The sequence below is a fragment of the Paenibacillus larvae subsp. larvae genome (assembly GCF_002003265.1).
Classification (GTDB): domain Bacteria; phylum Bacillota; class Bacilli; order Paenibacillales; family NBRC-103111; genus Paenibacillus_H; species Paenibacillus_H larvae.
In genome coordinates this window covers 2,067,199-2,124,869 of record NZ_CP019687.1, presented here as the reverse complement: position 1 = coordinate 2,124,869, position 57,671 = coordinate 2,067,199, and the positions used below count along the sequence as shown (strand labels likewise).

The following is a 57,671-nucleotide window of genomic DNA, read 5'->3' as shown; positions in this document are numbered from 1 at the left end:
CCTATTCATGCGAACACTTTTGGGCCAGCCTTAGCTATTTGGCTAATCATATTGACAGATTACATCACCCGTTAAACGGGCCGCTCAAACCTTCGGGGATTTATGCATACTACAATAAGAGGCTAAACATCATACTCCAATTGTTTTCTTGCCTGTACAATAAAATCAACCGGCGTCGGAATGGTCTCGGGATTATACTCGACGGCTCCTATGACAAGCTGGAGATCGATTTTGTATTTGTCGGCAAATTCTACAGTGTTAAATGTAATAACTTTCTCCTTCAACCGCTCAATAACTACATTTGCCCCTTCACGGTTTGTAAAGAGCAGCAAACCCCATGTCGGTTTTTCCGTATCAAGCATATACAAGGAATCATTCATGCGAATGCTGTTCTCACTTATTTTAGAGATGTCGCAGATCATTTCCGTCATCTGCTCTTTACTAACCATCCGTCTTAATTCATCCCAGTATCTCACATTCATTACTAATAAGGTAAGCGGGATTTGATAACGGGTAAAAAGAGCCATAAATACGGTAGCATCTTTTTGGAACGAACGGCTGTTTTTCAGATTTGTATTTTCATCCATAGTGGCCAGGGAAGCATTTGCCTTTCTCAGATGTTCGTTTTCTCCTTGAAACTGTCTGTTAGCAAGAGTCAGCATCCATATGACAACGGTAAATAAGGGGGTCATAATAAGCCAAAAGTAAGTATGGCCTTCGACAAGAGCTCCCACAACGACAGTCTGATACAGAGTAAAGGTACCATATCCAAAAATAAACAAGATGTTCAAAACCAGCCCGGTTATCAAAGTCGTAAAGTAAGTTATGATTGCAATTAAGAAAGCCGCATTCAAGAACACAATATTCTGGATATACCGGTTGGGGTCGCCTGCCGTGAACACGATGCTGATAAAACAGATTACAAACAGCAGCAAGAAGGCACTGTCCGACAGCAGACTACTTTGATTTCGTTTCATCGTTCTCCCTCCCGGTTTCTTCTATATTTGCGGATCATCAGAATCAGCGATACCAGGACCAGAACCATAACCAATACGGCAGCAGCTATAAAGCCAAACACATCCCCCCGCTGCATCACTTTATCCATAATGCTCGAGGGCTCTTGTTCCGCCTCCTTCTTGAAACGGTACGGATTTATATTTCCGTCCTTGTCCACTGCAACCCCGTCTCCAAATACCTTCCATTTTGTGCTTTCGCTCGTTATAAGTTTGGAAGCCAAGTAATAATACTCGGAGCCGGCCCCTGTTATAGCAAGTAAGCCATGCCCTGATTCATACGGTGAACGAATCAATTGCAGTGTGCCTATCCGCTTGCCGTAATCGGTATCAATACTCATTTTTTCGTTAGACTGAAAGCTGCTGCGAGCTTGATCGTACTGAAAATAAAGATGACTGTTGTTCTCCCGGACTATTTTATTGTTCTGATAAGTTCCAATGGCTATAATATTGCGTTCCTGCAAATCACTTGAGCTTGTACTGTCTCCGTAGAAACGGACATTCCCCGTATTTCCTTCCGCATATTGGCCCAATAGATTAAACACGTTCGAGAGTGTCAAGTATGTATAAGCATCATGTTCCTCGGGCAGTATGACCCCAACCTGGTTGAAACTGCCGTCATGCAGGAACGGGTAGGGGTAGTTGTCAAACAATAAATCCGTCTTGTCTTTCGTGTGCAACTGCAGCATCGTATCCTTCGTAATAAAGGCCCAGGGAGTTTCGTCCTGAAGCTGAATGCATCCGGCGTCCTTCAACTCCAAATCAAAGGCGACCGTAACGGCAAAGTTGCCTGTAATGTTGAGATTTTTTGGAATTGGTAAAGTGACGGCATCACCATCGGCCAGTTCTGAAGTTAGTTTTTTGCTGCCAATAGGCGTATTGTTCACCAGCACTGTGACCAAGGAACGATCAAAGTCGAGGTTTTTGGCATAACGAAAATCAAGACTGACCTTGCTGGCGTCTGCAAGAGAACGGTTGGCCGGAAGCGAAACAAAATAAGTCTTCTCCTGATGCATCCAGCCCTTCAGTTCATCGCCAGTATCGGTTAATTTCACGTTTTTATTAATGCTAACCTCGGCTGTCGTTACATCCGTTTGATTATCTACAACTTTAGTGCTGCTGTCTAATTGTCTCATTAATTCTTGGTTGGCTACCAGGCGGCCTGCTTTTACCAGCAGGTCTGGATTTTGGGATGTCAGGACCAGTGTCGGCTGTTTATCTTTGTTCATCATTTGGATTAAGGCCTTGTCATTTAAGTCCTGGGATTCCAGCATGCCTTTGATATTAGCCGGCAACTGATCGTATAAAGCTACTGCTACGATAGCCTTTTTATCATTTAAGTTTTCATTGCCATATGCGATTATCGGAATCGTCTTATCTTTTAGGCTGTTCGTTTTGGCGAATCCGGATAGGGCATAGACCGCTGCTTCCAGTTCAGCCGGATTGCCCTGTTTAGGTACCGAAATTGCATTTTGACCGGTACTCACAGTATCCAGGCCTATGAAACGCCGATTAAAATCGTTAATACTCCCGTTCGGTGCCTCATTCGTATAGTGCACAGCTACACCGGAGGTACTGTATATCTGGAACCAATTATCCCGGGCCTCCGGAGGCACGCAGACTTGATACTCGGATACGGTCTGAATATAACCTTCAATGGTCAGCGTGTTTTTGCCTTTAAGGATCAGTTCCTTGGGCACTTTAACTGTCGCCTGCTGTTTCAAGTCCTCGCCCACTACGGGTCTGAAAGAATGAAACTTAGTTCCATTCATTGTTAATGTAATGCTGGACCGTTCAGTCCGCGTTAAGGGAGACGATTTATAATCCAAGTAAATAGATACGTCACTTACTTTCCAATAATCTTCCGTTTGAAAATGCACCTGTTTGGATGCTCTTACACCCGATAGGCCAATATCGGTATTTGTAAAAGTCGTTTCGTAGGTCAAATTATCAGACGATGTCTCGGCAGCCCAAGCCTGGCCGAACTGTACGAAAACCAAGCACAAGCAGGACATGCATATGATAATGAATCGTTTATTCACGTTCTTCTCTCCTGTCTTTAATAACGTTCGGTTTTGTACCATTTTACTTCCCGTTTGAATATTTGGTCTTTCAGGTAAGTATAGAAGCCGTATGCGGCAACAACCATCCATAATTGGCAATACGAAACATACATTAACATGATAATCCAAATATTTGATAGGCTCATTTCTCCTTTTTCCGTTATTATGGTTATAAAAGTTCCTACGACAAAAAGAATAATGGCCAGAACCCATAATAATAAGCTGAACCCGGCGATTGTTGTATAAACATAACCCAAAGCATGTAGTATAAGCAGGAGATCGGACATTACCAGTGAAGTCAGCAGCAAAAAATAGATGGATAAAAAGTAAAGAATATCGAAACGAATGGTTGATGCCGAACGGTTAAACAATAGGGGCAGGTTTTTCAAAATTACATAAATGTTTCCTTTTGCCCACCGTGTTCGCTGTTTGAACCAAACCTTGACGGTCTGCGGTTCCTGTTCCCATGTGACAGCCTTCGGCTGAAATTTAATGCGGTATCCCATCATGTAAATGCGAAAGCTGATTTCCGTATCTTCCGCAATCGCCTTTACATCCCAACCTCCAATCTGCTCCACGAGATGACGCCGCATGATAAAGTTGGTCCCCGGAATCGTACACAGCTTGAACAGCTTCCACCGACCCGCTTGCGCCATCCATTGAAAAGATAACGTTTCAATATTAATAAAACTCGTTAACAAGTTGCTATTGCGGTTACGTGTCCTGAATTTACCGATGACCGCACCCAGTGATGAGTCATGCATAATTTCACCTACCAGGTACCGCAATGCCTGTTTTTCCGGTGTATTATCCGCATCGTAGATGGCAATCAGTTCGCCTTTGCTTTGTGCAAACCCGATATTTAAAGCATTGGACTTGCCCTTGCCGCCTGTAACTCCATCCGTATTGATAACGATCAAGTTGCGGTGAGGATATTTGTCCTGCAAATTACCGAGCAGTACGCTGCTATTGTCCGATGAGTTGTCGTTGATCACTATAATTTCATACCAGTCATGGGGATAATCCAGAGCCAATAGTGCTTCCACCGTCTGGGTAATGACTTTTCCTTCGTTGTGGGCCGGGACCATGATCGAGACGAAAGGTGCTTCTCCCGTAAATCCCGGTACTGATTTGCTGTCACTTTCAATGTAGTAAAGGTAACCTGCAATGATCAGGACCACATTCACAAGCAAGAGAGACCAAATACAAATAACCGCAATCAGCATAAGAATATCTGCAACCGTCATAGCTGTCTCCTTATTTGAAATATTTACGTTTATACAGCCGATGCCCGATGATGATGAAGATTCCGAATGCAATAAGCGTCATAAGAATGAAGGTAATAAAGATCTTGTTTTGCACGTTAAATAGCGCCGTGAAACTCTTTTGCTCCTCTTGCCTATAAGTATAGTCGGAGCTGATGCTTTTGACGGAGTTATTCAGATCCACATTATGACCATTAATGAGAAGACTGCCGTTGCGTGAAGAAATGGTATTCGCTTGCGTGCGGACCTCATGATATCCATATTTATAGTCGGCAAATGTTATCCAGCTATCAACAAGCTCCTGAACAGCCTGATCAAGCTGCGTTTTGTCCTTGAAGAAATCATACGTAATCGCCATATTCATGGGGAACTCCCCAAGAGCTTTGCCACTTCGTTTGAATTGCTTCAGAAAACTCATCTTTAAGCTGTACATGGAAGAAGTGAACGGCTCCGACGAATCTGAGCGGGATTTATACATCAGCTTCTCATTTGGAAACAATATTCCTGAGTTAAAGAAGCCCATTGCGTCAGCGGTATATTTCCGGTCATACGACCAGTACATTTCCACCCCCATTCCCAAAGGAGCTATCCCGTTATCCGCCAGGACATCCACAAAAGACTCCATCTGAGCCTTCAGGTTCTGGTCATTTTGACTGATGGCTGATGCTACAACAGGAGCGTTAACCAGGATACTTCCATTTCTGGCCTGTACATATTTAAGCGTTTCTAGGTAACGTTTCATAGCGGGATAGTCCGTATTGCTGAATACAGGCCTGATACTTACGATAAAGGGTATGCCTGCATCGTAAAGTTTGTCGGCTAATTGTTCAAGCCGCCTGAGATCCGAGAACGGGTAGACTTCTTTGAATATGAGATAGGTATGTTTCTGCCCGTCTGCATGAAGCCAATCCTTTAATAGGAAAGCCATTGCCAGCTCGCTAAGATTTCCTTGTTCGAAATAAGGTATATACGCAAGACGGTCATCCCGGACGGCGTAGGGAGACTGTTTGTCCCCGCCAGCTGACGATATACTTCCATATGCCGTACCAGAAGCCTGTACAATACGGGTTATGTTATGGACAGGAAGCGCGAAGGCTGGGAGAACTGGCCGATTGAGAGCAGAACCGTTTCCTTGTCTTCTGTCCGGGTTTGAATGTCCATTTGGGTCTTTACCTTTTCCGGAATATGCGCTCCAATGTGCAGGTAGCTACCTTCGAAGGTTTGAAAGTCGCTTATATACTCTTGACTGATAATGGCCAGATCATCAGCATTCCCTATTCCGATTACATTCGTGTACTGCTGTAATGTCCCTTTTTTATAGCTGTTAAAAGTTGTGAGGGTTACCTTGGTCCCGTAGGATGCAAGCAGGCGTTGGATCGCCTCAATATTGCCTTCCCGGGATGTTCCCTTTGCCAGGCTGTCGTAGATAAGCAGGACATGTGCCGGCTTCTGCTCTGCTGCCTGAGCCCATGAAGGAGGCAGCATAAGCAGGGCGGCAAGGAACAGGATCAACGTTTTTGTTATTTTTTTTGCGAACATGCTAATCTCCACCTTGTTTCCTCGCCAGGATATAAAATAGGTTCCTGCCCTTGTTCATTGCGCCATAAACGGCGACGGATAGCATCGGACAGGGCTGCGAATGTAACCATGTCGAAGGCTGCTGTAAATAGGAATTCGTGCTTAGACAAATCAGCATCTCCTGCACCGATAATTGAAACCATTACACCGGAAAGTCCTATCAGGATCATGGTTACGATGAGAGGTAACCGCAAGACATGCCTTTTATGCCTGGTTTTAATGGCCGAGATAAAAGATGGCATATAAAGGCCGACAACCAGACATATCCATATGACAACAAATCCGAAGGTTTTGGGAGCAAGGGCTTGTTTTATCATACTGTATCCGGAGAAGAACTTCGTCTGGGCTCCAAAAGATTTTCCTGCCGATTTTTCATAGTTGCCCATCGCCGGAGGACGAATCGTAAATGCATTCTTGGCAGCCATGTCAAGCATTTTACCGGCTTGTCCCGGATGAGTGATGTAATAACCCAGAATCGATCCGAACCCGGATTGACTGTAGAAATGTTTTTCAAGTATTTCTGAATCGACATCCACTGTTGTATAGGGATCGTAATAAATGCTTCTATCCAAAACCGCGAACTGCCTGTTTATGCCGAAATTCCTAAGCGCAATTTCAGGGTCCGGTGCTTCCATCATGACTCCACGGGTCATTGCATGGTATTTATTAATGTTCACAAACTCTTTTGGAATCAAAAAATAGGTTCCTAAACCGGCCAACAACAAGGAAACAAGTGAGGAAGCCATTAATATGCGAAAAATTTTTTCTTTGCGGATAAAAATCAGAATGATTCCTGTTACTGCAATAATGGTGCCGACCGGAGCATTTTGCTGCTTACTCGTTGTGAGCAGAAGACCGCTGAAGACGAACACGGCTAACAGAAAATAGTCATTATATCTGTTCCGATAGAGCAGCAAACCGGAGGCGAACATGAACATCATCATGATTAAGACGATACTTTCACTGAAGAAAGAACTAAAGAAGGCCGTATAAGCTGTGTCCCCAAATATAAAAATGGCGATAAGTGCAATAGGATAGGCATATTTTGCAGGAGTCTTCCAAGTGATGCACTCAATGAATAAATACACGGCAATTGTATAAAGGATGGTAAAAATGGCCGTTTGAACCCGAATGTCGAATACTTGATGATCAACCAGCTTATTTATCCAGACCGCCAGGCGGATAAATAAAGACTGGGATAAGGATAGAGTGGCACCATTTTCATTATAATATTGAAAAATTCCGTATTATTTTACAAAATATCCCAGATACTGGCTGTCGTAATCAGGAGCGTTGAAATACAGGCCGTTGCTGTACAGAACGCGAAAATAATCCCCGTTATCCGCCATTCCGATATAAGGCGGCACAAATAATGCAATAGCCGTTATCAGGAATACACCGGCTGCTGCCAACAGAGCCGGCTATACATACCGGCTTAGCGGCACAAGTTTGCACCGCACATATATTTTTGTCCCGTTGACTGACATGCTTACCTTCCTTCCGTTCTCGTTTGCCAGTTAACCTTATCCTTGTTTTGCTGGATTTTATGGATAATGTCGAATTAGATCGAATTTTGTCATACCCTTACATACAAAAACATACCCTGCCAAAGCCGTAAATCTTAATTATCAAACATTCACTGAACATTTTCTGAACAACTGTACTAAAACCTGCTCCTTTTACACATGAATATATCGATTATACCTCTCTTGTCTGATTTTAAGATTCATTTCATCAAAAAAATAATTGACAATTAAGTTACAACTTGTATGTAAATGAATAAAATGGATGTTAAAAGATGAATTTGACCGGGGGGAATAGCAGGCCTATAGGGTCCTTCAAAATAGGCATAAAGTTTTCCTATCCTGATGCACCGGGATAAGCCCGCCCACGTACAGTAAAGGGAGAACTTTTTTTTGGCCATTTTTTTGCGTTAGGGAAACAAAAATGCGCAAAGGAAAGAGGGGTGATTGAGTTGAAAAAGCACCGTGTCTCATCCTCCATCCGGCGTTTTTTATATATGATTCTATACTTGTAGTTGAAGCCACCGCTTACTCCAATCCGGCGGATTTTAGGATATAAGTTTCAGCCGGGCCTGAGACGGGTGCGGGTGTTAATATTTCCTGGGAAACAGACCCTTTATAGCCGATCTTCTGAAGGCTGCGAGGAATAGGGATAATGGAATGACTCCCTCGCCGGGGTAAAGTCGTTCATTGTCTTTAACCTCTTCAACCGGCACATCGGGTACATCGTTCAGATGTACATGAACAATAAGATCCGGACGGAGCTTAAGAAAGATCTTCCTCTGTTTCTTTATTGGTATACCAATGAAAAGTATCTAAGAGAGGGCCGACATTACGCTGATCTATTGCTTCAATCCAATCCAGTGTGCTTGCAAGGTTCCAAATGAAGGAATACCTCCAGGCAGTACGCAGATGATGAGAGCCCACGTATTCCAGGCCCAGCCTGGTCTAAAATTCCGGGCGCAGGGCTGTCGCAAGTGCCATAAAGCGGGCAGAAGGGTAATCGGTGGAAGGAAGCACATAGGTGCAGCATTATGTACAGCCGATCGAGCGGGCTGCCTCCGCCTCATTCTCTCATATTCAGCCGTATCATATCTGAGAGTTTAGCAATTAGCTATACCGGATTTTAGCTTTCTCTTATCCCATTTTGCTCTCGAACTGCCCGCATTTTGTCCGAAAACGGATATTTTTGATTGTCCGCAAGGTATGCTATACTAATGTATCGAGCGACACGTAAACTTGTATGAACTGTGGAGGTGTGAAAACACAATGTGTGGCATCACCGGTATATTATATTTTGAAGATAGAGAACCCTCACTCTCCATGCTTCAACAAATGACAGACGTAATTCACCACCGGGGACCTAACGATTCGGGTTTCTGGACGGGGAATCGTATTGGATTGGGCTTTCGCAGATTATCCATTATCGACCTTGCAGAAGGACATCAACCTTTAAGTAATGAAGATGAAACAGTATGGCTTGTATTCAATGGAGAAATCTACAACTATAAATATTTGCGCAATATGCTGATTGAACGAGGACATCAGTTTAAAACGCATACGGATTCGGAAGTCATTGTCCACCTCTATGAGGAATACGGTGAGGAATGCGTCAAGTATTTGCGGGGCATGTTTGGATTTGTCATCTGGGACTGCCATAAAAAACAGCTTTTTGGGGCAAGAGACCACTTTGGCATTAAGCCTTTGTACTATCATACTTCGGACAAGCAGTTTGTATTTGGTTCCGAAATCAAAAGCCTTCTGGCGTCAGGCCATGTGGAGCGCAGGGTAAACAATCAGAGCTTGATGAATTACCTCACCTTCCAATATGTTCCTGACCCGGATACAATGTTCGATGATATCCATAAGCTCCCTCCGGGACATTATATCCGTGTAAGTTATGACGGAACCAAATCTATTCACCGATATTGGGACCCGATGTTTGAACCGGTTGAGCGGTCTTTCGAGGATTATGTGGAGGAAATCCGTGAAACCCTCCGCGATTCTGTCTCCCACCATCTTGTCAGCGATGTGGAGCGGGGTTGTTTCCTGTCCAGCGGAATTGATTCAACAGCAATTGCTACGCTAATCAAAGAAATCGAACCTTTGCGCACCTTCTCGGTTGGCTTTGAGGGAGCAAATAATGAAACCATTATTTCCAAACAGACGGCCGAAGCCATCGGCACCGACCATTATGCAAAGATCATTACCCAAAAAGATTTCATGGATTCGCTCCCGAGTGCCGTTTGGCATCAGGATGAACCTGTTGCGGACCCGGCGGCCATCGCATTGTATCATGTGGCTAAGCTGGCCAGTGAGCATGTAACAGTAGTATTGTCCGGGGAGGGGGCAGACGAGTTGTTCGGCGGATACCGGATTTACCATGAACCGATGTCCCTCCGGCATTTCGACTATCTGCCGCTACCGCTCAAACGGTTTCTGAATCGTATAGTGCGCATGCTGCCTGACGGAATGAAAGGAAAGAATTATCTCCTTCGTGGCACCACCCCTCTGGAAGAACGTTTCCTTGGAAACGCGAAAATCTTCAGTGAGGATTTGAAAGCTGATGTACTTAGTTTAGACCGGGAACTGCTCAAAACATATAAAAACCCTTTCCAGATTGCAGATCAATACTATACCAAAACGAAACATCTGGATCCGATAACCCGGATGCAGTATATCGACATGAATTTGTGGATGCCGGGAGACATTCTTATGAAAGCCGATAAAATGACCATGGCTCATTCCTTAGAACTCCGTGTGCCGTTCCTTGATACCAAAGTGTTCGAGCTGGCCAGCCGCATTCCAGCAAAATACCGGGTTACGAATGAGACGACCAAGTATGTATTCCGTAAAGCGATGGAAGGTATTATTCCGGACTTTATTCTGAACCGTCCAAAGCTAGGATTCCCTGTTCCTCTCCGGGACTGGCTTAAAGGTTCGCTGAACCAGACCATGTTGGAACAAATTAAGGGAAGCGGGATTCATTCATATATCAACATGGAAACTGTGGAAAAAATGGCGGAAGCACACCGCAACGGCACCCAGGATTATGCCCGGCACCTCTGGACCATTTATATTTTTGGATTATGGCATATGAAATACATGGAAGAGGGTCCTGCGTTGGCAGCCGCCAATTTTTGAAACATAGAAGCATTTGCATGATTTCTTGCAGTCCCTGACTTTCACCGGAAAAAAGCTTTGTTCTAACGGGCGCTTGGGGATTTATTACAAAATGCCAAGCTTTTTTTCCGGCCGTAAGGCCCTGAGTTCTACATGGTTTTTTCCCAGTGCAGGGGTTAGATCCCCTCGCCGGGAAAAAGCTGTTTAGGCAACTAATAAGCTTATCTATCATGAAGGAGGTCGCAATGGGAACTTACAAGCTGGTGGCACTGGATATGGATGGTACTTTGCTGACTGAGGAGAAGACAATCTCCAAGGCGAACAAGGAGGCGATTTTCGCCGCTTTGGACAAAGGGGTGACGGTTATTTTTTCAACAGGGCGAGGAGTGCAAAGCATAACCCCTTATGCCGAGGAATTAAAACTGGAAACACCATTGGTAGCAGTCAACGGAAGTGAGGTATGGAGTGCGCCTCATAAGCTGCATAAACGAACTTTGTTTCAGGCTGATGTTATTAGAAGGTTGCATGCCCTTGCCCTTAAAAACGACAGCTGGTATTGGGCCTACGCTGTAGACGGACTATTCAACCGGGATCAGTGGACGGACGATCTGGACGGGCAGCAGTGGCTTAAATTCGGATATTATACCGAGGAAGAAGATAAACTGAAGGCCATTCGTTCCGAAGTAGAGAAGTGGGATTTATTTGAAGTAACGAATTCCCATGTATGTAATATCGAGCTGAACCCGAAAGGAATCAGCAAGGCAAGTGGCGTTGAAGAGGTTTGCAAGATGATTGGGGCTGATATGTCCCAGGTGATTGCTATGGGGGATAGCCAGAATGACATCGCCATGATCCGTTTTGCCGGATTGGGAGTAGCCATGGGCAATGCCCAGGAGGAAGTTAAGCGGATTGCGGATTATGTAACTGCAACGAACGAGGAAGACGGGGTAGCCCGTGTCATTGAGCAATTTGTGCTAAATGCATAAGAGAAAAGGCTTCACTCTGCAAAAATTTTCCTTACTGAAATTTAGAATAAGGTCATGAAGGAGAAGAAACCGTGAGCATACTGGGCTGGGTGCTAATTATCGCTTTGTTTATCATTGGCATGCTGGGTACGGTGTACCCGATTTTGCCCGGTGTGCTGGCGATTTACTTAGGTTTTTTGGTATACGGATGGTTTTTTAGTTTTGAGCATCTGGGTATATGGTTTTGGGTCATTCAGACCGCCTTTGCCCTTGGAATTATTATTGCGGATTATTTGGTAAGCGCTTTAGGGGTAAAAAAATTCGGCGGGTCCCGGGCTTCTGTTGTCGGAAGTACAATCGGACTGATTATTGGTCCTTTTGTCATTCCTGCTTTCGGATTGATTATCGGTCCGTTTTTGGGGGCAGTGATCGGAGAATTATCTCAAGGGGTGCCCCTTCAGACAGCGATAAAAGCCGGTGCAGGATCTGTTGTTGGTTTTTTCTCCAGTGTGGTAGTCAAAGTACTTTTACAGACTTTCATGATCGTGTTGTTTATCGTGTGGCTATTTATATAAACGAAGAAATTTGCCTATCCTACATACCTATTTTTAATTGCCGGGAGGAACTCATTTATGATTCGAGTAACCGTGTGGAACGAAAATGTGCATGAAAAAGAAAATCCGAAGGTGCGGGAAGTGTATCCGGACGGTCTGCACGAAGCCATTGCCAAAGGAATCAGCAATGATGATTTTGTAGTACGGACTGCTACACTAGATCAGCCCGAACACGGTCTTGGCGGGGATGTGCTGGATAATACGGACGTCCTGATCTGGTGGGGGCACAAAGCCCATGACCAGGTCCGGGATGAAATTGTGGACCGGGTTCATCGGCGCATCCTAGATGGTATGGGATTGATCGTACTCCATTCTGGACATTTCTCGAAAATTTTCAAAAAACTGATGGGAACATCCTGCGACCTGAAATGGAGGGAAGTCGGGGAAAAGGAACGTATTTGGGTGGTGGACCCGGCTCATCCGATAGCAGCAGGTCTTGATGCCTGCCTGGAACTGGAACAGGAGGAAATGTACGGGGAGCACTTTGATATTCCGGTTCCGGATGAACTGGTGATGATCAGCTGGTTTGAAGACGGTGAAGTTTTTAGAAGCGGATGTACATATCATCGCGGCAACGGGAAGATTTTTTATTTCCGTCCGGGTCATGAGACTTTCCCGACTTACCACAATAAACAGGTGCTCCAGGTTATCAGGAACGGCATCAGATGGACAGCGCAACCCGCCGGCGCCAGGCAGGCTTACGGCCTTTCGAAACCGTTGGAAGATTTGAGTCATTCGCAAAAATAATGGAACAATTTTCTTCAGTCTGGCACATTTGGAAAATCTGTGGACTACACTTTTGCATCGAAATCCAGTAAACTGAATATTAGCACCACATGCCCGTAAGGACAAAGATATGGTCGCTTCGCATTTACCGCGGGCGACTTTGTTTTTTAGTCATTATAGAGGAAAGAGGAAGAAACGTTGTCAAAAAAAGATTCGCTTATTAAAGGGACTATTATTCTTACTGTTGCTGCACTTGTAGCCCGTTTCCTCGGTTTATTCCAGCGGATTCCCCTGGTCTATTTGTTGGGGAATGAAGGAATGGCCAGTTACACGATTGCATTCAATCTGTATTCGACTCTTCTCATTATTGCAACTGCCGGGGTACCCACTGCGTTAAGCAAGATGATATCCGAGAAGATGGCCGTAGGCCATTATCAGGATGCCAGGAAAATCTACCGGGCATCGCTTTGGTTCGCGGTTATTGCCGGTATTGTGATGGCCGTCATGCTGTACATTCTGGCTCCTTTCTATGCCGAAGATATATCGAGGGATCCTCATGCCGTTCTGGCTACCCAGGCCATTGCACCTGCTCTTCTGCTGTTCCCGCTGATTGCCATAATGCGGGGCTACTTCCAGGGAAGACAGCGAATGATGCCGAATGGTATTTCCCAAGTAGTGGAGCAGATTTTACGCCTTGTCGTAGGAGTTTTGCTCGCTTATCTGCTGCTGAACGTAAGCCTGGAGTGGGGAATTGCCGGGGCTTCACTTGGCGGTGTTGCCGGAGGGGTTGCTGCACTTGCAGTGATGATTTATTATACGGTCAAAATCAGAGAAGAGGACAAGGAAGAACTTCCGTCTATAGCCGTACAGCGTTCCGACGGTTCAATCTCATATACAAAAGAAGCAGGATTGTCTGACCCCGGAATCACGTTAAGCTATGGAAGTATTCTTAGGGATTTGCTCAGTCTGTCAATCCCGATTGTCATTTTCTCTATGACCGTCACGCTTATTTATAACATTGATTCCTCTACTGTTATTCCGTTTCTTACCCGGTTTACCGATACACCGTATCAGGAAGCCAAGGAACTGCTCGGAATTTTGGGTGGCCAGGCGCAGTCACTGGCAGGGCTGCCTATCGTCCTTGCTGTGGCATTAAGCCAGTCCATAATGCCGATAATTTCGGTAGCTTACTCGCAGGGAAAGATGGACGTAGTAGCGAATCAGACAGCTAAAGTGCTTCAGCTCTCCATTATCTCCGGTTTGCCGATGGTCCTGCTGATTTGTACCGGCTCACGCCCAATCGACGGTTTTATTTTCCTGTTCGGGGGTAGTGAAATAGGGAACCAGTTTGCTCCGAGTATCATAGCGTTAATGACTGCCAGTGTCATGTTTCAGATTATTATGCAGACGTCAGGTGCCGTGCTGATGGGCATGGGGAAAATGCCGGAGCTGGTACAGATCGTGGCTATCGGCATCGGAACGAAAATGGTCAGCAGCATAATGCTGGTGAAATATTTGGGGATCTATGGCATTATAGCCGGATCGGCCCTTTGTTTTGTGATCATGTCCTATCTGAATCTGAGAGTCCTGCATAAGGAAGTGAAATTCCGCATTATGCTGAAGCGCCGTTGGGTAGGCCTGGCTTTTTCAACTATTATCATTGTTGCCGTCGGCATGATGCTGGAAATCGTAACAGATACCTACCTGCACCTGACTCCATGGGTCCGTTTCAATTACGGGCTGAATGCGGTTATCATCTGCGGGGCAGTAATGGCCTTGTACCCGATTATGCTGGTGGTTACCCGGGTTGTAACCTGGAACGACGTACTCTCGTTTCCGGCTCCGCTGCAAAAATTGATTCACAAGGCAGCCAGAATATTGAAAAGATCCTAAGACGAAAAGTGCTGGGCCGCCAAAATGGCAAGTTCGATCTTTTTTAGCCGGAGACAGGCTTCCGCCGTCATATCAAAGAATAGCGGAGGTTTGATTGTGCCCAGTCTGTTTAGAATATCACTATGTTGAAACCAATCGCCTTCCCCGGCAGCTTCGGACTTTTGGTCCTGCCAGACATGTTCAAGCATCGGACTGTAAAAAGGTTCGGACTCCGGCTTAAGCCTGCATTGATCAAGCCTCTCCCGGAACGGGGTTCCGGGAGAGGCTTTATTCACGCATGAAAATAGCTGAGGACAATAGTCAAGGCGGGAGCCTGTGTGCGGGAATCGGTATGCAAAGCTCGTTGCGCCCTCGAATACTTCGGGGATGCCGAATAAAATACCGTAGAGCTTTTTGCCGAATTCGATGCGTTCTGTTAAATCAGAGAAATCTTCCAGGATTAATCCGGCCAATAAATGGGATACAGGTTTATTTGTCATGCCGGCAGAAAGGGGGATTCCCTGCTCATTCACAGCCCGGTAAGGGAATATAATCTGGTTTAGCTGGAATAAGGCCTGGGTCTGGAATAATAAAGTATCAAGAACGTGCTCACGATAAAAAGTATTCCTGACAATTCGTGATTCAATATAATTTTGCTCATTAATAATCAGGCATTGGGAGAGTAAAACCGAGTCCCGCTTCTGCCAAAACAGGTTCCAAACGGGATGCATAAAACCAGATACGGAAAAAACAGGAAGCAGATGAAATAAGGATCGGTTTTGTTTGCGGCTATAAGCATAGAGCAAAAGCTGGGGGTAGGCATCTTGAAAAATTAGCCAATTTGCCCGTTCCAGAAATGAAAACATATCTTTGCTCTGTTTTTCGTTCAGTAAGTGTGGAAGCAGATCACCCCGCAAGTCTGTCATGTTGTAGCCGCTGTTCCGGGATACCATGTGGGCAAGAAAAGCCCAGTGAAGTTCGGGGAACTGCCGGTATATCTGCAGATAGGCCTTTGTACGGGTCACATTATTGCGGTTATGACGAACCGTGGTTTCCCTGATCTCTTCAACCAGATCATACTCATGATGATGAAGGGACTGTTTCCTTGTCCCCACCTTAGAAGTGCTCTGTCCCTGGAATGATTTCTTAAGCCGAAGCTGGTGCATGAGAATGGCTGTAAGCTGCGACAAACCTTCAGGAGAAGGAGATAGTGCCGTGGTGGTAGGAGCTGCTTTTATCGCAGATGCTACGGCTTCCATTTTCCCTTGAAACAAACCTTTCCATTTATAAGGGGGTTTCAGCAGCCAATCTGTGATTGAGTTCAGCCAACTCCGCTCTTTCGTTCCCATATGAATGCCTCCTCAATTCGGTATTTTGTCAGCATTCCCTCTGTTTCCTTATCGTATGAGCGTTTTTCAGTTAGTAGCTGCCGTTTATAAAGCCGGAGAGCTTACCCGAGAAACCAACTTCACGCAGAAATTGTCTGTACAGGCCGGAGGAGTATATCCCTCAGCCTCTGCCCAGAATCCGTGAAAGGAATTGAAATTAGCGGTATTTTCACGGGTTTCAAAGCGGACGTAAACTCTTGCGGGATATACTCCTCCTCTGATTGCAGAGCCATTTCCTCATTTATAGGGTTTCTCGCCAGTTTTGGTATACGAATCTGTTATTGATCTGTTCCTGATGAGGATCCGGGATCCTTCGGGGAGGATCGGCCTGGAAGTCTGCCGGTACGCATTAATGCTTCGCGGAGCAGGAACTCAATGTGGCCGTTTACACTGCGGAATTCATCTGCCGCCCAGCGCTCCAGTGCTTCGTACAGTTTAGGGTCCAGGCGAAGCGGAAAATTTTTTTTGGCAGCCATAGGACCCTAATAGATGGAGCCTGAATTGATGACAGGCTGGGCAGAACGGTCGGAGACTACAGCTACGAGCAAGTTATTGATCATGGCGGCTTTGCGTTCTTCGTCAAGTTCCACTACACCCTCAGCCTGAAGCTTGCCGATAGCCATCTGTACCATCGATACAGCTCCTTCCACGATCTTCTCTCTCGCAGCAACAATAGCCGCTGCCTGCTGGCGCTGCAGCATAGCACTGGCAATTTCTGTAGCATATGCCAAATGGGTAAGCCTTGCTTCCATGACTTCCACTCCTGCTACAGACAAACGATGCTGTAGTTCTTCCGTTAGCTCGGCCGCTACTTCTTCCGCATTTCCCCGGAGTGAATAACCCGTTTCCTCAAATAAATCGTACGGATATTTGCTTGCTACGTGGCGAAGGGCACTTTCGCTTTGGATTTCCACAAACGAATTATAGTTATCGACTTGAAATAAGGCTTTGGCCGAATCGACTACCCGAAAAACGATTACCGCTGCAATTTCTACAGGATTCCCTTCCACATCATTGACTTTTAATCTGGCACTGTTAAAATTACGAACCCGCAAAGAGACTTTCTTCCGGTCAGAAAAAGGGATGGTCATAAAAAATCCGCTTTGCCTGATTGTACCCATGTATTGTCCAAAAAAGGTTATGGCTAAGGCCTGATTTGGCTGAACAATACTGATGGAGCAGATCAGAATGAAGGCTACGACTGCACAAAGCACGGCAAGGACATAAAATTCTGCAAAGAGCAGATATAAACCCAGTCCTATCACTACCAGTAAGCCTAGAAAACCGATGAATCCATTTATGGACCAAGCTTGTTTTTCTTTCATTTCACATTCTCCCCCTCTACTACTTTTTCTGGGTTGTTAATACTAAATTGATACTATTTGGATATTTTTATGATATCATAATTTCCTTTGAATTGGAAGATGGAATAAGGAGTCTCATTTCTTGACAGGGGTTGGACAAAGTGCTATATATGAAGCATCAAAAACCCAAAGAGGTGAGTGAAAATGAAGAAAGTATCAACAGAACAGGAGTTTCGCTCGGTTGTGGCAGACCCCGGTACAACAGTCGCTGTATTTAAGGCGGTTTGGTGTAAAGATTGTTATTTTATTGAGCCCTTCATGCCTGATTTGGAGGTTCAATATAAGGATAGCATCCGTTTTATTGAGGTGGATCGGGATGAGCTTCCGGATATGTGTTCGAAGTTGAACATTCTTGGCATCCCCAGTTTTATCGCCTTTAGTAACGGCCAGGAACTGATCCGTTTTGTCAGCAAACTTCACAAGACGAAGGAAGAAATCAAGCAGTTCCTTGACCGGGCTGTAGACGTTTCTTCGGCTTTGAACAACAAGTAGCCTGAACAGAAACACAGAAAGGGGCATGGCTAGGTCATGTCCTCTTTCTATTTGTTTTGTTGGGGGAATGAACGGTTTGAAAATATGGGGCAGGAAGAGGAAACAGCTGAGGTCGAAACGGGAAGCAAGCTGTTTTCTTTCTTATATATAGGAAATTTTATGCTTAAAGAGCGCGTTGCGGCGCGGCAAGTGTTGTTGTTTCTTTTCAAGGCTTTGTAACAATTCTCGGCGGATAAGCCTATAAACCCCTGAAAAATCCCGATATAATTGTATAAGATGTCATATGCAAGACTTATTTTGGCCTATCTAATTAGGTATATACAAAGTGGGTGAACAGATTTGAACAAATTAGTAACCAGATTTGCCTGGGCCACAGCTATTGGCATGTTTTTGATCCTGATCATGGGTTCCCTGGTTACCACAACCGAATCAGGCATGGGGTGCGGAGCGGAATGGCCGCTTTGCCACGGCAAATTTATTCCGGCTTATACGATATCCTCCTTTATCGAATTCAGCCATCGTTTTGTTGTGGGCATAGTCGGGTTGATCTTATTGGCTACTACCTTCCTAGTCTTCAAGGATGTGAAACGGAAAGACACACGATGGTTCGTTTCACTGACGCTTTTATTTGTTATCATACAAGCTCTAATGGGAGCCGGAGCGGTAATTTGGAGCCAATCCTCCGCTATCCTTGCTCTTCATTTCGGCCTTTCTTTGCTGGCTTTTGCTTTCTCCTTGCTTACCTTGCTTAGTTTGGGGGAAATGGGCAAGTATTTGGATCATCCAGGGAGAATGAGTCCGGGTTATGCCGCCTTAATCTGGATTACAACCTTTTTCAGTTATGTGGTCGTTTATGTCGGGGCATTCGTACGCCATACAACTTCGAGCGGTGGCTGTACAGGGTTTCCCCTTTGCAACGGAGAAGTTATCCCTGATCTTTCCGGAGCAGCCGGAATTGTTTTTATGCACCGCGTAACAGTGCTTATTTTGACCATTATGGTAGTCATCCTGTTTGTTAAAGGACGGACGGTTTATGGGGATAATCCTTTCATCCGCCGAAGCAGTGGTCTAACCTTTGTGCATACGCTGCTTCAGATTGCAGCCGGAATTCTTGTAACTTATGTGGTGGGAACGGACAATTATGTGTTTGGGGCACTGCTGCATAATGCCTTTATTGCATTCCTGTTCGGTTATTTAAGTTATTTGTGCGTGCTGACGCTCCATTACCGTAAACAAAAGATGTAGAAAGGATCTTGCCCGTGTACACAAATTTAAGAGACTTTATTGATGATTTAAAAAAAGACCGTGATCTCGTGGAAATCTCTGCACCGGTCGACCCGTATCTGGAACTTGCGGAGATCCATAGGAGGGTCATTGAAGAGCAAGGACCTGCCTTATTATTTACCAACGTCAAAGGAAGCTCTTTTCCGGTAGTGACTAATTTGTTCGGGACGTCCGATAGGGTAGACAAGGCTTTTGGTCCAAGGCCTGAGCAGCTTATGAAAGAAGCGATAGAAGCAGTGGAATCATTATTGCCTCCGACTCCTAAAGCTATATGGGGAGAACGTAAGCTGATTATGGAGCTCTTAAGAGTGGGCACCAAGGAGATCAAGGGATCGGGTGCCCCGATTTTGGGAGAATGCCGCCGGCAGGACCCGCTTAAAGGATTACCCGCGCTGACCTGTTGGCAGGAGGATGGGGGGCCATTCGTGACCCTTCCGCTTGTTTATACGGAACATCCAAAAACGGGGCAGCATAATGTAGGCATGTATCGGCTTCAAGTATACGATGACCGCTCGACCGGTATTCACTGGCAAATTCATAAAGGCGGGGGGTTCCACCATTATGAAGCCGAACAAAGAAACGAAGCGCTGCCTGTTACCGTATTCCTCGGCGGGCCTCCGGCACTGATAGCGTCGGCCATAGCCCCGGTTCCGGAACAGCTTCCGGAATTGCTTATAGCCTCATTAATTCTTGGAAAGAAACTGCCTATGACAGCCAATCCCCATGGAGGCCACCGTCTTGTCGCAGAAGCGGACTTTGCTATCAGCGGTAAAGTGCCCCCGCATCTAAGACGTCCTGAGGGACCATTTGGCGACCACTTTGGCTATTATTCCCTGAAGCATGATTTTCCTGTATTTGAAGTTGACCACATGTGGCATCGTAAAGATGCCATATACCCAGCGACTATTGTAGGAAAGCCAAGACAGGAAGATTACTATATGGGGGAATTTCTTCAGCGCCTGCTTTCTCCCGCTTTTCCGATGGTTATGCCGGGAGTCAAAGAACTATGGACATATGCAGAGACAGGGTTTCATTCTCTGGCAGCAGCCATCGTCCGGGAAAGCTACCGGAGGGAAGCTTTGACATCCGCATTCCGTATTCTAGGGGAAGGTCAGCTTACGCTGACCAAATTCTTGATGATTACAGACCGGACTGTAGATTTGGAGAACTTTCCGCTGCTGCTGGAAACCGTGCTGGAACGATTCCAACCCCGGGAAGACCTGATTATTATCAATCATACTTCCCACGATACCTTGGATTATACCGGCCATAAGCTGAACCACGGAAGCAAAGCGATCATGATGGGGATCGGGGAACCTGTAAGAGAATTACCGAGAGACTATCAGGGCGGGCAGCTTCCGCCGATCACCAAAGCCAACCCGTACTGTGGCGGATGCCTATGTATTTCGGGACCGTCTTATGAGGAGGCTCCTGATCTGCCCAAACATCTTCTGGATCACTCTTACGGACAGCTTGTAGAATGGCCGCTGGTTATATTAGTAGATGATGCGGATGTGGCAGCAGGGCAAACATCATTCTTGTGGACCGTGTTTACTCGTTTCAATCCGGCAACGGATATTTTCGCTAAATCCAAAGTTTCCTTCAATCACGTGGAGTATGAGCTTCCTCTGATCATCGATGCCAGAATGAAGCCTTCTTACCCGGATGAGCTTTTTCCAAGGGAAGACATCGTAAAACTGGTAGACAGCCGCTGGAAAGAATACTTTCCTTCCTGAAATCTAAGAGAGAAAGAGCTTATACATTTATATATAGAAAAGGCAGGGGACCCGGGGAGACCGGTCCCTGCCTTTTATGGTAATATATAGGGGTATGATTCATGTACCTAGAGCGCATACTGGGACTTGTAAAATGTGACAAACTACCAGTACCCTGGGATACAGGATTCAACTTGAGGTGATGCTATGCTCCGATTTTTATTCCATGAACCAAAGCGTACGGATGATGGACAAATACGCGAGGCGAATGAGGCCATCCGCCGTTATTCTTCCAGGCTCCACCGGTATAAGGCAGTACTTCCCGAACATAAGCAGAAACAACACCGTCTTCATGTACGGAGTATAAGCTTTCTGGATGCTTTGAACGAGATTGAACAAAGCCTTTACTGCTCTTCCCGATATGCTCGTTATGTTAAATCTTCTTACATAGATGAGATGAAACCCGAGGAATTGGATCATTACCGAAGGTATTTGTATTTTTACAAAAATGCATTAATCCGTGTATTTTCGATCCTTGATAAGCTTGGTTATTTTCTGAATGATGTATACAACGTACGCACGGAAACAAAGAAACCCAGATTTTCTTTCTATACGGTTTTGCGCCAGATGCATGAGCAGAATATTCATCCTGAACTGGGGCAGCAATTGCACGATCTGAAAGTTACTATGAAACCGGCCATGGATAAACTCAGAAAGAGACGCAATATGGAAATTCATTTTGTTAATGTGGAGATGCTGGATGATCTGATGCAGAATTATTCTCCTATTGGGGAACGGATTCAGGTCGAACAGGTATTGGAAGACATCCTGGATTTGGAACAGGGATTCCAAATGGTCTGCTCCTCTATCAGCATAGCCTTTATCTACATGGACCGGCATCATCCTCTTGGTTTAACGGAAGGGGGAGAAGGATGAACGAAGAACGGAAGGTAGCCTTAATTACAGGCAGCGCCAGAGGACTTGGAAAGAGGACAGCCCTGACTCTGGCGGAAGAAGGTTATGATGTTGTGGTTACTTATGTGAACAGCGGGGAAGATGCGAGTAAGCTTACGGCGCAAATAGTAAAAATGGGGGTTCGTTCCCAGGCTGTTCGGGCAGATGTGTCCAAGGCCCGGGATATTCAGCGGCTGGTAGCCGAAGTACGCAGCCATATGGGACATGTAGACGTTCTGGTAAATAATGCAGGGCCATTTATTAGAGAAAGACGTTTTTTCGCAGAGTATCATGCGGATGAAATTGATTACTTGGTCCGGGGAAATCTGCTCGGGGTTATGCAGCTCGATCAAGCCCTTCTTCCAATGATGCGGGAGAGACGATGGGGCAGGATTATCCATTTCGGGTTTGGGCATGCCGCTGAGGCCAGAGCGTGGCCGCACAGGGCCGTCTACGCTGCAGCTAAAGTCGGACTTGTATCCTTCACCAAAACACTTGCTGAAGAAGAAGCGAGGAATGGAATTACGGTGAATATGATATGCCCTGGGGATATCCGCGGGGATAATAAAGAGAAGCTTATTCATGAAGTGGCTTTTCAATCGGATGAAGAGACGCCGCTTGGAAGACCCGGTACCGGGGAGGATATCGCCAGAGTCATTGCATTTCTTTGCCAGCAGAACTCGGATTTTATTACCGGCAATATTATGGAAATATCGGGGGGCTTGATCCTATCCAAACGCTGCCGACATTGAATAGGAAATAAAGCGCCGAAATAAAAAGAAATCTAATCTAAAAGCCCGCGGCAATCCGCGGGCTTCAGTTGATTATGGTAAAGGTGGGAGATTAGAATACTTGGACAACTTCCTGAATGCCTTCTACCTCTTCAACCAGGGCACGTTCAATACCTGCTTTCAGGGTGATAGTGGAACTCGGGCAGCTGCCGCAGGCCCCCATCAGTCTCAATTTTACAATTCCGTCCTCGACATCTACGAGTTCAACGTCACCTCCATCACGTTGAAGGAAGGGACGAAGCTTATCTAAAACTTCCAGCACTTCATCATACATGGTGGAATCTTGCAGTTGTTCCGTCATTTGATTCAACTCCTTTCTTTATATTATTATATACAAGAAGGTAGAAAATGAAAATGCCACCAGATGATTTCATGGTGGTCTTTTTCTATTTTAACCCGTAAGGTGATGATCATTCTTGAGACCTATTATTGAGTTTTGTGCAAGCAGCCTTCATGAAGGGATGAGGGAACTGATTGTACGTCTGGAAAAAAATCCTGATATAGATGTAGTGGAATACGGGTGTCTTGGGTATTGCGGTGAGTGCTACTTAAGTCCGTACGCTCTTGTGAACGGGGAAGCCGTATTCGCCGAAACGGTAGAAAAACTAGAACAGGCGATTGCGGATAAAATAAACGAAATCGAAGCCATGGACGACTTGTTTTAAAATTCTTGATCTCATGCCGCATGACTTCAATATCTGGGGATGCGGAGCTAACCAAAATGGTGTTTGGATTTCCAAAGCACCCCATTTTTTAAAACTCGGGGTACCATTCCAGTCATAACCGCACGTTCACCCACAACACCAAAGCCTGATTTTTTGCCGAGTGACCCCAGAACCCCCTTGAGCTTGATTTTGCCAAGCCGGGGGGTTTTGTTATGCCAAACAGCCTGTATCACTTCGGCGATTTGCTTGCCTTGTGCTCCGGCTGCCTGTGCACTCGGTGAAAACGGCATATTGGCACAGTCCCCCACCACATAGACATCCGGGTATTCCGGTATTTGATGATAAGCATTCAGCATAACCCGGCCATGCTTATCTTTAGACACGTTCAATGCCTGTGCAAGAGGGCTTGGCTGAATGCCTGCCGTCCAAACCGTAACATCAGTCAGAATGATCTCCTCCTGATTATACAGTTCTCCGCCTTCCAAACGGCTAAGCTGAACATAAGAGCGAAGCTCAATATCATGCTCCAGCATCCAGCCGCTGACAAACTCCTGTAGCTTGCTTGGGAATGAAGAAAGGACGCTTTTTCCACGGTCAAGGATGCGAATATTCAGATCAGGACGGCTTTCCCGCAGTTCCGCGGCAATTTCAACACCACTAAGGCCACCACCGACAATAGTGACCTGACCGTACGGGTTCACATCGTTGATTCGCCCGTATGTAGCTCTGGTTTGCGCCAATGTTTGGATACTGTTGGTATACAGGTCGGCTCCTGGAATGCCGTGGTATTTGTCCACACAGCCAAGCCCGATTACGAGCCAATCATAGTCGATCGATTCACTGTTTAAAAGCTCTACTTGTTTGTTCTCTAGGTCTATCCCCGTTACTTCCCCGTACTTTAGCTGAATCCTTGGATCGTCGGGAAAAGGAACGCGAATATGAGTTTCTGCAATGGTGCCTGATGCGAGAGCATAATATTCGGTCTTTAAGCCTTGAAAAGGCATACGGTCAACCAACATAAGAACCACATCATCGGGCAGTTCTTTGTTTAACAGTTCAAGGGCTATGGTCAGTCCCCCATAGCCTCCTCCTAGAATAACAAGCTTTTTCATGCGTGAAAAATCCCTTCTACGATGGTTTTATACCTTAAACACTATTCGTATACTTGAATTTCATTGTAAAACGTGTCTCGTTCAACAGGGATGCGGCCCGCACCTTTTATCAGCCATGTCAGTTCGTCTCTTGTCAGTCCTTCAGGAGAGGTCGCTCCTGCCGCATGAGAAATACGTTCTTTCACGATAGTCCCATGAGCATCGGATGCGCCGAAGCAATAAGCCATTTGGGCAATGTTCGTACCCAGATTAATAAAGTAAGCTTTAATATGCCGAATGTTATCCAGCACCAGGCGGCTTATAGCAATGGTTTTCAGGTTCTCGAAAGCGGTAACGCGCCGTTTAATACCGGCTTTTTTGCTTGCAGGCTGAATAGCATTCGGAATAAATACCATGAAACCGCCCGTCTTGTCCTGAAGATCGCGGATCGATATCATATGCTCAATACGCTGTTGAAGAGTTTCAATGGAACCATACAGCATGGTAGCATGAGTTTTCATTCCAAGCTCATGGGCAGTCTGGTGAATTTCCAGCCATTGATCTGTTGTAGCTTTATCAACACGCATTTTTTTACGATATTGTTCGGACAAAATTTCAGCGCCTCCGCCCGGCATTGTATCAAGTCCTGCATCCATAAGAGCCTGAAGTACATTTTTGTAGCTGAGGCCGCTTATCCGGGAAAAGAAATCAATCTCTGCCGCGGTATGGGCCTTCACTGTTACGTCCGGGAAATTTTCTTTTAGCGCTTTGATACAGCTTACATAATAATCAAACGGCATATGATGATTATGGCCGCCTGTTATATGAAATTCGCGCATACCGGGATGAAAATGCTCATGGATATGACTGATCATTTCATCAGGAGAGTAAGTATAGGCGCCTTCCTCACCGAGATTCCGGCGGAAATGGCAGAAAGCGCAATGTGCCTCACAAACATTGGTGAAATAAAGGCTCATATTTTCTATAAAATATACTTTATTTCCGTTTTTCCGCATGTTGGCCTCGTTGGCCAATTGTCCAATAGTTAAAATGTCATCGGATTCATATAAAAATAAGCCTTCTTCCAGGGAAAGCCTTTGGCCGTGTTTCACTTTTTCGGCAATCTCCGCCATTTGTTTCGCGGGAGTTTTTAGAATGACATTCATCAGATCCCCTCCTGTTCGGTTAATAAGCTGGCACTAAAAAGCGGTTCAGTTGTTCCCATAGGGTTTTCGTCCCAGGTCTTGAAAAATAGCCCGAGGGAGACTTGAATCATAGAAACACAGCAATGCAACATGCCAAAACCCCCGGTTCCTAGACAGGCAGGACTTCCGGAGGGCAGGGTGGTGCAGCGGTTGGTTCCTGTGTACAACAAAAAACAAAGTATTCCTTCCATCTAACGATAGAACAATACAATTTTTGATAAGAGAGAAGCGGCTGCTGTTCTCTCTAAAGTTAAGCACCTTATCAGTCACACCTTGTTTAATTATAAACCTACATATGCAGGCGGGCAATAAAAATCCAACATTTGTGAGAAAGAGCATTGAAAGGGAACAAGTAATATGGACGGTATTTCCATTTTTTCATATATTGTTGTATACTGTTTGATTAGGAGATTATTTGGTAAAGAGGGATTAATCGTGACTATTTCTGTACTTTCAAAAATGGAAAATAAAATTGTTGTTGAAATTGAAAGAATGCGTGAACAAATGGTCGAACTCGGTATTCGTCACGGTTTTCTTCATCCTAAAGTTCAAGCTTGCAGCCGTGAGCTTGATGAGCTGCTGCTGCAGTATTACAACTGGCGGCGGTTGGATGAGCACACTGCGGAATTGGCCAATTAAACAGCGGACAGAGCTGAATAGGTCCGTTATTTCTTGAGACCCTTATTCAATAGGAGTATACTGAAAAGAAAGGCAGCACGGAACTGCCATTTTCATTTATCCTGTTAAGCCTTTCGGGGCGTCAGGGGATAAGGAGGTTATGACAGAATGATTCAAATCAGTGAAATAGCTAATGAAAAAATCAAGGAACTGCTTGCTGCTGAGGAGACCCCCGGCCTGTTTCTCCGTTTGGGTGTGCTGGAAGGTGGATGCAGCGGATTTTCATACGGAATGGGATTCGACAATGAGCAAAAGGAAGAGGACGAGGTTCTGGACGTGGACGGTCTTAAGATTGTAGTGGACCAGGACAGTATGAAGTATTTAAACGGTCTTGAGATTGACTATAAGGAAGCCGGTATGGGGGGCGGGTTTACCATCCATAATCCGAATGCTATTGCCACCTGCGGCTGCGGGTCCAGCTTCCGGACAGCACCCGAGCAGGAAGCGAAAGCACAAAAGTGTGATGCATAATGAGTTGAAATTAACGATTTATTTCCTCCTGGACGTTTCTCAAAATACAAACGTTTAGGAGGCTTTTATTTAAAGATTTGTTTTTAATCGAATCGATTTCGGATGGAAATCAAAGTTATTCATTTAAATCATACATAAGAAAAAACTTCGCGAAATAAACGCAAAGTTTTTTTCTTATGTGTGAGGTTATCCTGGCATCATGGTCGGCCGCCAGGGGTATCCGGAATGCGTGTGCAGTTGACTATCCCTGCTGCAGTCTTATCTGTTAACGGGTAAATACATGATTACCAATAGAGGACAAGGTTGGACGGGATTTGCTCCATGAGGACGTTGCTGTATGCGGATTGTAATAATAAAGGGCTCCGCCTGTAGGGTCCCAACCGTTCAAAGCACTCCGGGCTGCATCGTAGGCCGCCTGATTTGGCTTCAGACTGTACTGGCCATCACGGATAGCGGAAAATTGTCCCGGCTGGAAAATGACTTCGGTAATGCTATCAGGGAAAGCATTGGACTGGACCCGGTTCAAAACTACGGCTCCTACAGCAACTTGTCCTTTAAAGGACTCCCCACGGGCTTCTGCGTAAATAATACGGGCCAGTTGGTCCAAAGTGATCTGTTTTGAGCCTGCCATTTGATTCAGTTTGGCTAACGTGGCGGAATCGGCGCTGCCGGTGACGGAAAGACCATACGCTTTCTGAAAGTCCCGGACCGCCTCTTTAGTAATTTTACCATAATAACCGGTTATTCCTTTCTTGAAATAACCGAGCGAACTGAGTCTCTCCTGCAGATTCAGCACATGCTCGCTTTGGGTACCTATATTGAGTGTCATGGCACCCGCCGGTGAAGCCATGACCATTAAACCCAAAGCACAGGCACTGACAGATAGCGTAATGACTGCTTGTTTTATTTTTTTCATTTGTATCGATTACCCTCCTCTTACTTACTGACGTCAATTGTTGGTGCAATAAACAAACGAAGAACTTATTCTCTGACGATAGACTGACCGCACACGCTTTATTGCAGCAGAGAGACAAAGTAGAAAAAATGCCTGGAAAAACTTTGTCTGCTTATAGCGTTCGGCCCGACAACCATAAAAATTGTCCGTAAGGTTGAAAAAGAGGAAAAAAGGAGGAGGGGGGAGGAAGATATACCTATAAGTTCCGTCACGTAACCATAGCGGACCCATTTTTACCAGGATACGATATGATACGGACCTACAGGCGGTCTATTACATCCTGGTTCAGATCCCGGTAGCAGGTCATATCCTCGCCTAAATATTTGCGAAGGCGAATTTCGATTTCACTTTTTACCAGGCGGATAAGAAGACGCATAGAGCCGGAATAACCGCGGCACAGATAACTGGCGTAAAGCCCTTCCGGTTCGAGCTTTTGCCAAGTCACTTGAATCCCCCTCCGGCGAAATTCGGCACGAAGACGGGTCCATTCTCCGGATGCCTGATCCATTGCGCGGTGAATGACCTTAATATAGGGATCAGGTGTTTTAATCGGACTTTCCCTAACGTAACGGGCATCACGTTCAAATACTGAAAGGACCAGGGGAAGAAGCAGATACTCCTTAATCATCGATAATTCCTGGTGACTGGGAAGCTGGGGTCTGTTTACCGACGGGTCCATGAAATCACTCCTCTATGAAGGAACGTATGTTCTTATTATATACACTTTAGACCCAAAAGTGCCTGTTCCACAAGAGAAAAGAGGAAGCCAAATTTTACATATAAGAATCATTTGACAATAGTCAAAAGCCGTCCCCGATTTTAGGGACGGCTTTCTATACTTTTCCGGATTCGCATTTCTGCTCTTAATTTTTTTGGAAATAACAGACTGAAAGATTTTTATCGTTAACAAGTGTATACTAAAACAAAGAGGGTAGGGAGGTCAGACATTTGTTTCAGCAAAAAATGCCCCTTTACAGCAAAAATCGGCAAAGTGGTATTGCTGCAGTGGAAAGATGGAACGTAGGAGGGATAAACCAATGGGTTATGATGCGGGGGATGGATATCAAAAAACCGCTCCTGCTTTTTTTGCATGGCGGACCCGGTATTGCCCAGATTGGTTTTGCCCGTTCATTCCAGAAGGAACTGGAGGAACATTTTGTCGTGGTCAATTGGGATCAGCGTGGTTCCGGCTTGTCCTTTTCGAAACAAATCTCTCCTGCTTCTATGAACGTGAACCAATTTGTTCAGGATACATTGGAAGTGACCACTAAACTGCTTGAACGTTTTCAGCGGCCGAAGTTGTATCTGGTTGGCCATTCTTGGGGAAGTATCCTTGGCATGCTTGCCATTAAGCAAAAACCGGAATATTTCTATGCATATTATGGTATCGGACAAATCAGTGATATGCTGCAAAACGAGGAATTCTGCTACCAGTATTCCTTGAACGAAGCCCAAAAACGGGGATGGCAAAAGGCCGTCAAAGAGTTGGGTTCACTTGGCCCAAGACCCTTTACTGACCAGAAAAGTCTGAACATTCAGCGGAAATGGCTGGGGCGTCTGGGAGGAATCTATCACGAAGTGAATGTGCCCGCTCTAATGCTTAAAGGCATGCTTGCTTCCAAAGAATACGGCTGGATGGATTTAATCCGATATACGGCAGGAACCTTCTTCTCTACAAAAACAATGTGGCCGGAAATAGCCAAGATAAATGTGGCCGGGAAGGTTCCGGAAGTGAATGTGCCGGTAATCATCAATGCCGGAAAATACGATTACAGTACACCTTCTGAACTTAGCCGGCATTATTATCAGACTCTCCGTGCACCGGACAAGGGATGGTTCTGGTTTGAACGGTCGGGACATTCACCTCATTTCGAGGAGCCGGAGAGGTTTCGGGAGGTTGTACTTTCCACATACCGAACCTACTCTCAATACTGAACCAGGGAACGAGGAGGAAAAGTATGAAAGAAAAAGTCATATTACTTACTTCAGACCAATTTGGCAATGGGGACGCCCTACTAGGGTCTTCTCTATTAGAAACCTTCATGGTGCTGATCAAACAGGAGGCAAATAAACCGGCTGCTGTCTTTTGTTTGAACAAAGGAGTAACCCTGCTTACTGAGAAGTCATTAATTTCCGTTCATCTCAAAGAATTGGCCGATCAGGGGGTGCCCGTACTGGCCTGCAAGACGTGCCTGGATTATTATGGAGTCGGACATGTCCTTACGGTCGGACAAGTATCCAGCATGAAGGAATTCGTTGAACTGGCCCGAAATCATGAGGTTATAACCATTGGATAAGAGATTTTTGCAAACGGCAAGAGCCGGAAACTTCTATGTGGCAGAAGGTTCCGGCTCTTTTTCATTCAACATGGAGGTACACTTGGGGCAACGCGTAGCTTTTACATCAATTTTCGATAAACAATACGGACATTCCTTGGTCGGATCTTCCGCTTTTTCCTCCCGTTCCTCATTTCTACGGAAGTGGTTGATCTGCTTGATTACAACAAAAATAACGAAAGCGACAATCAGGAAGTCCAATACATTATTGATAAACTGCCCATAATTAATCGTTGGGGCTCCGGCCGCTTTGGCCTCTGCCAGAGAATTGTAGTGCGTGTCCGACAGATTAATAAATAAACTGGAAAAGTCCACCTTTCCAAGCAGCAGCCCGATAGGAGGCATAATTACGTCGTTCACAAGGGATGTGACAATTTTGTTGAAGGCAGCTCCGATGATAACACCGACAGTAAGATCAACGACGCTCCCCCGCATAATGAATTTTTTAAATTCTTGTATAAATGACAATGGCTTTACACATCCTTCGTTCAAAATTCTTACCCAGTGTATCAGACACGCCCCGTTTTTTTCAATCCTACGATTAGCCCCCTATCCCTAAAATGAAACAAAGTCCTGCAAATAAATCAGACAGGACTTTGTGTTACCTTGTATGCCATAAAAGCAGACATGCCGGTGGGGGAGGGTCTAATAAACGATCCGCTTATTGAGCCGGACATGCTCGCCATACTTTCGTTGCATAAGTTGACTTTGTTCCATCATGTAATGGTAAATTTCTTTAAGTCGGTGTTTGCGGGGAAGGATGGTTTCTTTGATTTCTCCATTCACCACAACGTCATAAACCAGCATCCCGAATTCTCCTCCTTTCCGTTTTTTACATACTAAATCAATAGTATTAACCAAGGATCAATTTGATGATTGTTTTTTGTAAAATGGACGGCCTGAGATTTTGAATTTGGAGGAGAAATTGGTTCAAAGGAATAGGCCGTATTTTTCAGGTAATACTTTAGGCCTAGTCAAAAGCAGCTATGATAATAATCCGTATAGGGTGACAAAGATTGATTATTTGTTTTTATCACTGTCGGAAACTGCCAGCTTGTGTATAACCTTGTCCACATTATCCACCCTCATCCTGCATAGGTTTTTACAGGTTATCCCCTAATTACACACAGGATATACACATCTGTTTGTGGATAACGGAACGATTGTTCTAGTTTTGACCCCGTGATAATATAATAAAAAATTGGTGTAGAAGGTGATGATTCCCAATGAGAGTGATCAGCGATGAAACGTTGCTAGAATCTTACTGGAAAGCATTAGACCTGCAGCTGGACGTGGATTTTGTCAATTTATTGTTAATGGAGATCAAACGTAGAGATTTGTCGGTAGAAAATAAAGCTTCCAAAGAAATGACCGTTCTATAAAACAGTCGAATCAATTTCATAACTTGGGTTTCCAACAATATTTTATGAAATTGAATCAGTCAGAGAACTACTTCCTTAACGGGATAGGCAAAACTAGCACGGCACTGGCTACAATATACCATATGTATACACTCATGCTGTTCCAGATCAGGAAAGCCGTTCGTTAAGCTAAGTTCCTCTATAGGACGGTACGGGGCATATGGGCCTAGAAAATCATGTAGTCTTCCTCCATCTAAAGTCATGGAACTGCAACGCGGGCAAGACAGAGATAACTGCTTCAATCCATTACAAACTGCGCAATAAGATGATGACAAAAGGCATTCCTCCTTTATCCAAATAGGATTTCAGGAATAGAATGCCCAATAATAAACAGAATTTACATCTTTGATATTAAAATTTCATGTTGCTGCTGTGGCCGGGAGACAGACGCGCATTTGGATCGATATAGACTTTGGCATTATTTATTGCAGTAGGAGCTTCTCCAAAACCAACTGCAATCAATTTTAGTTTTCCCGGATAAGTAGTGATATCTCCGGCGGCAAAAATCCCGGGTACGCTTGTTTCCATGCGGGAATCAACTACGATGGAGCCATTTTCGATATTCAATCCCCATTCAGCAATAGGACCAAGAGATGAGACGAAGCCGAAATTCACTATGACGGCATCCACATCAATATCTATACTTTCTTTTGTTTTGCAGTCGCTTATGGTGACTTTTTCAATAGTATGTGAACCGTGAAGTTTAGTAATTTCTTTTGGAGTAAGCACATTTACCTTGGAATTTATCAAGTTTTCGACACTGTGTTCATGTGCTCTAAATTTATCGCGGCGGTGAATCAGGGTTACCTCTTCAGCAATAGGCTCGAGCATAAGGGCCCAATCGACAGCTGAATCGCCACCACCACTAATCAGTACTTTTTGACCGGCAAATTGGCTCAGGTCATTTACAAAGTAATGAAGATTTTGCTTTTCAAACTGGGGTGCTTCTTCTAAATCAAGACGTCTTGGTTCGAAGGCACCGACACCGCCTGTAATAATAACGGCTCTTGAGAAATGAGTGGTTTTATCCGTAACGATTTCAAAGAGGCGCTCTTCTCGTTTAATGACCTGCAGCACTTTTTCTTCTAAGCGAATGTCGATGGGGAAACGCTGCATCTGGATGGACAAGTTATCTACAAGCCCTTGGGCTGTAACTTTCGGAAAACCTGCTACATCATAGATGTATTTTTCCGGGTAAAGAGCGGCTAGCTGGCCGCCTAATTGAGGCATGCTTTCAATCAATTTTACGGATGCTTGGCGCATACCGCCATAGAAAGAAGCGAACATGCCGGCAGGACCTCCGCCGATGACTAGAATATCGACTATTTCTTCTTTAGGATCATGTTCAGTCACAACTGTTGCACCTCCAATGGGTAAATTCTCCATCCATTATAAACGTACCGTATAAGGAATAAAACCCTCATTTTAGATGTAAACGTTTGTAAATAAGAAAACCCCCTGGTTTATCTAGATAAAAGAGCTAAAAAGGCGGCACTGATGCGGGAATGTAAGGAAACGGGGAAGCTCTCATCAAATTATCCTGGATTTCCCATGAAATAGTCCTTGCTATTTAGAATACATCATAATATTCTTGAATTACCTGTTGTTTTTTCATTGTAAAAAATTCCATACACGATAAAACAATATTGTGCATACTTCCGTACAATAATACTAACAATAAATATTGTCGCTGTATGTGTGATTTTTCACAATGTATATAAACACAATTACGCAGATGGAAGTGAGAAGAAAAATGACTAGTAGAATTCCAAAAATCGTAATTATCGGAGCGGGATATGGCGGTATTGTTACGGCCATTAATCTGCAGAAGAAGTTGAACTCCAATGAGGCAGATGTAGTGCTCATTAACAAGCATGATTATCATTACATTACTACTCAGCTCCATATGCCAGCAGCGGGAACTGATCACGTAGATAATTCCCGTGTAGCGATTTCCAAATTGATTGACGAGTTTAAAGTAGACTTCGTTAAAGCATCGGTTACAGAACTTCGCCCACAGGAAAAAAGTGTCGTTCTGGATGATGGCCGAACAATATCTTATGACTATCTCGTAGTAGGTCTTGGGGGAGAACCCGAAACTTTCGGTATACCCGGCCTGAAAGAAAATTCGTTAAGCATTCGCAGCATTAACAGTGTTCGTCTTATCCGTGAACATATTGAATATCAGTTTGCTCAATACAAACTGAATCAGGAACGTAAAGAACTGCTCACAATTGTGGTTGGCGGAGCAGGCTTCACAGGAGTTGAATTTTTGGGCGAACTCGTGAACCGGGTACCGGAACTTTGCCGTATGTTTGATGTAGATCCATCTTTGGTCCGCATTATTAATGTTGAAGCGGCGCCTACTATGCTTCCAGGTTTTGATCCGGAGCTTGTAGAGTACGGCATGAGACTGCTTGAAGAGAAAGGCGTAACTTTCAAAATCGGGGTAGCTATTAAAGAATGTACAACGGAAGGTGTTCTGATCGCCGGAGATGAATTCATTAAAGCGGGAACAGTAGTTTGGACAGGCGGTATCCGCGGCAACCATTTGCTGGAGGAAGCCGGATTTGAAACAGCCCGCGGCAGAATTAAAGTGGATCCTTATCTGAAAGCCCCTGGCCATGATAATATCTTTATTATAGGCGACTGCTCTCTGGTAATAAATCCGGAAGGAAGACCTTATCCGCCTACAGCCCAAATTGCAACCCAACAAGGAGAAAATTGTGCATATAACCTGGTAGCCACTATCCGTAATAAGGAACTGAAAGAATTCCAATACATTAACCGTGGTACTGTCGCTTCTCTTGGCAAAAAAGATGCTATCGGCGTGGTGGGAAGCAAAAAAATAAAAGGAAGCTTCGCCTCCTTTATGAAACGCGTCATCGAATGGCGCTATCTTTATACAATTGGCGGAATTCCATTGGTTCTGAAAAAAGGGATCTTTACGAAATAAGGAACAGTTTTGGGCTCTCATACGAGAGCCCTTAGCGTATAGACAAAATGCGGCTTTATATTGCCTATTCTACTTAATCAAATTTTCCTACTGTCCGGAGATATCCGGCAGGACATTGGATGACCGGAAGAGAGGAGCCCTTTCATGCGTCACTGCAGTGTGCAGGTAAGAGGATTATTGGAACGATCCGAGCTTGACCGCTATAATAATCTGATTGAAGTGGGACATTATCTTGAGTCTCATCATCGCCACGATCTGTCCGCTATTGTACAGAAAGAAATCGATATTCTGATAATGCCGGCCATTGAACGGTTGAAAGAGAAAAGCCGTCAAAGAGACAGGGAAACTGAAGATTTTCTGCGCCGCAAGGAGATGGAGGCAGCTCTTTATGCATTGGAGAAAGAAGGGGAAGAATGATTTCCCGAAATAAAAACGCCTTGCCCGGTCTATAAGCCGGCAGGGCGTTTATTAAATCTTTAAAGGCTTAGCATAGCGGAGATTTTGTCTGGAGTCAGCAGGTTGCCTACATAGAAATCCCCGAATTCTCCGTAACGTGCGCTTACTTCATCAAAGCGCATTTCGTAAACCAGTTTTTTGAACTGAAGAGCATCGTCGGCAAACAGGGTAACTCCCCATTCCCAGGCATCAAATCCTACGGAACCGGTAATGATCTGTTTCACTTTGCCTGCATAACTTCGTCCAATCATTCCGTGACTGCGCATCAAGGCCCGGCGGTCATCCATGCTAAGCATGTACCAGTTATCGTTGCCTTCCCGGCGTTTATTCATCGGGTAAAAACAGATATGGCGGCTTTTCGGAAGTGCAGGCTTTAATCTGGCTACCACTTCGGGATTTTCCATGGGATCGGTTCCGGGCTTGGCCATATAATTGCTAAGCTCTACCACGGACACATAAGAATATGAAGGAATCGTAAAAGAAGCAAGAACTGATTTATTGAAAGTTGTCTCCAGTTCATTCAGTTCCTCCAAGGTTTCGCGCAGATGCATAAAAACAAGATCAGCTTTCTGTCCAACAATGCTGTAGACAGCAGTACTGCCTTGTTTCCCATCTTCTATGCGCTGCCATTCATGCAGGAAGGTATGCAGTTCTAGCTCTGCCTGCTTTCGCAGCTCACCGGGGGCTTCTTTCCACGCGTTCCAATCTATCAAACGGAAATCGTGAAGGGCATACCAACCCTCTAACGTTTGAACAGCTTCATTCATGCCTGGCACACTCCTTTGCTTACTTGCCTGTTTGTCTACATTGTAACGAATTCATACATACAGGGCAAATGAACAGTTTATGACTGTGAAAAAATTCATTGACTGGACACTTTATTCTTTGAATGGAATGTTTTACAATCAGAATGGAAGAAACCAAAGGGGTTGATTCAGTTTTGATTCAGTTGGTGATCGTTACCGTTCTGTTGTTTGTTTTGTTCTTCGGGCTTGGCTTTATTCTCAATATGCTGATTAAAACGACCTGGCTTCCTATTTATATGTATTTTTTGCTGGTGGGGGGAATGATCGTATATTGGGGGGTCAAGTCCGGTTTTGCAGCCACGTTCGAGGATATCACATTTGTGGATTTGGTCCCGGCGGCAGGCGGCTTGGTCGGTGCCGTACTTAGCGGCAAAGCGATCAAAACATTACGTATTAAGGGGTACAAAATGTTTTAAACCTGAACGGAAAATCAGGGTTAAAGCCAGCGGATAGAAGGTTTTCCCTGGTTTCAAAAGCACTAAACAGCCATTTTCTAAATAAACCTGTCTTTCGCGTATCCAGTTCATGGCGTAATAGTATGAAATGGTTTCAGGATAGGTTTATTTTTCTTTTCGTAGACTGTCGAGATTTGTGGTAAAATGAAGACCAGTAACTTTTGAACGGACGGAGTAGGATAAAATGCGTATCTCAAATATGCTGCACTTTACGGAAAATCACCGGTTTTACGTATTCCGGGATTTCTCTTTGAGGAGCCTGGAATATAAGATGCTGACAATGATCTATCAACCGATGATAGGCGGGTTGGCTATAAGCGTTTACCATACTCTCTATCAGCAGCTGCAAGGCGACCAGGTAGGATACAGCCCGCTGGAGCAGCAGAGACGTTTATTTTTTGCTATGGACATAGATCCCGGCGAACGGGGAAGGAAGATGTTCATAGAACAGGCTTCCAAGCTGGAGGCAGTAGGTCTTTTGCAAACATGCCGCAAGTTTGTGTCGGAAGATGAGGATTATTTATATGCATATACACTCTTTCGGCCACTAAGCCCTCCTGAATTTTTCCAAAACCAGCACTTGACACTTCTTTTACGTGATAAAGTTGGCAAATATATGCTTTTATCTTTACGGGACGAGCTGCTGCTGGATGAGGCCCCGGAATTGAAAACAGCCAATAGTGAGAACATTTCTGTTCCTTTCTATGATATTTTCCGTTTAAATACCCAAACGATTGATTACGAGTTAGAACAGGTACTGTACGAGTCTTCGGCAGCAAGACAGATGGAACGGATGGATGTTGTATCCAAGGGATTTCAATTCGCCGACATTCTGATGCGTTTTCCGCGCGGTTCCCGGAACCGGGTTTATGTGGAGGATTTGAAAAACCGTCCCGAGCATATGATTTCTATTAATCTGGTGGCCCGTAAATATAACCTGACGCTGCAGGAGACATGCCGGCTTTTGGATGAGGACGGCATGTTTACGGAAGAAGGAGAACTGCTGGTCGACGGGCTTCAATATAAGGCAAATCTCTATTACCGGCAGGGCAAAAAGAGAGAGGAAGAACGGGAAAGATCCATATCCCGTGCCGCAGAACTGACCGTAATACAAGGGAAGGATAGAGAAGGGGAAACGGAGCAATCTGTTCAGATGGAATATTATCTGGCTGTTCCCCAGCTACTGCAGGGAGAGTGTAATGATCATCAGTACAATTATATTTTAAAAAATGAACCCTACACTTTTGTGCTTAAAAAGTTTTTTCCTCATGGTTCTGTACCGGATGGGGTAATGGATATTTTCGAGAAGATAGATTTAAATTATAAGTTGAAAGAAGAAGTAATTAATGTTCTGATTCATTATATATATGTGGACCGGCGATCCTGGACCAAGGCTTCTATTGAAGCGGTTGCTTCCGATATGCTTGGCAAACAGATACTAACTTATGAGCAGGCAGTAGAGTATGTCCGGGAGCGTCAACGGTACAAGGAACAGGCTGCCGCCAAGGCGGCTGCTGCGAAGAACAAGGGCCGTGGAGGCAGAAATACAAGAGGACAGACGAAGCAGCAAAAGCCGCAGATTCCGATCGTGCAGCCAGCTGTACAGCAGGCTGAGCTGACTGATGAAGAATTGCAGCGTATTATCCAGAAAGCTAGGAGACTAGATGAGAAGTTTAAATAAAGAAAAAAACGGATTGGAGGTAGCCGATATGGAATCTTTGGCGGACATGCTTAAGCAGATGCCCGGGGTTCTTAGGAAGGAAGCAGAAGAGAAAGTACGTACACTATTGTCTGATCCGAAGATACGGAAACTGCGATCCGAACATCCTGAATTGGATGAGTTTACTCTTAAAGTGAATATGAATCGCTTATATCAATATGTGAAAGAAACCGGTAACTGTGAGCAGTGTCCCGGTCTGGACTGCTGTCCTAATGATCTGGCCGGTCATTGCACCCATTTGCAGATTGAACATAGTGGTGGCCATACGCTCATTGATGAGGAAAAAGTGGCTTGTCCCAAGTTCCTGGCCCGGCAGTCACAAGAAGCGGTTCGCCGGCGGATCCGTACCTTTCATATTGATGAAAGCATCTTGCGAAGGGAGCATTCGTTTGAAGATATTGTAAGTGTAGATTATCAAAGGGCCAAAGCAGTCGAGACCATTACAGATTATATTGAGAAAACGACAGAGGAAGGTTTACAGACCAAGGGATTATATCTCCAGGGTAATTTCGGGACAGGCAAGACCTTTCTGATGTGTTATATGCTGCATCAGCTAGCGAAAAAAGGGTTTACCAGTGCGATCGTATATATGCCTGATTTTGCTGAAGATCTTAAAGGAATGTTTAATGAGCCCCATACATTAAAAAATACCATTGAAATGATAAAAAATACAGACCTGCTTGTGTTTGACGATATCGGGGCGGAGAACCTGAATCCATGGCTGAGGGATCATGTGATCGGAGCCATCTTAAACAGCAGGATGAACCGCAAACCGACATTTTTTACCTCCAATTACAATTTGGACAGCCTGGAGCAGCATTTCAGCTTTACGAACAAGGATGGGGATGAAGAATATAAAGGCCGGAGAATCATGGACCGCATCCGCCATTATGTTCAGGTGGTAGAAGTAAACGGCCATAACAAACGGGCGCAGTAATATTAAGGTGAACGGTCCAAATAACCAATTATGACAAAAGGCGTCTTTCTGTTGGAGAAAGACGCCTTTATTGTTAGCAAACCGGCTGCCGGGAGGATCAAAGTTACTTATGGAACAACCCATATACCTGGCATACGCTTACAACTGTTTCAGCTCTTCTAATTCATTTGTCACCCGTTCAACCATCTGTACGAAAGAAATAAGCTCCTGGGAGCTTGCAGCCTGCGAACGGGCGTATTGGGTCGTGCGTTCTGATTCAGAATTGACCTTATTTAATATTTCATTTATACTTTGCAGCTTGTCCTGAATGCTTTCCAGTGCTTCTTTCGAACGGGATGCCAATTTGCGCACCTCATTGGCCACAACTTCAAAGCCCCGGCCCTGTTCACCTGCTCTGGCAGCTTCAATAGCGGCATTAAGCCCAAGAAGATGGGTTTGCTCAGAGATTTCCTTCATCAGTGTGCCCATCGCTTGAATATCCTCGACTTCGTGGCTCAGGTTATGGATCATGCCGTGGCTTTTTTCCTGAGAGGCGGCAGCTTGTGCGGCTGTTTCGGCAACAATCTGACTGTTGCTGCTCAGTTCTATCATCATGGCAGCAAGATCCTGAACTGCTTTGGAAATTCCGGTAATAAGCTCTTCCTGTTCGTCTACGAGCCGTTCAATCCTGGCTTTTTCATCGTGAACATAAGCTTCAAGCACAAGCTGGGAGTCCAGATTAAACATTTTAGTGAGTGCATAGGTGACCTCCAGCCAATTTTCCGGAATGATTTCTTTAAAATAGGCGGTGGAAAGATCCAAATAAAGCAGATAAGTACCTAAATACCAATCGGTAGTCAATCCGATTCTGGAATGGACATGTCCGATTTTAAGCCTTCCGTCTATGTATGCTTGGTCCACGATTCCTGATGCCATGGATAAAAAGTACCAACGTTGGGTTTGCTTCAGACTTTCTAATGTGCTGTATTTAAAAATTAGCTCCTTTAATTCCGGCACCTCAATAAGCCGTTCATACAGCAAATCGACCAATCCGTCGACAATTTGTCCAAAAGCTTGTTCATGCTTCTTCAGCAAAGCCAAATCATCATCTGTCAAACCGATGAAATTGATGAGCTTCTGTCTTTGTTCCGTTAATTGAATCAATGTTTGGACCCCAATCTTTTTTAAAATAGATAATTTGTACACTAACAGAAAAGACCTCCTACCGGATTTCATCACAGGGAGGTCTCTCTTGAATTGTTGAATCAACCTGCAAACAGTTTAATGACTACTGCAGCAATGAAAATAAGCATCAGAACACCAAAAAATACGCCAAAACCAACAGCGGTGTCTATAAAATCATTGCGGGGCTCTTCATTCACATGAAGTTCAGCACGGTTCACTTGTTCACTCATGGATTGCTCCTCCTTACTTCCATTACAAGTATAGTAACTTCTCTTATTTTACCGGAACAACTTCATTTACATTAAGTCTTAGCTGAAACAATTCATAGTATGAAATTGATTCAGCTGCATAATTTTAGTAAATCATATGGGATGTTTTTTGTAAAGATGGAGAAGGTGACAAATAGATTAAAAATCCAGATATCCCCATATGGAACTTGAAAGCTGCAAGCCAGTTCGTTTGAAAATAGGGGTCTTTGTGGTATACTTACGTTATTGACCGAGTTAAAGGAGGATCTTGCATGGCTATTGTCAATGTTACCGACCAAACCTTCAAGGCCGAAGTTGAGGGTTCCGGTACTGTATTAGTTGATTTCTGGGCACCATGGTGCGGACCTTGTAAAATGATTGCACCTGTGCTTGAAGAATTGGATAAAGAAGTGGATACCAAGATTGCTAAAGTAAATGTGGATGAGAATCCGGAATCCGCTTCCCGTTTTGGAGTGATGAGCATCCCTACCTTGATCGTTTTTAAAGAGGGTCAACCGGTAGATAAAGCAGTGGGCGTACAGTCCAAAGATCAACTGATCAATCTGCTGTCCCGCCATCAGTAATGTTAGGCCAAAAGGAGCTCTTTTTCTGCCGTGCCGGAAAAGGAGCTTTTTTGTGCAAAAATAAGAAGAGAAATGAACATAGATAAACCGCCATGTAAAAAGAGGAGAAGCCAGGAAAGGGGGACTAAGGTATGACCCAGCATGAAGATCCGAAGGAGCGCGGAAAAAGTACGGAACTGATTCGTAACAAGCTGGCGCTGCTGCCGGATCAGCCCGGTTGTTATTTGATGAAAAACAAAGATGGCGTCATCATTTATGTCGGAAAAGCAAAAGTATTGAAGAACCGGGTCCGGTCTTATTTTACAGGCAGTCATGACGGGAAGACGCAGCGGCTTGTTTCTGAAATCCGTGATTTTGAATACATTGTAACCTCCAGCAATATTGAGGCCCTCATTCTGGAATGCAACTTAATCAAAAAGCACCGGCCCCGTTATAATGTTCTATTAAAAGATGATAAATCGTTCCCTTATATTAAAATCACCCATGAAGAACATCCTAGGCTTGAGGTAACGCGAAAGATCGTGAAAGATAGGGGCAAATACTTCGGTCCTTATCCCAACGCATATGCTGCACAGGAAACCAAAAAGCTGCTGGACCGTCTTTATCCGCTGCGCAAATGCAAGCATATGCCGGACCGGGTATGCCTGTATTACCATATGGGACAATGCCTGGCTCCTTGCGTGTACGATGTCACAAAGGAGCAAAACGAAGAGATGATTCAAGGGATTACCCGCTTTTTGAACGGCGGACATGAGGAAATCAAGCGGGATCTGACAGCCAAAATGCACGCAGCTGCCGAAGAATTAAACTTCGAGCGGGCAAAGGAATTACGGGATCAAATTGCGTATATTGAAGCTGTTATGGAAAAGCAGAAGATTACTATGGCTGACCATGTGGACCGGGATGTGTTTGGTTATTCTACCGATAAGGGTTGGATGTGCGTCCAGATCTTATATATGCGGCAAGGCAAGCTGATTGAACGGCATGTCTCGATGTTTCCTTTTTACGGGGATGAGTATGAGGACTTTATAACCTATGTGACCCAGGCATATAGTGATAATCCGGCATTGCCAAAAGAAATCTTTCTGCCTCTTCGAAACAAGGCCGGGGAACAGAAAGCGGGGGAATCGCACGAGATTTCCGGGAAAGATTCTTTTATTGAGGCTTTGCAAAAAGAGGATGAATTTCAAAAAGAGCATCCCCGCGAACAGGAGGGGCCCGTTTTACCTTCGGATGCAGAGGAAGGCATGGTTAAGGAAGCGCTGGAATCCTGGCTGGGTGTTAGAGTACATTTTCCCCAGAGAGGCCTTAAGAAGCAGATGGTTGAGATGGCTGCAAACAATGCCCGTGTGGCACTGGAGGAAAAATTCCGCCTGATTGAACGGGATGAGAAACGGACAATCAAGGCGGTTGAAAACCTTGGAGAGTGGATAGGAACCGGATATGTCCGACGCATTGAAGCCTTTGATAATTCCAACATCCAGGGGGCGGACCCTGTCGCGGCTATGGTTGTATTCATCGATGGGAAACCGGAACGAAAAGAATACCGGAAGTTCAAAATCAAGACGGTCCAGGGACCGGATGATTATTCGTCGATGCGGGAGGTTATTCGCAGGCGTTATGAGCGTGTCCTAAAGGATGGGCTCGAAATGCCGGATTTAATTATCGTGGACGGAGGCAAGGGGCAGATTTCCGCCGCCATAGATATTCTTGAGAACGAACTTGGCCTCTACATTCCCGTTTGCGGATTATCCAAAGACATAAAACATAAAACAGCCCAGCTGTTAATGGGAGATCCGGCCGAGGTTGTTCCAATTCCAAGGGACAGCCAGGAATTTTATTTACTGAACCGCATTCAGGATGAAGTGCACCGTTTTGCCATTACTTTCCACCGCGAACGAAGGGCAAAATCGATGGTCCAATCCCAATTAGATGCCATCCCAGGCATTGGGGAAAAACGCCGTAAGCTGCTGCTCAAACATTTTGGTTCCGTCAAAAAAATCAAAGAGGCGAAAGTCGAAGACTTCCGCCCCATCGGGATCGGAGACAAATTGGCGGCACAGATTTTGACATCCCTGAATGGAAATATGGATACTCCAACAGGGGATTAGGGGCATGGATAAGAGAAAGAGCAGCTTCCCTCCTATTGAAGGATGGTGAAGGATGCTTGTTGTTAATAGACGAATACAAAGACTTACCGTCTAAAGACTGCAAAACGGATTCCTTTCAACAGCCATTTATGAAAAAGCCAAAGGACTCCTGCCACAAGAGCAGGGAGGATCATGTAGAAGATTCCCCCGAAGAGGGATGCATCATTGCCCACCGTCATCAAATATAATCCCATAAGTGTACTGTCCATGGCCGCATGGGCAAACAGGGCTGTAAAAAAGCCGAATTTCAAAAACGCATAACCAAATACGATGCCTAAAATGGTGACTTCGATCAACCGGGTGTAAACAGGAAATACCGGGTACTGAGTATGACCGGCAGCCCAAATGATGCTGGGCACCAGTATAGCTATAAAGTTGTTTCTAAACAGCTTTTTAAACAAAATGATACCGAAGAGCCGAAATGTTGCCTCCTCTGAAATAGCGGCTACCCAGGCCATTAAAGGATAGATGCACGGATTCAACATATTCAGAGGAGAATCGCCCGGGTCGCTGACAGACCATACGTGGAAGTTTTTATCGGCTATAAAAAACAGGAGCTGCTGTAGGCCCATCAAAAACAAGCAGAGTAAATATCCCCTTCCCATGCCGCTAAGAACTTCATTACCAAAGTTTCTGTCTTTCCACCTTGGTATTGGTCTCCATCCTTGTTCTTGCCACATCTGATTACCTGCAAGAAGAAGGAAATACAGGAAAACAGCTATCACAATTATCAGCATGTTCATTAGCAGAACGGAAAACATACTTTCCCATCCTGCCGCAAAATGCCCTTTATATACTTTGTAGGTCGGATACAAATTGACATTGTTGAGAGAATACAGAACAAGATAGACGGTGCATAAAAGGACCCCGCGATGAAATGCAATTTGCCGGCGCTTTAAAATGACATAAATAACAGCCGAAATAGTCATTCCGATATTGAGCAGCATGCTGATTAAAGTCATTGTACCCGCGGTATCCGTTTGTGAGTCCATCCACTTTATAAACGAATCCGGGATTGCGAAATCAGGTGAAACTCCTGCAATCATATTGTGATCCAACTGAACCTGAATTCTCAGGTGAGCCCCTCCAATCGACGGCTGCTGTTGTTCGAAAACCAGATCCGCTTCGGGCGTGCTTAGTCCGGTGAGTTTAAATTGCTCCTGCGGCCAGCCCATATCTTGAATGGCTTTGCGCCCTATGGTTTCTGCTTGGTCTTCCGTAGGGGGATCTAACTGATCAGGTTTGGAATACCAACCCACCACGGCCCCTGTCTGAAAATCCACTTTTACTTCAAATTGTCTGCCATCCGCCCCGTCAATGACCTGAATCAAATAATATTCAAGAGGGAACTTTTCTTTAAAATCCTCGTAAGATCCAGTAAGATTCTCCTTCTGGATATACCCGCTGAGGTTTGACTCTGATTGATACACAGTGTAGGTTACGGGATTTTCCAGGAACATTTGTTTATCGTTCAGGAAAATCACGGCTTTATCCGCGGCTTCTTTCTTGGAAAGAAGCGGACTGTTTTCATACATATAGGCTTCATCATCTATTTCGTCCGCAGGGGGTATAAAGGCCACTGATAAGTAGAGAATAATACCTATAATAGCGAGAAAAACAAGATAGCGGTTGCCGGGTTTGATTTTCATAGAAAAGCTCCTTAAAATGAAGAGTTTCATCCTAAAGTTATCATAGAATGTGTAAGGATGCCAGCGCATGCCTCAGCGTTTCAAACAAGGTGATTTAACGGCTATTTTCGCTGGATTTCGGTCAATAATGACTTTGTGTCCGGTAGAAAAGACATATATAATTCAATCATTCAAATATATAAGCTGAATTTCAATAGTAAAACGGGGGAACCATTTAATTGGGGTGAATTTCGCCGGGTATACCTAAGTATACACATTGTGCAGAAATGCGCATAGACCGGTGAATAGGGTGACCTATGCATCCGAATCCGTCAGCTAACCTCGTAGGCTTTGCATGGGGAACCATACCGATGAGGCAGTGGGTTTCCAATGCCTTTTTTTGTGTTTCAGGAGGAAATGATGAACATACCGGGCAAAATATTCAGATTAAAGCCCCCGCAGATTTTAGTTCTTGGATTTGCCAGTATTATACTGATCGGTGCGCTTCTGCTGATGCTTCCGATATCTTCAGCAGACGGCTATTCCATGCCATTCATTGACGCCGTGTTTACTGCAACTTCCGCCACTTGTGTAACAGGACTTGTAGTTGTAGATACAGAGACACATTTTACCGTCTTCGGCAAGGTAGTCATTATTTTATTGATTCAGGTCGGCGGTCTAGGTTTTATGAGCATGGCAACTTTAATCGCTTTTTTGCGGAAGAAGAGAATTTCCTTAAGGGAGAGGCTTGTTCTTCAGGAGGCTCTTAATCAAAGTTCAATGGAAGGGATTGTACGATTATTCCGGAAAGTGCTCGTCTATTCCTTAACGATTGAAGGGATAGGGGCTGCCCTTTTTACTATCCGCTGGTCCTTCGACCTCGGTTTTCCGAAAGCCCTTCTGTTTGGGATTTTTCATGGAATTTCGTTTTTTAACAATGCCGGATTTGACTTGTTCGGTTCAATCTCAGGACCGTTTTCTTCCTTAACGAGTTACAAAAATGACTTTATCATTAATTTTACGTCAATGGCACTGATTGTAATTGGAGGTATAGGATTTATCGTTATGTCAGACATTATGGAATACAAGAAGACACGGCGATTATCCTTACATACCAAAGTGGTATTATCTGCAACGGCTTTTCTGATAGTATTTGGTGCTCTGGTCATCTTTATATTTGAGTATACGAATCAGGCAACCATGGGACAGCAAGGTTTTTTTGGCAAGGTACTGTCCGCTTTTTTCCAGTCTGTCACTCCGCGTACAGCAGGCGCCAATACGCTTGATATAAGTTCCTTAAGGCAGGCTACGCAGTTTTTCATTATTATTCTGATGTTTATCGGGGCCTCTCCGGGTTCGACGGGGGCGGCATTAAAACAACCACATTCATGACTATTATCGGGGCAATGATTGCTATGGTCCGGGGAAAAGAGGATATAGTTTTCTTTCGCTATCGGCTTGGAAAAGACCGTATTCTCAAAGCGATTACGCTTTCTATGATTTGTCTGTTTCTGGTTATATTTGTTTCTATGGTTCTTTCCACTACGGAAAGCCAGCAATTTCTGAAAATACTATTTGAGGTTACATCTGCATTCGGTACAGTAGGGCTAACTATGGGAATAACGCCGTACCTCACTATATTTGGAAAAATCATGATCAGTCTGACCATGTTTGCCGGACGGCTTGGACCTTTAACCCTGGCTTATGCGTTGGGGCCAAAACCGGATAAAGAACTGTACCGCTACCCGGAAGGGAAAATTACGATAGGATAAGGGGAACATAGAACCATGGCTGTTAGTCAATATGCTGTTATCGGATTAGGCCGTTTTGGAAGCAGTCTTTCCAAAGAGCTTAGCAAACTGGGTAACGAAGTGCTGGGGATTGACAAAGACGAAGAAAAAGTAGAGCAGATGAGCGATGTGCTTACTCACACGGTTACGGCGGATTCAACGGAAGAGCCGGTCTTGCGTTCACTAGGCATACGGAACTTTGACTGTGCAGTTGTAGCAATCGGGGATGATATTCAGGCGAGCATTTTAACCTGCATTCTACTGAAAGATTTGGGTGTTAGGATGGTTGTAGCTAAAGCACTATCCGAACTGCACGGCAAAGTGCTTCAAAAACTTGGGGTAGACCGAATCATTTATCCGGAGAGGGATATGGGAATACGGGTGGCCCATCAGTTAGTGTCGCCTAATTTACTGGATTATATAGAATTATCAACAGAATATACTGTCGCAGAATTGTCTGTCCCTTCACGCTTGTCGGGTTTTACGCTAAAAGATTTGGACCCTAGGGCAAGATTTGGGTGCAGTGTAGTGGCGATCAATAAGCAGAACGACGGCATCATTATAGCACCAAAAGCGGAAGATACGATTCAAGCCAATGACGTATTGGTTATTATCGGAAAAAACGAACAGATCGACCGCTTTGAAGACGAAGTCATCAGATAAGCTGCCCGGGCAGGTTTCAAATAAAACCGGCGGGGGCAGCCAAGGAGAAGAAGAAGATGGAAAATGCCATAACCGGATCTATTCATCATGTCTTATTTTTGCTAATTCTCATTTTCGGTTTGGGTATGCTGTTCGGAAAAGCGGCAAGCTGGCTAAAGCTCCCGGATGTCGCACTTTTTTTGATCGCCGGGATGATTGTCGGAAAGGGACTGCATCTGGTTAGTGGAACAGATCAAGTATCCCTGTCCTCCGGAATACTGGATTTTTTGAAGACGGCAGCCGGAGGAATTGCACTCGGGTGTCTGATCGGTTTTACCATGTCTTTTTTAACGGCACATTTGAAATTGGGCATTTTGCGGGATTATGCAACCATCTCCATGGTAGTGACTGCCCTCGGGGCTTATTGGGCCGGGGAGATGCTGCATTTTAGCGGTTTTATGGCTACATTTACCGCAGGGCTGATTTGGGGCAATGCATCTTTATTCAAGCTGGATATGGAGGACAAGCTTCACGAAATGTCCCATTTTACGGATAATATTACTTCCTTAATGAGGATGCTGATTTTTATCCTGCTCGGCAGCCAGGTTAATTTTACTGTAATTTGGGCCAATCTGTGGCAAAGCCTGGCTATCATTTTTATTTTTATGTTTATCGCCCGCCCGCTTACGGTTCTAATTTGCACACTTCCGGATCGGAAAGCGAATTGGAAGTGGAATGAGATTGTGTTTATGTTTTGGGTAAGGGAGACAGGAGTAATCCCGGCAGCTTTATCCGGTATGGTAGCGGGGCTCGGAATAGCCTACACCGATATTATCGCTTCTGTTACCTTCCTGGCTGTTTTAATGACCATCCTCGTTCAGGCCAGTACAACGGCATTTGTAGCACGCAACCTTGGCCTGGAAATACCTTCCGGGCAATAAGAAGAATAGGATAAACCGGTAACCGGAACTGCTGCCGAAGGGAGGCGGTAGTTCCGGTTCGTTTTTTGTTTTTGGGGAAAAGCTGCTATGAAAGACGGGGAGTTTCTTTATGTCCGTTTGTGTATAGGTACGTATTTTCGACAAACTGCTCAACCGCCGGCATCTTTAGCGAATCCTCCAAATAGATAAGGGATGTAGTCCGGATCGTCTGCTCCAGCTCCGGAAGCTGTCTGATAATGAGGTCATTATAAGCGAGCAGATGAGTACGTAAATACGATTGGGGCAGCAAAGTCGGTGTTTTACAGGTTGAGACAAGCCTCAGTATTGCCTCAAATGAATCAATTTCCATCTTGACATCCGGCATGATGGAGTATTTATGAAAGAGTTCGTCTGTAAGAACACGATACCAGGTCCCTTTTGAGAAAAGAATCATAGACAAATCATTTAAATCATGAATGGCTAGGGAAGTACGCTCTTTGAATGGATGGTCGGCTGGGAGTACCAGAACCAGATGGTCATCAAAGAGAGGCTCACAGACAAGGCCGGGGACAGTGATGGAAGAAGCCACAAGACCAATATCGGCCTTTTTTTCCTTGACCATGGTAACAATCTCATGTGTCTTTCCGGTCAATGCCTTAATATCGGTATACGGATGATCCTTGGTATATAAGGTGATCAGATCCGGAAGAGTAGACTGGAGTGTGGTCAAACTGGCTCCGATCGTAAGGCTGACATGGCGGCCGGGTTTTTGAAAATCCCGGATCGTTTGATGGAATCTTCGTTCCAACTGTCTAAGCTCCAGGGCGAATTCATAACATATTTCACCTACCCGGGTCAGTTCAAGTCTTTTTCCCCTTCGTTCAAACAATTCCACCCCAAGCTCTTCCTCCAATTTTTTGATTTTTCTGGACAAGGCAGGTTGGGAGATATTCAATAGCTGGGAAGCCTTGTTGAGACTGTTTTGTTCGACAACTGTTGCAAAAATTTCCAAATGTTCCATGGTCCGGTCCCCTTCTTATAATTATTCGTTATAAGAAATTATACAAAATAAGCAATTCCATTATAAGCTATAAAGAGGTACGATAATAGATGTCACCAGTTGTTCACAAAAAAATTGAAAATTTATCGAATTCAATATTGGGAAGACGTGGATAATATTGGGTTGACTCATTTTTCCAGCAGAAGTACAATGGAAGTTGGCTTTGTCTGAATTTGTCGTTCTTTATTATTTGAGGAGGGGGACTAACTGAATGAGGGCGAATTCTTATTATTCCCGTAAACTGCATTCTTTGCTTGGCGTAATCCCGGTCGGCTTCTTTCTGGTTGAACATTTGCTGACGAATTACTCCGCCACGAAAGGGCATTCAGATTTTGTGGACAGCGTATTGTGGCTGAATAATATGCCGCTTATATTTTTTTTGGAGCTGTTCTTGGTTTGGCTTCCGCTGGCCTACCATGCTATCTACGGATTGTATGTAGCGTTCACTGCCCGTAACAACGTGACAAATTATGTCTATTTCCGAAACACCATGTTTTTGCTTCAGCGCGTAACCGGTATCTTTACGTTCGTTTTCGTGATCTGGCATTTGTATAGTACCCGGGTACAAGTTGCTTTAGGCAATGTGTCTCATGAAGAATTGGGAACTACTATGCATCAGATTGCGGGCAATCCTGTATTTTTTGTTCTGTATGTGGTTGGGATTTTATCCGCTGTCTTCCACTTCAGCAACGGGATGTGGTCTTTTCTGGTAAGCTGGGGAATTACAGTCGGGCCGCGCGCTCAAAAAGTATCCACTTATATTTGGATGGGTGTATTTGTCATTATGTCCGTTATGTTCATAATGTCTCTGACTGCATTCACAGACCCGCAGTTTAGCAATGTACCTGTGATAAGTCATAAATGATAAGGGGAAGGTGAAAAGCAAATGTCGAATTCCAAAGTTATTGTCGTCGGGGGCGGCCTAGCAGGATTGATGGCCACCATTAAGGCAGCAGAAGCCGGTATTCATGTACAGCTGTTTTCGCTGGTACCTGTGAAACGTTCCCACTCTGTATGTGCTCAGGGTGGAATTAACGGAGCTGTTAACACCAAAGGGGAGGGCGATTCTCCTTGGGAACATTTTGACGATACAGTATACGGAGGAGATTTCCTGGCCAATCAACCTCCGGTGAAAGCTATGTGTGAAGCTGCGCCAGGCATTATTCATCTGATGGACCGGATGGGAGTTATGTTTAACAGGACGACTGAGGGGCTGCTTGATTTCCGCAGGTTTGGAGGAACCAAACATCACCGGACGGCCTTTGCAGGTGCCACGACAGGACAACAGCTTCTGTATGCGCTGGATGAGCAAGTACGCCGCTGGGAATCCGCTGGCCTGGTAACAAAGTATGAGCACGCCGAATTTTTGGGAACTGTTCTTGATGACGATGGGGTGTGCCGGGGAATTGTCGTTCAGGATCTGCATACGATGGCGATTGAAACCTTTGCCTCCGATGCGGTGATTCTGGCAACAGGCGGACCTGGCATTATATTCGGGAAAACAACCAACTCTGTCATCAATACGGGAACAGCGGCTAGCGCCGTTTACCAGCAGGGAGTCCATTATGCGAACGGAGAGTTTATCCAGATTCACCCGACAGCGATTCCCGGAGATGATAAACTGCGGCTGATGTCAGAATCGGCACGCGGAGAAGGCGGACGTGTTTGGACCTATAAAGACGGAAAACCATGGTATTTCCTTGAGGAGAAATATCCTGCTTACGGAAATTTAGTTCCAAGGGATATTGCTACACGTGAAATTTTCCATGTTTGTGTAGATTTGAAGCTTGGAATCAATGGGGAAAACATGGTCTATTTGGACCTTTCTCATAAAGACCCTAAGGAACTTGATGTAAAACTGGGCGGCATTATTGAAATTTACGAAAAATTTGTTGGAGATGATCCACGTAAAGTTCCGATGAAAATCTTCCCCGCAGTCCACTACTCCATGGGCGGCATGTGGGTAGATTATAATCAAATGACCAATATTCCGGGGTTATTTGCTGCAGGAGAATGTGATTATCAATATCACGGGGCGAATCGTCTGGGAGCTAACTCCCTGGTATCTTCCATTTTCGGAGGCATGGTTGCGGGACCGAAAGCCGTTGAATATATCCGCGGATTGGAGAAGCACGTTGAAGATGTACCTTCCTCCATGTTTGAACGGGAGAAAAAGCGTCATATCGATAAATATGAGAAACTTCTCAAGCTTGACGGCAAGGAAAATGCTTATGTACTGCATAAAGAGCTTGGAGAATGGATGACCAACAATATGACGGTTGTACGTACCAACAGCAAGCTGGAAGCGACAATCGGTAAGATCAAGGAATTGAAAGAGAGATATCAGAACATCAGCATGACAGATACGTCCCGTTGGAATAATCAGGGTGCGGCCTTCACACGTCAGCTCTGGAATATGCTGGAGCTTTCGGAAGCTATGACTCTAGGAGCCCTTCTGCGTAACGAAAGTCGGGGAGCCCATTACAAACCTGAATTCCCGGAACGGGATGATGAGAATTTCTTGAAAACGACTAAAGCCGCGTGGACACCAGAAGGCCCTCAAATCAGCTACGAGAATGTGGATGTTTCTTTAATCAAGCCTCGTAAACGGGATTACACGACGGACAAGAAGAAAGGGGGCAAATGAGCATGGCACAAACTGAATCTTCCCAAAAAACAATCAGACTGATCATAACCCGTCAAGACGGTCCGGACCAACCCTCTTATCCCGAGGAGTTTGAAATTCCTTACCGCCCGAATATGAATGTCATCAGTGCATTAATGGAAATTCAGCGGAATCCGGTTAATGCTTCGGGTAAGCAAACAACCCCGGTGAGTTGGGAGTCGAACTGTCTGGAAGAAGTATGTGGTGCCTGCTCGATGGTTATTAACGGAAGAGCCCGCCAGGCCTGCTCCGCATTGATTGATAAGCTGGAGCAGCCTCTGCGAATTGCACCTATGAAGACTTTTCCGGTTGTTCGTGATCTGGTTATTGACCGTAGCCGTATGTTTAACGCACTAAAGAGAGTCAAGGCATGGATTCTGATTGATGGAACTTACGATCTTGGTCCCGGCCCTCGTATGGCAGAGTCTAAACGTCAATGGGCTTATGAATTATCTACTTGTATGACTTGCGGAGTTTGTTTGGAAGTTTGCCCGAACGTAAACGAGAAAACGAGCTTTATAGGGCCTGCTCCAATTTCCCAAGTCCGTCTGTTCAATGCCCATCCGACAGGTGAAATGAACAAAGATGAACGCCTGGATATGCTGATGGAAGACGGGGGGATTGAAGGTTGCGGTAACTCGCAAAACTGTGTGCGCGCTTGCCCTAAAGGTATTCCTCTTACCACTTCCATTGCAGAAATCAACAAGGATACGACGAAACGTTTGTTCAAAAAGTGGCTCAGCCGATAAAAATAAGAGAAGACCGGATTTTCCTGAGGAAAATTCCGGTCTTTTTCTATTGGATCAGCTTAATTGCTATTCAAACTGGACATTAGCCGATTTGCTGACAAAATCCTTGTAGATCATATAGCATTCTCCGGTAGTTAAACGGTCTGGATGCCGTATCATTTTTTTCGTCTCAGGTATGAGAAAGCCTTCTTTTTTGAATGTTTCTAAGGCATTGTCCAGAGGAACGTCCCTGCCCGTAGAACGTTACGAGCATCAGCTCGGCGAGTGCACCATCAAAGCCGCGTATACCTCCGGCAAGGGCAAATACTTCATCACCCGGTTTAAAGCGGGTAACACCTTCGCCGACGGCTTCAACCGTACCGGTCACATCCCCGTGAAGAATGGCCGGCAGCTTTGGCGCTAGCTGCGGCATAAGCCCTGCTCGGATACGGCAATCAATTGGATTGACGCTTGTAGCAGCAGGACGGATTCGAATATGTCCGGGCAGCAGACCGGGAGCCGGCACCTCAGCCGGCAGAAACAATTCGGGCCCGCCGAACTCAGGCAGAACTATAGCTTTCATCATTTTTGCCATAAGTCAGAACACCTCCATAAGCTTAATTATAGAAGAGATTTACCTGGAAAGAAAAACAAGAAAGAAAAAAATAGCGCTTTCATATTTGTTACATAATTGAAATATTCCTGTCATGGTTCTATAATGTTGGGCAGGTAATATACTAAACAAGATCCCCTTTTTAATATATACAACACTTGAGCCTGCCCCGTTGGCAAGGCTCTCTTTTTTTGTCTTTATGGCGGGCGAAAAAGATGAAAGCACCTTCCTCAAATGAAGGTGCTCTTAGCTGTCCGGATGAAACATTATAACTCGACGATTTGTTTTTCCTTTTGCCTAAAATATACCCATCGCTTGAATCCAATTTCTTTTAGACGTTTTGCCACAAGGTCAAATTCGTCGCCAACCCGGTCCGTAACATGGGCATCGGAACCGAATGTGACGTCTATTCCGTAATGAAGAGCCCACTCCAGCATTTCATCGGAAGGATACCATCCGCCTACGTATTTAGTTTTACCGGATGTATTGATTTCAATAGCCGTTCCGCACTCACTGATAACTTTCAGTGTTTCTTCGACTTTTGGGGTTTTAATATCAGAAAAAGCGGGATAGAAGCCCTTCATGGCATCAATGTGGCCGAGAATTTGAAACATGCCGCTCCTGGCAGATTGCTGAATCAGGTCGTAATAATATTCCTTTTGTTCGACCTGCTCTGTTTCAGATAATCCTCTCCACCTCTTTTTATTAAAAATGCTGACGCCTCTCGTATAATGGACCGAACCGATAATATAATCAAATGGATATTGCTCATATATATGACGGTAAATATCAGCTGATTCCGGGAAAAAATCAGATTCTACGCCAAGCAGTACCTCAATTTTTTCGGCATATTCCTTCTTCAGTTCAAGAACTTCTTCCACGTACCGGGCAAATTCGGATTTTGCCATAGCAATGTTCGGATGAAGCTGATCCTCCTCGCTTGCAAAGTAAGGGGAGTGATCCGAAATTCCGATTACAGAAAGGCCTTTTTCGATGGCGGCTTCAATATAATGACGAATGGTTCCGGTGGCATGGCCACAACGTTCATGGTGAGTGTGAAGATCAAATCTCATATCCTTCCTCCTAACGGTCACTCCGAACCTAGAAAATGTGTCTCCGGCATTCCCTTTAAATCCCGCAAAAACTGCTGCATGGCTGAGTTCAGGTACCTTCCGGATTTATATACGACCCCGACGGGATGCGTAAGATCAAGCTCATGAACCTTAATCATTTTTAGCATTCCCCGTTGAAGTTCCTGATTTACGGATAGCTTGGAAATAATCGCGGCACCGAGATTCAGTTCTACCATCCGCTTGACTTCTTCACTGCTTGACAATTCCATAATGACGTGGGGACGAATGTCATAGGTTTTAAATACCTGATCGACAAAACGTCTGCCTGCTGTCTCGGGAGAAAGCATAATAAACGGGATATTTCGGAGCTTATCGATAGAAACGACCGAATGTCTGCTTAGCGGATGCTCGCTGGAAACAATAAACTCAAACGTATCATAATAAAGTACAGAAGACTCCAGGCCGGGATGTTTATCGAACAGGTAAGAAATGCCGATGTCCACGGTACCGTTATCCACACAGGCCATGATCTGGGAGGATGTCATCGAATGAATGGTGGTTTGAATAAGCGGAAACTGATCCTGGAAATAAGACAACACTCTGGGCAGAATCTGCATTGCAATCGAAGTGGTGGTACCAATGTGAATATGCCCTTGTGGTGTTTCATCCAAGTCGGCCAGGCGCTGCTTCAAATCCTCAACGGTTCTTAGTATTTTTTCCGCGTGCTCCAAAAATAGTCTACCGCTGTCAGTCAGCGTAACCGGCTGATTACGGTCAATCAGAACGGTCCCGAATTCTTCTTCGAGACTCCGGATTTGGGCAGAAACAGCCGGCTGAGTCAGGTTCAGCAGTTCTCCTGCTTTGCGAAAACTCATGGTTTTGGAAATCGTGAGCAGCGTTTCCAGTTGGTTCAGGTTCATAGCAGCCCTCCGATAGGTAAAATAATCAATCTTTCATTTTGGATTCATCCATTTGAATGCGGACAAATAACAGTTGTTCTTATTATATAAAAACTGTAAGCGGCATACAACGAGTAACCTTTACCTGCGGATAAAACCCGGACTCCGTAACGGAATGCCGGGTTTTGTCCATACTCTGGTTTTAAAGCAGCTGCACGGGGAAATATAAATATCTGCCGTCTTATCCGTTCATGTTCTGATTCCATAGGTCATCCAGATCTTTACAGATAAAATCGGGGGTTACGCCCGTATCTTTTATCAATGTCTCCTTATTATCTTCAGTGGTGAGCCCTGTAAGGACAAGAGCAGTATGACATCCAGTATCCCGTCCTCCCCGGATATCCGTGTTCAGGTTATCTCCAATAACGCAAACTTCACCGGGGATAAGACCGATTTTCTCCAAAGCAAAATTCATAATAATAGGCGAAGGTTTGCCGATGACTACCGGCTTTACCTGCGTGGCTTTCTCAATTAAAGCTGCGATAGATCCCGCTCCGGGAAGCATTACATGATCCGAGGGAAGAAGATGGTCGGGATTGGTCAGTATGAAAGAGGCTCCATCCAAAATAAACTGGACAGCGCAGGCTAACTGGTCATACGTAACTTTACGGTTTATGCCTTGAACGACGAACTGAGGATGTTCGGAGGTCAGCTTCAGACCTTTTTCTTCAAGAGCCCGAAAAAGACCATTTTCCCCAATGGCATACACGGAGGCACCTTCATGAAGTTCCGTTAGATATCGTGCGGATGCCTGGGCTGATGTATAAATATTTTCCGGTTCCACATGCACGCCCATACTTTCCAGATGCTCCGATACCCCCTGTGTTGTGCGGGAAGAGTTGTTGGTCACAAGCATAAACGGGATATCATGTTCATAGAGCTTCCTGATAAACTTGTCTGCACCGGGGATAGATGTTTTCCCCTTATACAAAGTTCCGTCTAGATCGATTAAAAAGCCTTTCATCTTTTATCACTATCCTTTCCATGCCTTTCTAGCTGGCAGTGTCTTGGGACTCTTTGTCCCCTTTCAGTTTATCATTTCCGTGATCCATGTCAGTTGAATTCTTCTCATCTTCCGCATTCTCATCCTCATGCCGGCTGGCAGGTAAAAGAATGTCCACGGTAGTCCCCCGATCGGGCCGACTGCGGAACTGGATATCTCCTGAATGGGTTTCAATAATTTTATAGGTTACCATTAAACCCAGGCCGGTTCCTTTTTCCTTTGTACTGTAAAAGGGCTCGGCCAGTTTGGGAATCCGTTCGGGCGGAATACCGCATCCCTCATCGTTAAAGCGAATTCGGACCATTTGGAGGGCAGAAATATAATCGGTTTCGATATGCAGAATGCCGCCATCTATCATGGCTTCCATGGCATTTTTTATAATATTGATAAATACCTGTTTCATCTGGTGCTGGTTGCAATATACTAGGGGGAGTCTGGAGTTTAAATTGGTCCGGATTTCTACATTGTTCAGTCTTGCCTGAGGCTGAAGCAGATCTACCGTGCTGCTTACAATAGCACTCATGGACTTAAGCTCAAACTGGGACACCTTTGGTTTGGCGACGAACAGGAACTCGTCTACAATATGTTCAATCCGTTTCAGTTCGTCCTGCATAATTTCCATGTAATAGTTTTCTTTACCGGTACTCGGCTTAATTAACTGTAAAAACCCTTTAAGGGAAGTAAGCGGATTTCTTATCTCATGGGCTACTCCGGCAGCCAATTGTCCGACAGCGGAGAGCATATCCGATTTGCGGAGCAGTTCCTCTGTCCGTTTTTGCTCAGTCATATCACGAAATGTGATAACGGCCCCGATCTGTTCCCCTTCTTCCTGGAAAATAGGACTTGATACGTATTCAACCGGAAAGCGGCTGCCGTCTTTATGACAAAAATAGGTATGCTTCTCATGGTGGACTTTCCCATCCATCAGCGTTTTATCCAGGAAAGTATTTTCACCCATAGGGGAAAATATATTTTTACCGGGGGAAGCAAGCAAGTGCCGGATTGGTTGTCCGATGGCTTCCTCCGCAGTCCAGCCTGTCATTTGCTCAGCCGCCGAATTCCAGAAGATAGCCTTTCCTTCCATATTTGTTCCATAGATCCCTTCCGAAACCGAATTCAGTATAAGGCGGTTTTGCCGGTTTAAATGATCAATTTCTTTTTTCTGCCGTTTCACTTCGGTTACGTTTTTTAAGATGGCATAGACCCCGACGATTTCCCCATTTACCACACTTGGAACATAAGTTACTTTAGTATCTATACAGCTGCCGTCTTTATGATTTATCATACAGGTAAAATGCTGCGGAACCCCGTTTAAGGCGAGTTGGAACCGTTTGGTAACCTTATCCCAGTTTGCGTTACTCACTATTGATTGAAGGGATAAGGACAAAATTTCCGGTGGAGTGAACCCGGTCATGGACTGAATATTGGCATTGGAGGAACTTATGTGACCGCACCGTCCAACATACAGGATAGTATCCGGATGATTATCAAATAAAGATTTATATTCCTGTGATTTTTTAGAGAGCATATTTTTGTTATGTATGGATATGGTATAAAGGACA

Annotated in this window: 54 protein-coding genes, 4 pseudogenes and 1 riboswitch (1 of these 59 running past the window's edge); of the genes and pseudogenes, 30 read left to right on the top strand and 28 right to left on the bottom strand. The window is 44.9% G+C overall.

What is annotated here, in order from left to right; translation table 11 throughout:
- Positions 1–122: 122 nt before the first annotated feature.
- From BXP28_RS11075 to wsfD, 6 genes and pseudogenes are all read right to left on the bottom strand, one after another.
- Entirely contained in the window at positions 123–977 is an 855-nt protein-coding gene (locus tag BXP28_RS11075) for a diguanylate cyclase domain-containing protein (protein ID WP_023483269.1), read from the bottom strand.
- On the bottom strand, positions 974–3,055 hold the full coding sequence (locus BXP28_RS11070) for a cellulose biosynthesis cyclic di-GMP-binding regulatory protein BcsB (protein WP_036654874.1): 2,082 nt from the start codon (positions 3,053–3,055) through the stop codon (positions 974–976). The genes BXP28_RS11075 and BXP28_RS11070 overlap by 4 nt, the downstream gene beginning before the upstream one ends.
- Before the next feature lie 17 nt (positions 3,056–3,072).
- On the bottom strand, positions 3,073–4,323 hold the full coding sequence (locus tag BXP28_RS11065; RefSeq protein ID WP_023483271.1) for a glycosyltransferase family 2 protein: 1,251 nt from the start codon (positions 4,321–4,323) through the stop codon (positions 3,073–3,075).
- A 10-nt stretch (positions 4,324–4,333) separates the two neighbouring features.
- Positions 4,334–5,269, bottom strand: coding sequence for a DUF2334 domain-containing protein (locus BXP28_RS11060; RefSeq protein ID WP_023483272.1), 936 nt, complete (start codon positions 5,267–5,269; stop codon positions 4,334–4,336).
- Positions 5,270–5,409: 140 nt separating this feature from the next.
- Positions 5,410–5,880 (bottom strand): hypothetical protein, encoded by a 471-nt coding sequence (locus BXP28_RS11055; RefSeq protein WP_023483273.1) that lies wholly within the window; start codon positions 5,878–5,880, stop codon positions 5,410–5,412.
- Positions 5,862–7,286, bottom strand: a pseudogene (gene wsfD, locus BXP28_RS23445) (glycan biosynthesis hexose transferase WsfD). The gene BXP28_RS11055 and the pseudogene wsfD overlap by 19 nt, the downstream one beginning before the upstream one ends.
- Before the next feature lie 1,425 nt (positions 7,287–8,711).
- Between wsfD and asnB the strand changes: the two are divergent.
- The 5 genes from asnB (at position 8,712) to BXP28_RS11025 (ending at position 14,763) form a co-directional block, all read left to right on the top strand.
- Positions 8,712–10,586: an asparagine synthase (glutamine-hydrolyzing) gene (asnB, locus tag BXP28_RS11045; RefSeq protein WP_024094872.1), complete on the top strand. Its 1,875-nt coding sequence runs from the start codon at positions 8,712–8,714 to the stop codon at positions 10,584–10,586.
- Between the two features lie 224 nt (positions 10,587–10,810).
- Complete coding sequence (locus tag BXP28_RS11040; protein WP_024094871.1) at positions 10,811–11,551, top strand: Cof-type HAD-IIB family hydrolase; 741 nt, start codon at positions 10,811–10,813, stop codon at positions 11,549–11,551.
- A 71-nt stretch (positions 11,552–11,622) separates the two neighbouring features.
- Positions 11,623–12,105 (top strand): DUF456 domain-containing protein, encoded by a 483-nt coding sequence (locus BXP28_RS11035; RefSeq protein WP_023483277.1) that lies wholly within the window; start codon positions 11,623–11,625, stop codon positions 12,103–12,105.
- Between the two features lie 57 nt (positions 12,106–12,162).
- Positions 12,163–12,891, top strand: a complete 729-nt coding sequence (locus tag BXP28_RS11030) for a ThuA domain-containing protein (protein ID WP_036654873.1) — start codon at positions 12,163–12,165, stop codon at positions 12,889–12,891.
- Positions 12,892–13,068: 177 nt separating this feature from the next.
- The gene (locus BXP28_RS11025; RefSeq protein ID WP_023483279.1) at positions 13,069–14,763 is read left to right on the top strand and encodes a putative polysaccharide biosynthesis protein; all 1,695 of its coding nucleotides are present in this window, start codon (positions 13,069–13,071) and stop codon (positions 14,761–14,763) included.
- Here BXP28_RS11025 and BXP28_RS11020 read toward each other — a convergent pair.
- The 3 genes from BXP28_RS11020 to BXP28_RS11010 form a co-directional block, all read right to left on the bottom strand.
- Complete coding sequence (locus BXP28_RS11020) at positions 14,760–16,091, bottom strand: DUF2515 family protein (protein ID WP_023483280.1); 1,332 nt, start codon at positions 16,089–16,091, stop codon at positions 14,760–14,762. The two genes, BXP28_RS11025 and BXP28_RS11020, sit on opposite strands and share 4 nt — an antisense overlap.
- A gap of 317 nt (positions 16,092–16,408) precedes the next feature.
- Positions 16,409–16,606, bottom strand: a complete 198-nt coding sequence (locus BXP28_RS11015) for a type II toxin-antitoxin system antitoxin (RefSeq protein WP_024094869.1) — start codon at positions 16,604–16,606, stop codon at positions 16,409–16,411.
- 6 nt (positions 16,607–16,612) lie between these two features.
- Entirely contained in the window at positions 16,613–17,455 is an 843-nt protein-coding gene (locus BXP28_RS11010; RefSeq protein ID WP_023483281.1) for an SPFH domain-containing protein, read from the bottom strand.
- Between the two features lie 183 nt (positions 17,456–17,638).
- Here BXP28_RS11010 and BXP28_RS11005 point away from each other — a divergent pair, with 183 nt between their 5' ends.
- From BXP28_RS11005 to BXP28_RS10980, 6 genes are all read left to right on the top strand, one after another.
- Positions 17,639–17,986, top strand: a complete 348-nt coding sequence (locus tag BXP28_RS11005) for a thioredoxin family protein (protein ID WP_024094868.1) — start codon at positions 17,639–17,641, stop codon at positions 17,984–17,986.
- A 36-nt stretch (positions 17,987–18,022) separates the two neighbouring features.
- The gene (locus BXP28_RS11000; protein ID WP_036654871.1) at positions 18,023–18,205 is read left to right on the top strand and encodes a hypothetical protein; all 183 of its coding nucleotides are present in this window, start codon (positions 18,023–18,025) and stop codon (positions 18,203–18,205) included.
- A gap of 120 nt (positions 18,206–18,325) precedes the next feature.
- Positions 18,326–19,231, top strand: coding sequence for a COX15/CtaA family protein (locus tag BXP28_RS10995; protein WP_036654869.1), 906 nt, complete (start codon positions 18,326–18,328; stop codon positions 19,229–19,231).
- 14 nt (positions 19,232–19,245) lie between these two features.
- Positions 19,246–21,006, top strand: a complete 1,761-nt coding sequence (locus tag BXP28_RS10990) for a UbiD family decarboxylase (protein WP_023483284.1) — start codon at positions 19,246–19,248, stop codon at positions 21,004–21,006.
- Between the two features lie 186 nt (positions 21,007–21,192).
- Entirely contained in the window at positions 21,193–21,921 is a 729-nt protein-coding gene (locus tag BXP28_RS10985) for a Cthe_2314 family HEPN domain-containing protein (protein ID WP_023483285.1), read from the top strand.
- Positions 21,918–22,691, top strand: coding sequence for an SDR family oxidoreductase (locus BXP28_RS10980; protein WP_158529823.1), 774 nt, complete (start codon positions 21,918–21,920; stop codon positions 22,689–22,691). The genes BXP28_RS10985 and BXP28_RS10980 overlap by 4 nt, the downstream gene beginning before the upstream one ends.
- Positions 22,692–22,782: 91 nt before the next feature.
- Here BXP28_RS10980 and BXP28_RS10975 read toward each other — a convergent pair whose 3' ends face one another.
- The gene (locus tag BXP28_RS10975) at positions 22,783–23,031 is read right to left on the bottom strand and encodes a NifU family protein (RefSeq protein ID WP_023483287.1); all 249 of its coding nucleotides are present in this window, start codon (positions 23,029–23,031) and stop codon (positions 22,783–22,785) included.
- 115 nt (positions 23,032–23,146) lie between these two features.
- Here BXP28_RS10975 and BXP28_RS10970 point away from each other — a divergent pair, with 115 nt between their 5' ends.
- The gene (locus BXP28_RS10970) at positions 23,147–23,395 is read left to right on the top strand and encodes a YuzB family protein (protein WP_023483288.1); all 249 of its coding nucleotides are present in this window, start codon (positions 23,147–23,149) and stop codon (positions 23,393–23,395) included.
- A gap of 47 nt (positions 23,396–23,442) precedes the next feature.
- Here the strand turns inward: BXP28_RS10970 and BXP28_RS10965 are convergent, their stop codons facing one another.
- Positions 23,443–24,507, bottom strand: a complete 1,065-nt coding sequence (locus tag BXP28_RS10965; RefSeq protein WP_023483289.1) for an NAD(P)/FAD-dependent oxidoreductase — start codon at positions 24,505–24,507, stop codon at positions 23,443–23,445.
- 41 nt (positions 24,508–24,548) lie between these two features.
- Positions 24,549–25,652 (bottom strand): aminofutalosine synthase MqnE, encoded by a 1,104-nt coding sequence (gene mqnE / locus BXP28_RS10960; RefSeq protein WP_023483290.1) that lies wholly within the window; start codon positions 25,650–25,652, stop codon positions 24,549–24,551.
- A 474-nt stretch (positions 25,653–26,126) separates the two neighbouring features.
- Between mqnE and BXP28_RS10955 the strand changes: the two genes are divergently transcribed.
- Both BXP28_RS10955 and BXP28_RS10950 read left to right on the top strand, forming a co-directional pair.
- The gene (locus BXP28_RS10955) at positions 26,127–26,330 is read left to right on the top strand and encodes an aspartyl-phosphate phosphatase Spo0E family protein (protein ID WP_226989753.1); all 204 of its coding nucleotides are present in this window, start codon (positions 26,127–26,129) and stop codon (positions 26,328–26,330) included.
- A gap of 147 nt (positions 26,331–26,477) precedes the next feature.
- A complete protein-coding gene (locus tag BXP28_RS10950) occupies positions 26,478–26,840 on the top strand; it encodes a HesB/IscA family protein (protein ID WP_023483291.1) in 363 nt (120 codons plus the stop codon).
- Positions 26,841–27,105: 265 nt separating this feature from the next.
- Here the strand turns inward: BXP28_RS10950 and BXP28_RS10945 are convergent, their stop codons facing one another.
- Together BXP28_RS10945 and BXP28_RS10940 are read right to left on the bottom strand one after the other, a co-directional pair.
- Positions 27,106–27,747, bottom strand: a complete 642-nt coding sequence (locus BXP28_RS10945) for a cell wall hydrolase (RefSeq protein WP_374049677.1) — start codon at positions 27,745–27,747, stop codon at positions 27,106–27,108.
- A 307-nt stretch (positions 27,748–28,054) separates the two neighbouring features.
- Positions 28,055–28,474 (bottom strand): YhjD family protein, encoded by a 420-nt coding sequence (locus BXP28_RS10940; protein ID WP_024094859.1) that lies wholly within the window; start codon positions 28,472–28,474, stop codon positions 28,055–28,057.
- A gap of 269 nt (positions 28,475–28,743) precedes the next feature.
- On the opposite strand from BXP28_RS10940, the gene BXP28_RS10935 reads away from it, so the two are divergent.
- Complete coding sequence (locus BXP28_RS10935) at positions 28,744–29,730, top strand: alpha/beta fold hydrolase (RefSeq protein WP_023483294.1); 987 nt, start codon at positions 28,744–28,746, stop codon at positions 29,728–29,730.
- Between the two features lie 23 nt (positions 29,731–29,753).
- Complete coding sequence (locus BXP28_RS10930; protein ID WP_036654865.1) at positions 29,754–30,092, top strand: DsrE family protein; 339 nt, start codon at positions 29,754–29,756, stop codon at positions 30,090–30,092.
- A gap of 33 nt (positions 30,093–30,125) precedes the next feature.
- Here the strand turns inward: BXP28_RS10930 and mscL are convergent, their stop codons facing one another.
- Together mscL and BXP28_RS10920 are read right to left on the bottom strand one after the other, a co-directional pair.
- Positions 30,126–30,566, bottom strand: a complete 441-nt coding sequence (mscL, locus tag BXP28_RS10925) for a large conductance mechanosensitive channel protein MscL (protein WP_023483295.1) — start codon at positions 30,564–30,566, stop codon at positions 30,126–30,128.
- A gap of 210 nt (positions 30,567–30,776) precedes the next feature.
- The gene (locus tag BXP28_RS10920) at positions 30,777–30,938 is read right to left on the bottom strand and encodes a hypothetical protein (protein ID WP_036654863.1); all 162 of its coding nucleotides are present in this window, start codon (positions 30,936–30,938) and stop codon (positions 30,777–30,779) included.
- A 419-nt stretch (positions 30,939–31,357) separates the two neighbouring features.
- On the opposite strand from BXP28_RS10920, the gene sda reads away from it, so the two are divergent.
- Complete coding sequence (gene sda / locus BXP28_RS10915; RefSeq protein ID WP_024094855.1) at positions 31,358–31,513, top strand: sporulation histidine kinase inhibitor Sda; 156 nt, start codon at positions 31,358–31,360, stop codon at positions 31,511–31,513.
- Positions 31,514–31,903: 390 nt separating this feature from the next.
- Here the strand turns inward: sda and BXP28_RS10905 are convergent, their stop codons facing one another.
- Positions 31,904–32,839: an NAD(P)/FAD-dependent oxidoreductase gene (locus BXP28_RS10905; RefSeq protein ID WP_230460810.1), complete on the bottom strand. Its 936-nt coding sequence runs from the start codon at positions 32,837–32,839 to the stop codon at positions 31,904–31,906.
- 466 nt (positions 32,840–33,305) lie between these two features.
- Here BXP28_RS10905 and BXP28_RS10900 point away from each other — a divergent pair, with 466 nt between their 5' ends.
- Both BXP28_RS10900 and BXP28_RS10895 read left to right on the top strand, forming a co-directional pair.
- Positions 33,306–34,508 carry an NAD(P)/FAD-dependent oxidoreductase gene (locus BXP28_RS10900; RefSeq protein ID WP_036654862.1) on the top strand — a complete coding sequence of 401 codons (1,203 nt, stop codon included), beginning with the start codon at positions 33,306–33,308 and terminating at the stop codon, positions 34,506–34,508.
- A gap of 144 nt (positions 34,509–34,652) precedes the next feature.
- Positions 34,653–34,925 carry a hypothetical protein gene (locus BXP28_RS10895; RefSeq protein ID WP_024094851.1) on the top strand — a complete coding sequence of 91 codons (273 nt, stop codon included), beginning with the start codon at positions 34,653–34,655 and terminating at the stop codon, positions 34,923–34,925.
- 59 nt (positions 34,926–34,984) lie between these two features.
- Here BXP28_RS10895 and hemQ read toward each other — a convergent pair whose 3' ends face one another.
- Positions 34,985–35,731: a hydrogen peroxide-dependent heme synthase gene (hemQ, locus tag BXP28_RS10890; protein ID WP_023483298.1), complete on the bottom strand. Its 747-nt coding sequence runs from the start codon at positions 35,729–35,731 to the stop codon at positions 34,985–34,987.
- Positions 35,732–35,904: 173 nt separating this feature from the next.
- Here hemQ and BXP28_RS10885 point away from each other — a divergent pair, with 173 nt between their 5' ends.
- The 3 genes from BXP28_RS10885 to dnaI all read left to right on the top strand — a co-directional run bounded on the left by BXP28_RS10885 (position 35,905) and on the right by dnaI (position 38,882).
- Positions 35,905–36,186 carry a YuiB family protein gene (locus tag BXP28_RS10885; protein WP_036656917.1) on the top strand — a complete coding sequence of 94 codons (282 nt, stop codon included), beginning with the start codon at positions 35,905–35,907 and terminating at the stop codon, positions 36,184–36,186.
- Between the two features lie 223 nt (positions 36,187–36,409).
- Positions 36,410–37,906, top strand: a complete 1,497-nt coding sequence (locus BXP28_RS10880) for a replication initiation and membrane attachment family protein (RefSeq protein ID WP_023483300.1) — start codon at positions 36,410–36,412, stop codon at positions 37,904–37,906.
- 28 nt (positions 37,907–37,934) lie between these two features.
- On the top strand, positions 37,935–38,882 hold the full coding sequence (gene dnaI / locus BXP28_RS10875) for a primosomal protein DnaI (protein ID WP_036656916.1): 948 nt from the start codon (positions 37,935–37,937) through the stop codon (positions 38,880–38,882).
- A gap of 138 nt (positions 38,883–39,020) precedes the next feature.
- Here dnaI and BXP28_RS25575 read toward each other — a convergent pair.
- The 3 genes and pseudogenes from BXP28_RS25575 to BXP28_RS10865 form a co-directional block, all read right to left on the bottom strand.
- Positions 39,021–39,329 (bottom strand): annotated as a pseudogene (locus BXP28_RS25575) (methyl-accepting chemotaxis protein); the annotation flags it as partial.
- Positions 39,330–39,614: 285 nt separating this feature from the next.
- Positions 39,615–40,097: pseudogene (locus BXP28_RS25570) on the bottom strand (protoglobin domain-containing protein); the annotation flags it as partial.
- Between the two features lie 29 nt (positions 40,098–40,126).
- On the bottom strand, positions 40,127–40,276 hold the full coding sequence (locus BXP28_RS10865; RefSeq protein WP_024094847.1) for a YqzM family protein: 150 nt from the start codon (positions 40,274–40,276) through the stop codon (positions 40,127–40,129).
- 290 nt (positions 40,277–40,566) lie between these two features.
- Between BXP28_RS10865 and trxA the strand changes: the two genes are divergently transcribed.
- Positions 40,567–40,878 (top strand): thioredoxin, encoded by a 312-nt coding sequence (gene trxA, locus BXP28_RS10860; RefSeq protein ID WP_023483303.1) that lies wholly within the window; start codon positions 40,567–40,569, stop codon positions 40,876–40,878.
- Positions 40,879–41,009: 131 nt separating this feature from the next.
- Positions 41,010–42,989: an excinuclease ABC subunit UvrC gene (uvrC, locus tag BXP28_RS10855; protein WP_023483304.1), complete on the top strand. Its 1,980-nt coding sequence runs from the start codon at positions 41,010–41,012 to the stop codon at positions 42,987–42,989.
- Positions 42,990–43,072: 83 nt separating this feature from the next.
- Here uvrC and BXP28_RS10850 read toward each other — a convergent pair whose 3' ends face one another.
- Positions 43,073–44,677 carry a CPBP family intramembrane glutamic endopeptidase gene (locus BXP28_RS10850; RefSeq protein ID WP_023483305.1) on the bottom strand — a complete coding sequence of 535 codons (1,605 nt, stop codon included), beginning with the start codon at positions 44,675–44,677 and terminating at the stop codon, positions 43,073–43,075.
- A gap of 171 nt (positions 44,678–44,848) precedes the next feature.
- Positions 44,849–45,022, top strand: a riboswitch (cyclic di-AMP (ydaO/yuaA leader).
- A 24-nt stretch (positions 45,023–45,046) separates the two neighbouring features.
- Between BXP28_RS10850 and BXP28_RS10845 the strand changes: the two are divergent.
- The 3 genes and pseudogenes from BXP28_RS10845 (at position 45,047) to BXP28_RS10835 (ending at position 48,029) form a co-directional block, all read left to right on the top strand.
- Positions 45,047–46,428: pseudogene (locus BXP28_RS10845) on the top strand (TrkH family potassium uptake protein).
- Between the two features lie 15 nt (positions 46,429–46,443).
- Positions 46,444–47,109 (top strand): potassium channel family protein, encoded by a 666-nt coding sequence (locus BXP28_RS10840; protein ID WP_023483307.1) that lies wholly within the window; start codon positions 46,444–46,446, stop codon positions 47,107–47,109.
- A gap of 56 nt (positions 47,110–47,165) precedes the next feature.
- A complete protein-coding gene (locus tag BXP28_RS10835; RefSeq protein WP_023483308.1) occupies positions 47,166–48,029 on the top strand; it encodes a cation:proton antiporter domain-containing protein in 864 nt (287 codons plus the stop codon).
- 85 nt (positions 48,030–48,114) lie between these two features.
- Here BXP28_RS10835 and BXP28_RS10830 read toward each other — a convergent pair whose 3' ends face one another.
- Complete coding sequence (locus BXP28_RS10830; RefSeq protein WP_023483309.1) at positions 48,115–49,029, bottom strand: LysR family transcriptional regulator; 915 nt, start codon at positions 49,027–49,029, stop codon at positions 48,115–48,117.
- A gap of 250 nt (positions 49,030–49,279) precedes the next feature.
- Here BXP28_RS10830 and BXP28_RS10825 point away from each other — a divergent pair, with 250 nt between their 5' ends.
- Genes BXP28_RS10825 through sdhB form a run of 3 tightly spaced genes read left to right on the top strand, consistent with a single transcriptional unit; the run spans position 49,280 to position 52,482 of the window.
- Positions 49,280–49,933: a succinate dehydrogenase cytochrome b558 subunit gene (locus BXP28_RS10825; protein ID WP_023483310.1), complete on the top strand. Its 654-nt coding sequence runs from the start codon at positions 49,280–49,282 to the stop codon at positions 49,931–49,933.
- A 21-nt stretch (positions 49,934–49,954) separates the two neighbouring features.
- Entirely contained in the window at positions 49,955–51,715 is a 1,761-nt protein-coding gene (sdhA, locus tag BXP28_RS10820) for a succinate dehydrogenase flavoprotein subunit (protein WP_023483311.1), read from the top strand.
- Positions 51,716–51,717: 2 nt separating this feature from the next.
- Entirely contained in the window at positions 51,718–52,482 is a 765-nt protein-coding gene (sdhB, locus tag BXP28_RS10815; RefSeq protein ID WP_036654861.1) for a succinate dehydrogenase iron-sulfur subunit, read from the top strand.
- A gap of 169 nt (positions 52,483–52,651) precedes the next feature.
- Here the strand turns inward: sdhB and BXP28_RS10810 are convergent, their stop codons facing one another.
- The 5 genes from BXP28_RS10810 to BXP28_RS10790 all read right to left on the bottom strand — a co-directional run.
- Positions 52,652–53,056 carry an alcohol dehydrogenase catalytic domain-containing protein gene (locus tag BXP28_RS10810; protein ID WP_023483313.1) on the bottom strand — a complete coding sequence of 135 codons (405 nt, stop codon included), beginning with the start codon at positions 53,054–53,056 and terminating at the stop codon, positions 52,652–52,654.
- 284 nt (positions 53,057–53,340) lie between these two features.
- Positions 53,341–54,147: a histidinol-phosphatase gene (locus tag BXP28_RS10805; RefSeq protein ID WP_023483314.1), complete on the bottom strand. Its 807-nt coding sequence runs from the start codon at positions 54,145–54,147 to the stop codon at positions 53,341–53,343.
- Positions 54,148–54,164: 17 nt separating this feature from the next.
- Entirely contained in the window at positions 54,165–55,067 is a 903-nt protein-coding gene (locus BXP28_RS10800) for a LysR family transcriptional regulator (RefSeq protein ID WP_023483315.1), read from the bottom strand.
- Between the two features lie 220 nt (positions 55,068–55,287).
- Positions 55,288–56,070 carry a TIGR01457 family HAD-type hydrolase gene (locus BXP28_RS10795; RefSeq protein WP_023483316.1) on the bottom strand — a complete coding sequence of 261 codons (783 nt, stop codon included), beginning with the start codon at positions 56,068–56,070 and terminating at the stop codon, positions 55,288–55,290.
- A 28-nt stretch (positions 56,071–56,098) separates the two neighbouring features.
- Positions 56,099–57,671, bottom strand: the 3' portion of a protein-coding gene (locus tag BXP28_RS10790) for a PAS domain-containing sensor histidine kinase (RefSeq protein WP_023483317.1). 188 nt of this gene lie beyond the right edge of the window; 1,573 of the gene's 1,761 nt are visible here — the last part of the coding sequence; the start codon falls outside the window, past its right edge; its stop codon occupies positions 56,099–56,101.

Excerpts from the sequence above, each read along its gene's own strand:
- BXP28_RS11075 (WP_023483269.1), bottom strand. The coding sequence starts at position 977 with ATGAAACGAAATCAAAGTAGTCTGCTGTCGGACAGTGCCTTCTTGCTG.
- BXP28_RS11065 (WP_023483271.1), bottom strand. The coding sequence starts at position 4,323 with ATGACGGTTGCAGATATTCTTATGCTGATTGCGGTTATTTGTATTTGG.
- BXP28_RS11060 (WP_023483272.1), bottom strand. The coding sequence starts at position 5,269 with ATGGCTTTCCTATTAAAGGATTGGCTTCATGCAGACGGGCAGAAACAT.
- BXP28_RS11055 (WP_023483273.1), bottom strand. The coding sequence starts at position 5,880 with ATGTTCGCAAAAAAAATAACAAAAACGTTGATCCTGTTCCTTGCCGCC.
- asnB (WP_024094872.1), top strand. The coding sequence starts at position 8,712 with ATGTGTGGCATCACCGGTATATTATATTTTGAAGATAGAGAACCCTCA.
- BXP28_RS11040 (WP_024094871.1), top strand. The coding sequence starts at position 10,811 with ATGGGAACTTACAAGCTGGTGGCACTGGATATGGATGGTACTTTGCTG.
- BXP28_RS11030 (WP_036654873.1), top strand. The coding sequence starts at position 12,163 with ATGATTCGAGTAACCGTGTGGAACGAAAATGTGCATGAAAAAGAAAAT.
- BXP28_RS11020 (WP_023483280.1), bottom strand. The coding sequence starts at position 16,091 with ATGGGAACGAAAGAGCGGAGTTGGCTGAACTCAATCACAGATTGGCTG.
- BXP28_RS11015 (WP_024094869.1), bottom strand. The coding sequence starts at position 16,606 with ATGGCTGCCAAAAAAAATTTTCCGCTTCGCCTGGACCCTAAACTGTAC.
- BXP28_RS11010 (WP_023483281.1), bottom strand. The coding sequence starts at position 17,455 with ATGAAAGAAAAACAAGCTTGGTCCATAAATGGATTCATCGGTTTTCTA.
- BXP28_RS11005 (WP_024094868.1), top strand. The coding sequence starts at position 17,639 with ATGAAGAAAGTATCAACAGAACAGGAGTTTCGCTCGGTTGTGGCAGAC.
- BXP28_RS11000 (WP_036654871.1), top strand. The coding sequence starts at position 18,023 with ATGTCCTCTTTCTATTTGTTTTGTTGGGGGAATGAACGGTTTGAAAAT.
- BXP28_RS10985 (WP_023483285.1), top strand. The coding sequence starts at position 21,193 with ATGCTCCGATTTTTATTCCATGAACCAAAGCGTACGGATGATGGACAA.
- BXP28_RS10980 (WP_158529823.1), top strand. The coding sequence starts at position 21,918 with ATGAACGAAGAACGGAAGGTAGCCTTAATTACAGGCAGCGCCAGAGGA.
- BXP28_RS10975 (WP_023483287.1), bottom strand. The coding sequence starts at position 23,031 with ATGACGGAACAACTGCAAGATTCCACCATGTATGATGAAGTGCTGGAA.
- BXP28_RS10965 (WP_023483289.1), bottom strand. The coding sequence starts at position 24,507 with ATGAAAAAGCTTGTTATTCTAGGAGGAGGCTATGGGGGACTGACCATA.
- mqnE (WP_023483290.1), bottom strand. The coding sequence starts at position 25,652 with ATGAATGTCATTCTAAAAACTCCCGCGAAACAAATGGCGGAGATTGCC.
- BXP28_RS10950 (WP_023483291.1), top strand. The coding sequence starts at position 26,478 with ATGATTCAAATCAGTGAAATAGCTAATGAAAAAATCAAGGAACTGCTT.
- BXP28_RS10940 (WP_024094859.1), bottom strand. The coding sequence starts at position 28,474 with ATGGACCCGTCGGTAAACAGACCCCAGCTTCCCAGTCACCAGGAATTA.
- BXP28_RS10930 (WP_036654865.1), top strand. The coding sequence starts at position 29,754 with ATGAAAGAAAAAGTCATATTACTTACTTCAGACCAATTTGGCAATGGG.
- mscL (WP_023483295.1), bottom strand. The coding sequence starts at position 30,566 with ATGCGGGGGAGCGTCGTTGATCTTACTGTCGGTGTTATCATCGGAGCT.
- BXP28_RS10920 (WP_036654863.1), bottom strand. The coding sequence starts at position 30,938 with ATGCTGGTTTATGACGTTGTGGTGAATGGAGAAATCAAAGAAACCATC.
- sda (WP_024094855.1), top strand. The coding sequence starts at position 31,358 with ATGAGAGTGATCAGCGATGAAACGTTGCTAGAATCTTACTGGAAAGCA.
- BXP28_RS10905 (WP_230460810.1), bottom strand. The coding sequence starts at position 32,839 with ATGTTCGCTTCTTTCTATGGCGGTATGCGCCAAGCATCCGTAAAATTG.
- BXP28_RS10900 (WP_036654862.1), top strand. The coding sequence starts at position 33,306 with ATGACTAGTAGAATTCCAAAAATCGTAATTATCGGAGCGGGATATGGC.
- BXP28_RS10895 (WP_024094851.1), top strand. The coding sequence starts at position 34,653 with ATGCGTCACTGCAGTGTGCAGGTAAGAGGATTATTGGAACGATCCGAG.
- hemQ (WP_023483298.1), bottom strand. The coding sequence starts at position 35,731 with ATGAATGAAGCTGTTCAAACGTTAGAGGGTTGGTATGCCCTTCACGAT.
- BXP28_RS10880 (WP_023483300.1), top strand. The coding sequence starts at position 36,410 with ATGCGTATCTCAAATATGCTGCACTTTACGGAAAATCACCGGTTTTAC.
- dnaI (WP_036656916.1), top strand. The coding sequence starts at position 37,935 with ATGGAATCTTTGGCGGACATGCTTAAGCAGATGCCCGGGGTTCTTAGG.
- BXP28_RS10865 (WP_024094847.1), bottom strand. The coding sequence starts at position 40,276 with ATGAGTGAACAAGTGAACCGTGCTGAACTTCATGTGAATGAAGAGCCC.
- trxA (WP_023483303.1), top strand. The coding sequence starts at position 40,567 with ATGGCTATTGTCAATGTTACCGACCAAACCTTCAAGGCCGAAGTTGAG.
- uvrC (WP_023483304.1), top strand. The coding sequence starts at position 41,010 with ATGACCCAGCATGAAGATCCGAAGGAGCGCGGAAAAAGTACGGAACTG.
- BXP28_RS10850 (WP_023483305.1), bottom strand. The coding sequence starts at position 44,677 with ATGAAAATCAAACCCGGCAACCGCTATCTTGTTTTTCTCGCTATTATA.
- BXP28_RS10840 (WP_023483307.1), top strand. The coding sequence starts at position 46,444 with ATGGCTGTTAGTCAATATGCTGTTATCGGATTAGGCCGTTTTGGAAGC.
- BXP28_RS10835 (WP_023483308.1), top strand. The coding sequence starts at position 47,166 with ATGGAAAATGCCATAACCGGATCTATTCATCATGTCTTATTTTTGCTA.
- BXP28_RS10830 (WP_023483309.1), bottom strand. The coding sequence starts at position 49,029 with ATGGAACATTTGGAAATTTTTGCAACAGTTGTCGAACAAAACAGTCTC.
- BXP28_RS10825 (WP_023483310.1), top strand. The coding sequence starts at position 49,280 with ATGAGGGCGAATTCTTATTATTCCCGTAAACTGCATTCTTTGCTTGGC.
- sdhA (WP_023483311.1), top strand. The coding sequence starts at position 49,955 with ATGTCGAATTCCAAAGTTATTGTCGTCGGGGGCGGCCTAGCAGGATTG.
- sdhB (WP_036654861.1), top strand. The coding sequence starts at position 51,718 with ATGGCACAAACTGAATCTTCCCAAAAAACAATCAGACTGATCATAACC.
- BXP28_RS10810 (WP_023483313.1), bottom strand. The coding sequence starts at position 53,056 with ATGGCAAAAATGATGAAAGCTATAGTTCTGCCTGAGTTCGGCGGGCCC.
- BXP28_RS10805 (WP_023483314.1), bottom strand. The coding sequence starts at position 54,147 with ATGAGATTTGATCTTCACACTCACCATGAACGTTGTGGCCATGCCACC.
- BXP28_RS10800 (WP_023483315.1), bottom strand. The coding sequence starts at position 55,067 with ATGAACCTGAACCAACTGGAAACGCTGCTCACGATTTCCAAAACCATG.
- BXP28_RS10795 (WP_023483316.1), bottom strand. The coding sequence starts at position 56,070 with ATGAAAGGCTTTTTAATCGATCTAGACGGAACTTTGTATAAGGGGAAA.